Consider the following 57,671-nt stretch of genomic DNA (forward strand, 5'->3'; position numbering starts at 1 on the left):
GACCCGATTAATGTCTGCCCCTTCAATGTTCGGTAAAATATCCATTAACGCTGTTACATCTGCCACGTCTGCGCCACCAAATTGATCTAGGGTGTCGTTGCGTGAGAAGGTGCCTCTATACTGGCTGCCAATAATGATGAACCCTTCTTTGGCAAGCGGAAAAACATTCCTCATTAAATGCCCGAACACCACCGCACCATAATTGCCATTACCGCCTCTGTTGTAAATAATGACTGGCATTTTCTTCTTATTATTAATAGGCTTCACAACAAAGCCTCTGACGTCTTGCCCCTTCACTTGATAAATAAAGGTTTCGCATGTCAAATGCGCTTTGAAATCATTAAATGCTTGTTCACTAAACATAGATTGGAAATGAGATATTCTCTTTTGTAGCGCTTGCTCGTTTAACCCCTTTTTTGCAAACTTCTTCTCCATAAAATCAATCCAATGACTGTATTGTGAAAAAGGTCCCTTATAGCAGCTTTGCACAGACTTCAAGTCGGTACTGGTTGCCTGAGAATTAAAAGAAAACAACAAAAATATAAACAATATCAAAACATGCATTACGACTTTTCCTTGCACTTTAAAACACTTCAAAATAAGCACAATATGATTGCATTCGTTACATTAATACTTATTGAACAATCAGACACTTATTCAATAAAAAAGTGAGTAAAGTGGTGTGAAGCTTGCTATCAACTACATTAAAGAAGAAAAACCTACCAAAGTGCGTCCAACTGCTCCAATACCGCTTTAACAACAGGGTTACTAAGCGCTGATTGCTTCGCTACTAAACTTAACGGTATCTCAAAATCCAACAAAGTGAGTCGCTGTGCTTGCTTGGCTGTAACCATGGCTTGTGCCACTTCCAGTTCGATAAAACTGGCGCCAACGCCCTGTTCAACTAAGCTCGCACGAGAGGCGTTATCGGCACTTTGTACCTGTGATTTAATGGACTGAGTAACCCGCTTTTTCAGTGCCGTATCAAATGGGCAATGCTCACCAACGCTAATCCAAGGTAGCTCAGCAAGCTCATAAACACTCTGAATCACCGTAGAATCAAATGAGGTTGGCACTATCGTGGTAATCGGCTGCAAAGCTAATTCGGTATGAAATAAATCAGGCGAAGTATCACCATAAACAAATCCGCCATCCAATTCTCCACTACTCACCTTTTCAAGGACTTGCCCTGTGTTCAGCGCATGCAATTCAAGCTCAATACCCGGGCAGCGATGAACGAGCGCTTTGACCAACTCTGCAATACGCAATGTACTTGCGTCTCGGTTTAAACCCAGTCTAAAGGTGCCTATGACTTGATCTGCATTTTCTACCGCCAGATTCACCATGTCTGTGGCGCTGTCTAAGGTTTTTTGCGCTTGTAAGCGCAGCTGCTCGCCTTTTGGGGTCAAATGCATGCCTTTGCTGGTGCGCTCAAATAATGTGGTTTTCAGCTCATCTTCTAATGCGCGAATATGAGCACTGACTGCAGGCGGTGTAGTAAACAACTGTTTTGCCGCCTTGGTTAAATTGCCCGTTTCAGCAACCACCACAAATGACCTTAAATGGTAAAATTCCATGCGCTCACCCACCTGATTTGAATCTGGACCACAAATATACAACAGGCTGTCACCAAGACCTATTCACAATGTGTGAACATCGCGTTCAGAAATGATGAATTTACCCAGTACAACGCCCTTTGTAAGCTGTTACAACACCAACCAAACAGGACAAATACTGATGGCAAATATTCAAATAAATAATACCGCAGAACCAAACGCTGCACAGGCACACTTTAGTGCAAAGTTAGACTGTGAAACGGATTGCAGCGATGTATATGCCGATATCAAGCAAGGAAAACAGCACTTTGTGCTCGTAGATACTCGCTCTGCACACGCTTTTGCCAAGAGCCATGCGATCACCGCTATAAACATACCCAATAATGAAATCACCGCCGCACGTATGGCAGACTTTGCACCCGACACCTTGTTTGTTGTGTACTGCTGGGGCCCCGGCTGCAATGGCGCGTCCAAGGCTGGATATAAACTGGCTCAGCTAGGTTTCAAAGTCAAAGAAATGATAGGTGGGATCCACTACTGGGAAGACTTTGAGCGCTACCCAGTTAATAGGCACTTAAGCGACCCACAACAATAACTGCACAGGGCTTGTGATGACCACAAGCCTCATCAATAGGAAGAAAAATGCCCATCACTATCATGCGAGCGACAAAAAGACATTACCCACAGCTGATCAGCATGTTTGTTGAACATGCAAAATATGAACAACATACACTTCATATTGATGACCAACTGCAAACTATGGCAACGTTAGATACGCTCCCAGTGGAGCTATTTATAGTTCAACTTAAACATACCGTCATCGGTTATTTCAGTGTCATACCTCAATTTTCAACATGGGATATGAAAACATACCTTTATCTAGATTGTTTATTTATTCAAGACGCCTATCGCGGTAAAGGAGTTGGGAAATATGTAATGTACCATATTTTCGATTTAGCAAAAAAACAAGGGTATCAACAAGTGCAATGGCAAACGCCTAATACTAACCAAAGTGCGATACAGTTTTATTTAGCACAAGGCGCTAAACCCAAAGCTAAACAGCGCTTTTTTTACACCATTGTTGAGTAGTTCAACCCGCAGATGCGCCACTCATTAACTTTTTCATAAATTACTAACTTAACCCAAATATACAACCTACTCCCGATATTGTATGAAAAGATAAGCTTGTATCCTCAGATTTAAAGTAACAACAAATCAATACCCTACAATCTCAAAGGAACACTCATGACCGTAAAACCACTTGCAGCAGCACTGGCCTGTACTTTTATCTCAATGGGTAGTGTTGCAGCGACTAATATCGCTCAGTTTATTGACAGTCAAGGCAATGCCAATATCAATACCCCGGCCCCTACACCTTATGTATTCAATCAAGTTGATATTGACTCGGTAAAAATCACTCAGCAAGGGAGTAAATTTTTTGTCGAAGATGTGGGTATTTATCGAGTCAACTATTCGCTAAGCTGGCGAACATCGGGCGTTGGAGCATCAGCAAGACGCCAAATCAAAACTTATATTTTAACCAATGGAACTGATATCTCTGCAACCTCCTACGAGTATGCACGCATTGAGAACTACGCTGAGAATGCCACTAACCAAGGTAACTTTTTACTGGAGTTGAATGCTGGTGACTACATTGAGCTTATTCATACAGCTTCTTCAGAAAATCTCAATGAAGCACTATCTAACCCGGGTGAAAGCTGGATCGCGCTAGAGTTTGTAAGCACCCGCGAAGAAAACGGTAAATATCCAAAATCTTGTTTAGAGATAAAGCAAAATTCGCCTGCAAGCAAAAGCGGTACGTACACTATAGATCCTGATGGTACAAACGGTGAAGCGCACTTTGATGTGTACTGTGATATGGCCACAGAGGGGGGCGGCTGGACCATGATCTCCAAGTATTCAGGTATTGGCGGTCAGTGTAGCTACCCAGACTTTAACGCCTGCAACTTAGAAGGCATGTCGCATGCAGGGTTAAGTCAAAGCGCCAAGTTAAATCACAATGCCATCATCGCACTTGTTGATGGGCGCAGTGACGCGCTTTTCAGAGCAAAAAGCACCTTTGATGATACAGTGATCAAGAGAGTAGATGGTGGGGACCCATTTTCCACAGTGGCGGTTGGTGACAAATTTGCTTGCCGAGACATTGCTAAATCCAACTGGCACAACTACTCAATTGATGGCCTAGTTCATTATCCAACACGTTTAACCACTTGGACGACAAATCTAACTTATGTTGGTAAAAGTGACCAAATTATCCAATGTGGTAACGGGATCACCTTTGAAAGTGAGCGTTTCCCAGCACTACACGCTATTGATGCAGGTTCTACAAGTGCACCTACAGTGCAAGGTGCGTTTTATATCAAATAAGTATAAATAAGGTCAGGCTAGCACCTGACCTACTCTGGACTCAAAACACGCATTCAGATGACAACAATGCCAGCCACGCATAGAAGGAATCATCAGCAATATTGTCCTTCCTATATTTTTATATGCTCAGTTAAGTTTAATTTTGGCCTATTAAATTAAAATCGCCTGCCCGAGCATCAGAATAAAAACACGTCAACATGTGCAAATCACGAGCAAATTAGCACTCAACCGGCTCAATTTTGCTGTGTTTTTGAGCCCTATTATCACTAAGCAACCTAAATCCGCACTTAAAAATTGAGTTTAAATAGACAAATATCAGACTGACCACAATACTCAAATTGTCATCAAAGTTATATAAGCGACTATGAAACAAGCTAGGTCATTCTTCTGTTTACTCGTTGGCATCCTCAGCCACACCTTGTATGCCAACACCGTGGAGCACAAGCTGATTGTGTCAATGCATCCACTTGAGCCTTTTGTCTATATTGAAAATGGCAAAGTCACCTCTGGTTTTGTCGCAGACATCTACAACCAAATGGCTAGTCGCCTGTCTCATTACCAACCTGTGCAAGTCAGCTCCTTTGCCCGAGGTTTAAACATATTAAAGCTACCTCCAAAAAGAGTTATGTCACCTTCTGGTAAAGTCACCTTGTACCATAGAGCGCATCTTATCGTCGCAAAGACGACTGAACGGCTCCCCGCCTTTAAATGGGTGGGGCCTTTTTTATATGACGGCTCTGTTTTATACAAACGCTCAAGCGATAAAAGAGAGTTTAAGCAGTTGGGAGACATTCGCCGTCATCAAGCAACCTGTGTCTCACAACGTAAAGTCGCGGACACAGAGATATACAAAAAATATCAGATACCATACCATGAAACGGACAGCCAACTTGAAGCTATTCAATTACTTCTTCAGCCCAGAAGCCGCTTTGATTGTACAATTATTTCACTGATGAATACCCGAGAGATACTTGCTTCTTCTGGCTACTCACTCGATGCCTTAACCCCCATGTCTATTCAGCTATCCCCGCATGGCGTGTATATGGCTTTTTCTGCGCAAACGCCAGATACAATTGTCAACAAATGGCAATCTGCACTCGGTGAATTGGACTCACAAGGCCTCAGACTCACCTATATTCAAAAGTACGTGCCTTTTTATACACAAGAACTCGAACTCATGTTACGAGGTGCATTGGATAGTCAAAATCAGTAAAACCCATGACTCAGCACTTCGATTGCATCAAAATGGTCCCAAATTAATTACAACTAAAACTATTTAGCTTTCTAAATATATAAAAGTCATTACTATCTCAATACATACCTTACCAAGCTAAGAAAAAATATTTACCAAACAGCTCAAAAAAAGCTGCCTGTTTGCTTGATTCCTTAGCAATTTATAACGCTGCTTTAATTATCCCCCCCAAAAAGTTACAATACAAAATATTAGAACTCTAACTAAATAGATTCCTGTATATAAAACAGGCATAGAGGGTTATATGCAAACTTATGAGGCAACACCATTATTGCCGAATGACAAGCAACATAAATTGCTTGCAATGGAAATCCAGACTCAACACCTTTGTGATAACACACTCCATCATATAGAGAATACTGCAAATCAAAACCACAACACCAAAGTGCTGCTACAAGTGAAAGAATCAAACTCACTTGCCTTAATGTCGAATGGGTATCAAATTGAGGCAACCATCCCCAAATTATATAGTAATGAGGATGCAATTTTTGCTGCTAAGTATTTAGATAATAAACGAAAAGTAGAGAAAAACAGCGATTTATACGATGAAATCCTTGAGCACGTGATTAGTAACACCGATAACTTTGAAACCACAAAGCACAATACCTCAATGGCACGGCTAGCAAATCGTTCTGATGCTAGAGGCATTGCCAAGCTCTTCGCAAACGATGATACGCTTTATTCGCACTGGCAAGAAGATGAACCGAAAATTAAAGCGAGTATGCAAGGCGAACATGAATACGTTGTCATTGACTACTTGGATAACATAGTTGCCGCAGTCAACATCAAGCATGACGCCAATACAAAAAGCTGCTTTTTGCAAGATCTTTCTGTTGCCTCTTTTGTTCAAAATCAAGGGATGGCGACCACTTTAATCGACTTTGTACTTCATCGTCTTCTTCGTACCGAAGTAGAGACAATACACTGCCAATGCATCGCAGATGATTATGCAATGAATAAAGTGTTAGCGCGCCATGAATTTAATTTTGGTGGACGCCTTACTAACCAAGTTATTGTTCAAGACCAGCTACACTCAGTAAACATGTGGTCTAAGAAGTTATCAAAGGATCGTTGATTCGGCTATCTCAATGACAGATAATTTATTTCCAAACTTAGCCAAGCAAAATAATTTGTAGTCTAATCAATAGAGTCTCACTATGAAAAAAGACAACACCTCTCTAAATCTCCCCGTTTTTTACAGCGCATCAGCGATTGTATTGGCGTTGGTGATTTTTGCCGTGATCAGCCCTACAACAGCCTCATCACTCTTCTCTGTTACTCAATCAGCCATCACCCAAAATGGCAGTTGGTTTTATGTCTTAACCGTCGCCATCATATTAGGCTTAGTCGTGTATTTAAGCATGTCACGTTTTGGTGAAATTAAATTAGGACCCGATCACTCAGATCCCGATTATAGTTTTTCGACTTGGCTTGCTATGTTATTTGCCGCTGGTATGGGCATAGGTTTGATGTTTTTTGGTGTCGCGGAGCCCGTGATGCATTTTGTCTCGCCGCCGTCTGCAGACACAGGCTCAGTTGAAGCCATCAAAGAAGCCATGCGGATCACCTTTTTCCACTGGGGTTTCCACGCATGGGCCATCTACGCCATTGTGGCGATGATTTTGGCTTATTTTAGTTATCGACATAAATTACCACTGACATTGCGCTCAGCGCTTTACCCGATTATTGGTGACAAGATTCATGGTTGGATAGGCCATACAGTGGATGTTTTTGCCGTTGTCGGTACTGTATTTGGTGTCGCAACCTCTTTAGGTTTGGGCGCTGCACAGGTCAACTCTGGGCTAGCTTACTTGTTCTCTTTTGATGTCTCGGTACAAAACCAAGTCATTATTATGATCACCATTACTGCGCTGGCCTCTATCTCCGTGGCGACGGGGTTAGACAAAGGCATTAAAATTTTATCGCAGACCAATATGATACTCGCTGTAGTACTGTTAGCCCTGATCTTCTTTATTGGCCCAAGTGTGTTTTTACTGCAAGCATATGTACAAAATGTCGGTGATTATTTATCGGATATTGTATCTACCACCTTCAACTTATTCGCGTATGAGAAAAAAGATTGGATTGGCGGCTGGACTATTTTTTATTGGGGTTGGTGGCTTGCTTGGGCACCTTTTGTAGGCCTCTTTATTGCCCGTATATCAAAGGGCCGTACTATTCGAGAGTTTGTCATTGGCGTCACCTGTATTCCGACCGCATTCACCTTATTGTGGATGACCATTTTTGGTAACTCGGCACTGGCAATGATTTTTGAGCAAGGCATGACAGGGATCTCAGACATGGTCAGCAGCAACTCTGCCGTTGCCCTGTTTGTATTTTTAGAAAATTTCCCTCTGTCTGAGTTTTTAATCGGCCTATCTATCATCATGATTGTGGTATTTTTTGTCACCTCTTGTGATTCAGGTGCCATGGTTATCGACATGCTGTGCTCAAACGGCAGCAATAACACCCCGCTTTGGCAACGATTATTTTGGTCGATTGGGGTCGGGGTTGTCGCAGCTGCGCTGAGCTTAGCTGGTGGACTTGATGCACTGCAAACACTGACCATCGTCAGTGCTCTGCCATTCTCAGTGGTGTTGCTCGTCGCCTGTTATGGTCTCATTCGCGCACTGCGTATTGACGATGCCAAACGCAGTACACACACCATGCCGATGACGTTTGACAACCAAGTTAATGATGAGCAAACGTGGCAAGAGAGCCTTGCGCTGCTTATCGCGACGCCTGCTAAAGGTAAAGTTGATAAATTTATCTTAAAAGAGGTGAAGCCTGCGCTGAAAAAAATCAGGGCTGAATTTGAAAGCAACCAAGTCGAGGCTGAAGTCAAAGTAAATAACGCTGCGGTTATTCTTACGGTTCATCACGGTGACGAGCACGACTTCATTTATGGTGTGTATAAAAGTGAAGCACTGCAACCAGATTTTACGCAAAGTGATGTCACAGACAGTGACTCGTATTATCGCGCCGAAGTGTACCTCAGTGAAGGCGGTCAAAACTATGACATCATGGGGTGGTCTGAAAGCGCCATCATCAGCGATGTCTTAGCGCAATATCAAAAGCACCTTCACTTCTTAAATGTGCTGCGCGAGTAGCGCGGTTACTTTCCGGATTCGGTTTGGTTCATCGGTGCTATCTCAAGCACCGGTGCCGCATCAAGTTCATTTGCATCCATCATGGTGGCGATCCGCTGCATAGACGAGAGCAGCAAGGATTGCTCCCACTCTTCTAATTCACAAAATTTTTGTATAAAGTGTTCTTGTAATGGCTGCGGTGCATCAATTAATAAATTCTTCCCTTGTGGAGACAAAAACAAACTCACACGACGTTTATCTTGTGCGCTGCGTACTCGCTCGACCAAACCTCGGCTCTCCAAACGATCAAGTATGTTGGTCACCGTCGCGGCACTTAAATTGACATGCTTCGCAATTTGGCTAGCCGTTACGCCTTTTACACGCGCAATCTCTTGCATAATTAACAGTTGTGGGCCAGTCAGCCCCGATGACTTATTAAGTTGCTTTGAATGCAAGTCAATGGCGCGGATCACCTTTCTAATTGAGACTAATAGTTCTTCGTACTTTTCCATTTATTAACGCTACCGAACAATACCAATTTGGCCAGTATAATCGCTTCAGTGGCGCTGAACCACAATAAATCACAATAAGTATCAACAGCCCAACGACAACAAACGCGCGACAATACTCAAGCCAAGTTAATATAAAATATCTGCATTTAAAGATAACGGCTAATGGCTAAGTTAATAACCCGCCGTAAAAACTTTCCCCACATACGTCGCCGACTCTGCCTCATTAATTAGCGCAATTGCAAAGTCTTGCCATGAAATATGCGACTTGCCCGTCTCATCAACCAATAACTCGCCCTCACTGACTCTAAACTGTTCGGTACGAGCGCCTTCACCTATCAATGCCGAAGGGCTCGCATAACTCCAATTCTGATTCTCATGTGTTTCACAATGTTGATATTGCTCAAAACAGGCTTGAGCGATGTCTTTCCATGCGGGAGGTACCAGCGAAATATCGTTTAAAACCAGACCACCGTTCGAGTTGGGAACCGTCAAACAAGCCGCACCACCAACGAGTAATAAACGTGTGCGTGTCTCACGTAAGCCTGTCAGTAAAGACTCAGCAATATCGACCAGTTGCTTTTCCTGCCCCGCCGTTGGCCTGGTTGCACTAATCACCAAATCTTGCTCTTTACTCAAGCGGATCACATCTTGTACGTCATTTACATCACCCACTTGCGCATAGGCTTCAGCAGGTAGCTTTGACACTTTACGTATGTCTCGCGTTACTGCCGTCACTTGATGTCCACGTGCAATTGCTTCATTGACGACCGCCTGACCTATATTACCTGTGGCTCCAAATACTGTGATACGCATGTACTTCTCCTTTCAATTTGTATGCTTAAGAAACACCTCCACTTTAAAAGTATTTTCAATCGCAGGAATTAACCTAGGTTTATTTCTGTAAAAAATAAAAATTTTAAATGAATAAACCTAGGTTCATTACAACCTACCTGCTCACGATTAAGCTAGGCACTCAATGAAAACAAGGAGTAAACACCATGACTGACATGCAAATCGTAGACAACTACTTAGCTGATTTAGCACTTACTGAGCATCCACTTGACGCGGATTTTTTAGCGCAGCTACAAAGCCGCCATGTGGCCAAACATACATTCAACAGTGTATCAGCAGTGTTAAAACACCCCTTGCCTTTGGAGGTCGACCATCTATTCACTAAAATCATCCAAAAGCAATTTGGTGGATATTGTTTCGAGCATAACAAGCTGGTTTTTCATGTCCTGAAAAATTTAGGTTTTGAGGTAAAACTGCTGCTCGCCAAGGTGGTATACAACCGAGATGTAGAAGTGCCAAGAACTCACAGAGCAACGCTCGTTACATATCAAGGTACACAGTATTTACTCGATGTTGGCTTTGGACCGCAAGGAGCAATATTCCCGCTTAAGCTGATGTTAGATGTGCCACAGCTACAAGGGCACATGACCTATCGCATAAGTCAAAATAAAGCCCAAGAGTACTGCTTTGATGTATTAAAAAATGGGGAATATTTCACACTCTACACTTTTGATCTCAACCACTATAGCGAAGCAGACTGTGAACTCAGTCACTTTTACTCTCACAAGCATCCCAATGCTGCTTTTGTAAACAACTTGGTAGTCAGTAAAAAAACGCTTGATGAAACACATTCGCTGAGAAATGGTGAATATCACCATATTACAGCCAGCCACACAGACATCACTGAAATTGATAGTACCGAGCAGCTCCACCAGCTACTTACTGGTGTGTTTTCGCTCAATATTGATGACGCAATCTCCGCCTATTTGTTTAGCAAGTTTGCAAAACCTTCACACCTAAGCTGATCCCTTTACTGAGGTGGAAATTATGAATCACACACTCGCCCAGCCCATACTCCTGCTTGTGTGGGTCGGCTTACTTTCCTCGTCATTTGTGGTGTCTGGCAAAGTGCTGCCTTACGCCAGTCCAATTGCAGCGACTTGCCTGCGCTTTATCCTGACAAGTCTTTGCCTCGTGCCGCTTATTTGGCGCTCTAGCAACGTCAAACTTACCGCAAAGCAAATCGGACAGTATGTTTTGATCAGTGGTTTCTTGGTGCTGTTTTTTATCGGCTTGTTTGAATCTTTAAAAACCATAACCGCAGAAAAAACGGCGGTCATCTATACCTTACTGCCACTCATTAGTGTGTTTTTGAGTTTTATGTTTATGGGCATTAAAACCCGTATTAGCCAATTACTCGGTTTTTTGATTGGCACCGCCAGCGCTATCTGGATGCTCATCAATGGACAGAATAACCTGCAGGATCTAAGCAATTGGCAATATGGTGACTCTATATTTTTAGCTGCCTGTTTTTGTCTCGCAATACACGTACTTTTGATAAAGAAGTGGGCAACCAAACAGTCAGCCCTGACCAGCACATTTTATATTGCACTCCTTGGTAGCCTGCTACTTTTACCCATAATGCTGTTTTATGGTGACCTTGCACATTTAGTTTGGCAGAGCCACACATTTTGGACATGGCTCATCTACTTAACTTTGTTTACGACACTGGGCACTTTCTTTTTACAACAGCACTTATTAAAAAGGGTGAGCCCAAATGCTTTTTTAGCCATGACCTATTTGGTGCCCGCATTTGTGCTCTTTTTTCAAGGCGGATTGTCCCTGTTTATACTTAGCATACCCGCTATATTAGTTGCATTTTTTGCACTTTACTTGATTACGCGTGCCCCCTAACATGTCCCTATAAAGTCGTCTCATCAAGGAATGTCGTTTGAACATACAACACAAGCTCGCAGATTTCGTCTCTTTTTTCAGTACCGACGCAAAGCCACTTTGCGCCGAGGATTTTCAAAAGTACGGCTTACAAAGCAAGCTCAAACACTATCCTAAACATGCTTTACTGATGAGCCAAGGCAGCCCCGCCCCCAACTTATTTTTTATCACGCAAGGAGACGTACGCTATTTTAACGTCTCTGCCGAGGGGAAAGAGTTTACGCAAGCCTTTGCCAGCGCGCCTTGTATCGCTGGTTCTACTCGCGCTATGACACAAAATACGCCCGCATTATTTAGTATTGAAGCTTTAGATGATGTGATCTGTCTTGAATTTGAATGGCATACTTTCTTCCATACCATGAAAGCACACCCAGGGTTTTTAGAGGCTTATACTCAACTACTGGAAAACCTCTTTATTAAAAAAGAAGAGCGAGAGTATGCCTTTGTTCATCATAGTGCAGAGCAAAGGTATTTAAACTTTATTGACCGAAACCCTGAGCTCAGTGAACGCGTACCACTAAAAATGGTCGCTTCACATATTGGCATTACCCCCATAGCGCTCAGCCGTATTCGCAGGAAGTTAGCATTGTAAACGTTGAAATTAGAGAAAACTAAAACTCATGTAACTATTTTGGGTGTGAAATTTACTCATCATTGAATAAATAATTCATCTAGCACAATACAATTCCTTTGCATTGAGGTAACCTGATAAACCATCATACAAATGGAATGAGGACCATGAGTTTTATATTAACAACACAATGTAGTGACGATATCGGGCTAATCGCTAAAATAACCAGCCTATGTCACGAGCATCATTTAAATATTGTTCGTAACAACGAGTTTGTAGACAGAGAAGGTAAACGCTTTTTTATGCGAACCGAATTAACCGGTACGCCGACCGAGCAGTTTATTTCGCAGCTCCAAGCTAATTTGCCTGACGATGCGCTAGTAAAATTACATAGCCCGACAAAAGTAAAAGTGGTGTTACTCGCCACAAAAGAAGCACATTGCTTGGGTGGTGTGTTACTCAAGCAATTTGAAAATGCGCTCAATATTGAAGTACAAGCCGTTATTGCTAATTACCCGACTTTAGAACCTCTAGCAAACGCGTTTGATATCCCTTTTCACTGCTTGTCTCATGAAGATTTAAGCCGCTCAGAGCATGATAAAAAGGTGGGCGACTTAATTGAAAGCTACAATCCAGATTTAGTTGGCCTAGCGAAATATATGCGTATTTTAAGCCCTGAATTTGTTGCTCGATTTGAAGACAAGATCATCAATATTCACCATTCATTTTTACCCGCATTCATCGGTGCTAAGCCTTATCATCAAGCATTTGAACGGGGCGTGAAAATCATTGGGGCAACAGCCCATTTCGTCAATAATGAATTAGATGAAGGGCCCATCATTGTGCAGGATGTCACGCAAGTGACGCATGCTGATACTGCGGATGCGATGGCCAAAATAGGCAGAGATATTGAAAAAACCGTTTTTTGTAAAGCGCTGCAATTGGCTTCAGAGCACAAGCTATTCATCAATGGCAACAAAACCGTTGTTTTTAAATAATAGCCTCAGTAAAGAAGGTGCAAAAGTAGCTTAATGCTACTTTGCCGTCTCGATTGGTTCTAATTGTAATTTGGAAGCGATCAATACTGCTTGGGTGCGATTATACACACCAAGTTTACGGAATATAGCGGTAATATGCGCTTTCACCGTGGCTTCTGAAATATTCAGCTCGTACGCAATTTGCTTGTTGAGTAACCCTTCATGCAAGTACTGTAAAACTTTATATTGCTGTGGCGTGAGCGAAGCAATTTGCTGTGCCAACTCTCTATCTTCCCCATTAAGGTCTTGGATTTGCTCCTTGATATCAGCGGGAAGCCAACTCTCTCCCTCTAAGACTTGCTGTAAAGCACTGACAATATCCTGTGAAGAAGATGCCTTAGGTATGAAGCCCATTGCGCCGTAGCCCATAACTTTAGAAATGACATTCAAATCTTCACTGCCTGAAACCACAACAATTGGCAGGGCTGGGTGGTCTTCTCTTATTCTAATAAGACCATATAAATCACCATTACCTGGCATATGTAAATCAAGCAATAGTAAATCTAAGTCATCATACTGAGACAACCGCTGTAATGTTTGCTCAAAGTTTTCTGATTCGATAACTTCAAGGCCTTCAAACTGATTTTGCAAAGCCCCCTTTAACGCTTCTCTAAACAGGGGGTGATCATCCGCAATTAAAAACTGATTCATGCATAGCTCCTAAAAAATCGGCTGTCTTTAGTATAAAGACAGCCGATATAGTACGTTTAGAATTCGCTAAATTTCAAGTTTTTAACGCTCAATTAACGGTTTAAACGATTTTCAATTAATTCATCAACTACAGTTGGGTCTGCAAGTGTCGACGTATCGCCGAGCTGTTGATACTCATTTGCCGCAATTTTACGTAAAATACGACGCATAATTTTACCTGAACGCGTTTTTGGTAAGCCAGGTGACCATTGGATCATATCTGGTGATGCAATTGGGCTTAACTCTTTACGTACCCAGCTTCTCACTTCTTTTGTTAGGTCATCAGTGACAACCACGCCTTCATTTGGTGTGACATAAACATAAATGCCCTGACCTTTAATATCATGCGGATAACCCACTACTGCTGCCTCAGCAACGGCTTCGTGCGCAACTAACGCGCTTTCAATTTCAGCTGTACCCAGTCTATGTCCTGATACATTCAATACGTCATCAACTCGGCCTGTGATCCAGTAATAACCATCTTCATCACGACGACAGCCGTCTCCTGTGAAGTAAACACCAGGGTAAGCTGAGAAGTAAGTTTGCTCAAAACGCTCATGGTCACCATACACAGTGCGAGCTTGAGATGGCCAGCTATCTAATATAACTAAATTGCCTTCTGTTGCCCCTTCAAGTGTATTGCCTTCAGCATCAAATAATGCCGGTGCAATACCGAAAAATGGACGTGTCGCAGAGCCAGGCTTCATATCTGTTGCACCAGGCAATGGGGTGATCATGATGCCACCGGTTTCAGTTTGCCACCAAGTATCTACAATCGGGCACGCACTTTTACCAATTTGCTCGTAATACCAAGCCCATGCTTCTGGGTTGATTGGCTCACCCACAGATCCCAAAATTCTTAGGCTTGTACGTTCAGAGCTAGCTGTAGGCTCATCACCTTTGGCCATCAGTGCACGAATGGCAGTTGGTGCGGTATAAAGAATTGTGACTTGGTGTTTATCAACCACTTCACCAATACGGCCAGAAGTTGGATAAGTAGGTACACCTTCAAAAATAACTTGTGTGCATCCATTAACCAAAGGACCATACGCCATGTAACTGTGACCTGTGATCCAACCTACATCAGCAGTACACCAAAAAACGTCATCCTCTTGCAGGTCAAATACATACTCATGTGTCATGGATGCGTAGACGAGGTAGCCGCCTGTCGTATGTACAACACCTTTTGGCTGACCTGTGGAACCTGATGTATATAAAATGAAAAGCGGATCTTCTGCACTCATCGGCTCAGGCGTACACTCAGCCGGCACGTCAGCAACAAGCTCATGCCACCAAACGTCATGTGCGTTCCACTCAACCTCTCCGCCCGTTAGCTGATGCACAATAACATGCTCAATAGTCGTGACCGACTCTTGTGATACGGCTTCATCCACATTGGCTTTCAATGGTACAGCATTGCCACCACGACGACCTTCATCTGACGTGATCACAACTTTTGCACCTGAGTCTTTAATACGATCTGCAATTGCAGATGGAGAGAAACCACCAAATACCACAGAGTGAATTGCCCCAATGCGCGCGCATGCTTGCATGGCATAAATAGCCTGTGGCGTCATTGGCATATAAATAGCAACTCGATCGCCCTTTTGAACACCTAGCTTTTTAAGGCCATTTGCTAATTTAGCCACTTCATCATGTAACGTTTGAAACGTAATATTTTCGCTGTGCTCAGGGTTATCACCTTCCCAGATCATTGCGACTTTGTTGGCATTCTTTTCTAAGTGGCGGTCGATACAGTTATACGAGGCATTCAACACACCATCTTCAAACCACTTAATGCTGATATGGCCTTTGTCAAAAGACGTGTTTTTAACTTTATTATAAGGTGTGAACCAGTCTAGGCGTTTACCATGTTCAGCCCAAAACCCCTCAGGGTTGTCAATAGACTGCTGATACAGTGCTTGATATTGTTCATTATCTACAAGTGCAGCCTGTTTGATCGCTTCAGGTACCGGATAAATGCTCTGTGACATACTCATCTCCATATTAATTACTTGCCTATAGCGGCTTCTCTCAAGGATCACTTACAAGCAAACGATTAAGTATTAGACCTTAGTTGTAATTGTTGCTTTAAGTTTATCCAAACTGGGAATATTTAACTATAAATTAACGAGCACCAGCATACTGTCTCTCACTTAGTAAGACCAGAGGGCCAGTTATGACAAGATAAAAAGAAGTGTAATCAATTATTGCCACACGTATTTTTTGAAAAGATGTGAGCTATTCAACCTTAGTCTCATAGACCAATAGGTAATTGAGTAAATAACAGCCATCAGAAAAAGTGGATGAGAAATAATTCTCTGCATTGCAACGAACAGGCAGTATTATAGGAACAACCTTATGACAACTAAAATTAATATGAACATGAAACTTGCTGCGGTTGCAGTGTCAAGCCTACTCTGTAGCCAAGCTATGGCTGCAAACCTCGACAATACAGATGTCAGCTATGGTGGTTACATCAAATTGGATGCCATTTGGAGTGACTTTTCAGATGGTACACTCGGCTCTCAGCATATAGGTAGAGACTTTTACGTGCCAGGCACGACACCTGTCACACCTAGCACTGGCGAGGATGCCGTATTTGATATGCACGCACGCCAATCTAGATTTAACTTTGGCACAGCAACAGAGCTAGACGATGGCAGTACTATCAAAACCAAAATTGAATTGGACTTCATCGCATCAGTAGGTGGCAATGAGCGAGTAAGTAACTCATATTCACCGCGCATCAGGCAGGCTTTTGTGACTTATAAGGGCTGGCTATTTGGCCAAGCTTGGTCAAACTTCCAAAACGTAAGTGCATTGCCTGAAACACTAGACTTTGTCGGGCCAGCAGAAGGGACAGTGTTCGTGCGTCAAGCCATGGCAAAATATACTATCGGTAACTGGTCATTCTCAGCAGAAAACCCTGAAAGCACCGTTACCACCACAGGCGGTGTTCGTGAAGTCACTGATGATGCTCAAATGCCAGACTTCACCGCTCGTTACAACTATAAGGCTGACTGGGGGCACTTTACCGTCGCAGCACTCGCAAGACAGCTAAGCTATAAAACAGGTGCAGCCGACGAAACGGAGAGTTCGTTTGGAGTAAGTGCATCGGGTCGAGTAAACTTTGGTAAAAATAACCTAAAGTTCATGTTAACTCACGGCCAAGGCTTAGGTCGATACGTTGGCTTAAATGTGGCACATGGCGCAGTTTATGACGGCACTGATTTACATGCCATAGACTCTACTTCAGGGTTTATTGCGTATCAGCACTACTGGAACTCGCAGTGGCGCTCAACATTTTTATACTCTTACTTCAGTGCCGATAACGATGCAAGTTTGCTAAACGTCACTGGCGACCCAACAGATATGACCACCAGCTACAGTGCCAACATTTTATATTCACCTGTGAAAAAGCTCACTTTTGGCGCGGAATACAAAATGGCCAACAGAGAAGTCCACAGCGGTGCTGAAGGTGATTTGGACAGACTACAATTTTCAGTTAAATACGCCTTTTAAGTCTCCCTGAAAGGCAAAACAAAAAAACCACCAAACGGTGGTTTTTTTATGTCTTATTCTGACTTTTGCTCTCGGCCTAATAGTGCCATGGCAGCTTCTTTTACATCTTTTTGCTCATAGAGCACTTGGTAGATTTGCTCTGTGATCGGCATTTCAATACCACTGCGTTTAGCCAGTAAAAAAACTTCTTTGGTATTGCGATAACCTTCAACGACTTGACCAATGCTGCTCATTGCATCATCAACGCATTTTCCTTGCCCAAGTGCCAAACCAAAGCGCCTATTTCTAGACTGGTTGTCGGTACAAGTAAGGATTAAATCGCCTAGTCCTGCCATACCCATAAAAGTTTCCGTCTTCGCGCCAAGCGCACAGCCTAAACGGCATAACTCAGCCAAGCCTCGCGTGATCAGCATGGTCCGCGTGTTGGCACCAAAGCCAAAGCCATCTGACATGCCAGCGCCTATGGCAATCACATTCTTCACTGCACCACCGAGCTGAATACCGATAAAATCATCGTTACTGTACACTCTGAACGAGCGGCTACAATGTAGTAAGCGCGCAAGCTCAGTGCGAAGCCCTTCGTCTCTTGCTGAAACAGAAATAGCCGTTGGTAAGCCTGCAGCCATCTCTTTTGCAAAAGTAGGCCCTGATAAAACTGCTAAAGGTACTTCTTCACCAAGTACTTCTTTGGCCACTTCCTCTAAAAGCCTGCCCGTATCTGGCTCTAAGCCCTTAGTGGCCCACGCAACCTGAGCTCCACTTTGAAGATAAGGTTGGATTTGCTTAAGAGTTTGGGCAAATGCATGGCTTGGCACCACAACCAAGACAATTTTGCTTGCTTGAACCGCACGCGCCAAGTCAGTCTCTAACGTCAGCGACGCTGGAAACTCAATATCGGGAAGGTAGCGCCTGTTTTGACGCTCAGCAGCCAATTGTTCAATATCAGCTTGTGTGCGTCCCCATAAAGTTACTCGGTGACCGTTTCGAGCAAAACAAATAGCAAGGGCGGTGCCATAAGACCCCGCCCCTAATACGGTCACAGCAGACTGTGATGTATTCATAGATTATGCGTCAGCTGTTTGCTCTTGCGCTGCACGTTGTTGCATGTACTGAGCAAATAGTGCATCGAAGTTAACTGGTGCAAGGTTAAGCTGTGGGAAAGTACCACGGTTAACTAAGCTTGCAACTGCTTCACGAGCGTAAGGGAAAAGGATGTTAGGGCAGAAAGCACCAAGCATATGAGCAAGCTGTAGCTCTTCTAATTCGCCTACAGAGAAAATACCCGCTTGTTGAATTTCACATAGGAATGCTGTTTCTTCGCCAATCGTCGCAGTCACTGTTAATGCAAGAACAACTTCAAATACGCCTTCGTCTAGCTTAGCTGAACGCGTGTCCATATCTAGCTTAACTTCAGGTGTCCACTCTTTTTGGAAAATAGCAGGAGAATTTGGCGTTTCAAAAGATACATCTTTAGTATAGATGCGCTGAATGTTGAATTGTGGGCCTTCTTGTTGTTCTGCTGCCGCGTTTTGATTTTGTTCAGTCATTATTATTCCTATAAATTTTTGTTAAACAGCACTTAATGAATACTTTAAGTGCTGGAAATTTTTTAATTTCGCTCGACTAAGCCAATAGCTGGGTTAGTTTACCTTGAGCTTCAAGTGCCATCATATCATCACAGCCACCAATGTGCTGCTCATTGATAAAAATTTGTGGCACGGTATATCCGCCATTGGCTTTTTCGATCATCTCATCACGAAGTTCAGGCTGTACAGCAATATCATACTCTGTATATGTGACGCCTTTGCTATCTAATAGTGCCTTCGCACGATGACAAAACGGACAATAATCTTTGGTGTAGATAACTACATTGTTACTCATTTGTTCACTCCAATTACTTGCCAGTTGTCGTTGGTAGTCCTGCACTTTGCCATGAGCTCATGCCGCCAGATAGCACATGTAGCTTTTCATAGCCCTGCTGCTTCATTCTCTCAGCAATGTTGTTGGCAGTCATACCTGTATTACACACAAGTATAATGGGCGTTGTTTTGTACTTTTCAAGTCCACCAAAGTCATTTTGTTTTGCTTTGTCGACATTCATCAGCTCGGCACCCGCGATCCTGCCTGCCGTGAACTCTTTCTTGCCACGCATATCAAGCACTTGGGCATCTTCACGATTGATCAACATAGTCAATTGCTGAGGGTTGATCTGACGAATTGATGAAAATAGGCTTTTATACCAGCTGTGTACCAACATGATTGCTAGGACGACCCAGATAATGCTTAATACAGGGTGATTGGTGAAAAAAGTTATATATTGTTCCATGAACCTTGCCACTTAATTAGCAGATAAAACTTACAGTGCAGCGAGTATACGTTTTTACGTCTCTTGGTACAAACCTATTGTCATACACTCTAAGGAAGGTATCTTTAAATTCTATTTTTAAGCCTCTGATAACAAACATCCACAATCGCTCTTCACAGCAGGCTTTATATGAAAGGTGTTACCATAAGATTAATCAATCTTGAACATAAATCACCAGCTTAGGGCTGAATTTTCGAGCTAAACAAGGTATTCTATGCGCCATCTATCGTGCATTTTTCAGGAGCCCAAATGACTACGAAGAAAAAACCACTGGTACTTATCATATTAGATGGCTGGGGATATAGAGAAGAAACACAAAGCAATGCAATCCTCGCGGCTAATACACCTGTTCTTGATTCGCTTTGGCAATCTCAGCCAAAAACGCTAATTTCAGGGTCTGGTCTAGATGTCGGTTTGCCTGACGGCCAAATGGGTAACTCTGAAGTAGGTCATGTCAACCTGGGTGCAGGAAGAATCGTATATCAAGATTTTACTCGTATCACCAAAGCCATTGATGATGGCGAATTTGCCCATAATCCAACCTTAGTAAAAAGCATTGATGATGCAGTTGCGCAGGGTAAAGCGGTGCACTTAATGGGTCTACTGAGTCCAGGTGGTGTTCACAGTCATGAAGACCACATTGTTGCCAGTATTGAGCTTGCCGCACAACGCGGTGCCAAAGACATTTATTTCCACGCGTTTTTAGATGGTCGTGATACACCACCACGCAGCGCAAAAGCATCTATCGAGCGTATTGAAGCGCTTTTTGCTCGCCTTGGTACTGGCCGCTTAGCATCAATTGTCGGTCGCTACTACGCGATGGATCGTGATAATCGCTGGGAACGTGTCGAACAAGCATACAACCTTATGGTGTCTGGTGAGGCGGAATATACGTTTACAGACGGTGTTGAGGCATTAGAAGCTGCATATCAACGCGATGAAAATGATGAGTTTGTCAAAGCAACAAGCATCACGCCAGAAGGCCTGCAAGCAGCTCAGATCCATGACGGTGATGCAATTCTATTTTTAAACTTCAGGGCAGACCGCGCAAGACAAATGACACGTGCATTTGTCGATGCAGATTTTGCTGGCTTTGAGAAGAAAAAAGCCCCAGCACTTAGCAGCTTTGTCATGATGACGGAATACGCAGCTGACATCGACGCCCCTATCGCATTTGCCCCTGAGAAGCTAAACAATGTACTGGGCGAATGGCTTGCAAAACACAACAAAACACAGCTTCGTATTTCAGAAACAGAAAAGTACGCACACGTTACATTCTTCTTCAGTGGCGGCCGTGAAGACTTATTTGAAGGTGAAAAGCGCGAACTCATCCCGTCACCGCAAGTAGCAACATACGACTTACAGCCTGAAATGAACTCAGAAATGCTGACAGATAAACTTATCGAAGCCATTCAAGGCGGTGAGTATGATGCCATTATCTGTAACTATCCAAATGGCGATATGGTCGGTCACTCTGGTGTATTTGACGCCGCAGTTCAAGCATGTGAAGCAGTCGATAACTGTATTGGTCGTGTTGTTGAAGCACTGAAAGAGCATGGTGGCGAAGCACTTATCACAGCTGACCATGGTAATGCTGAGCAAATGCAAGATCCAAACACAGGACAGGCACACACAGCACATACTAGCGAGCCGGTGCCATTTATATATGTTGGTCGTGATGCCGAGCCACAAGTCAATAAGACACTGAGCGATGTAGCACCAACCATGCTGCACCTGATGGGTCTAGAGCAACCAGCAGAGATGACTGGTTCGCCAATTATGCGCTTAAAATAAGTATGGTAAGAGGTAAACTCGCCAGCTTAGTTTTGGTGATTTCATTGTTCTCGGCGCATGCCGAGGCCAATGAATCACAAACCAAAGCAGATTTGGCTGCGGTTCAGGCTGAATTAAAAAAGAGTCAGGCTGCTTACAAAGAACAACAAGCGTCTTTTAGTGCACTCAAACAGCGCTTGCAGTCCTTTGAACTTGAAATTGCTAGAAGTGCAAAAGCGTTGACGCTGACACAACAAGGTATAAGCGAAAACAAACAACAGCAGTATGCTCTCGAGCAAGAAGGCGCGCAGCTGAATCGCCGCAAGCACAAGTTACAAAAGCTGCTTGCTGCGCAACTAAAAAGTGCCTATGTCACTGGCAGCCATGACTATTCAAAAATGCTGCTCAACCAACAAAAAACCGCAGCACTTGAGCGCACAATTAGCTACTACGACTACTTTAACAAAGCACGGATCAATCAGTTAGAAGACCTAAAAATGGTCTTTGTCGAGCTTGAAGAAAACCAGCAAGCGCTAGTCAGATCTCAGCAACAACTCATTGCACTCCTTGAGCAACAGCAGATCAGGCAAAGTGATTTACAACTTGCGCAAAAACAGCGTCAAACACACTTAGGCAAGCTAAATAATAAACTGCTTAAAACACAATCAGCCATTGCTTATTTAGAAGAAAATGAAACCACCTTAAAAACCACCTTAGAAGCCCTCGCGGAAGTACAAGCGCCTTCAGAAGAGGTGTTTATTGCCAAATTAGACGGTCTGCAACGGCTAAAGGGAAAATTGGCATGGCCACTAAAAGGCAAAATCAAAAAGCGGTTTGGCCAACGTAAACACGTCGGTATGAATTGGAAAGGCGTTATGATTGCCGGTAAAACAGGCACTGAAGTCAACAGCGTTGCGCCCGGCCATGTGGTTTATGCGGATTGGCTAAATGGTTTTGGTTGGGTCATTGTCCTTGACCATGGTAAAGGGTTTATGAGCTTATATGGGCACGCACAAACCCTTTTAAAAGATGTTGGCGACCATGTAAACCCGGGGGATGCCATCGCATTAGTGGGACAAAGCGGCGGACAACAAAATCCTGGGCTATACTTCGAAATACGGCATAAAGGAAGCGCTGTGAATCCAGTTAAATGGTGCAGATCAAGTTAAATGAATAACCTATGCTGCCCCGTCACTAGGAGCAGCATATGAAATACATTGTCTCAATTTCCCCGCCCGATAACCTAAAACGCGCGCACATCTACCTATGCGCATTATTTTTTACCTTATTATTTTCCTCCGTGCAGGCAAAGCAAATTAGCCATGCACACATGGAAGAAATTCTTTATCACATCCAAACATATTATGTTGAAGAAGTGCCTACTTCTCATATAAAGCAACATAACTTCAACGAATTATTTGAGCAGTTAGACCCGTACTCCAAGTATCTAAATGAACACGAATTAGAAACTTTGTTCAGTGCCACCAATGGCCGTTATACGGGGATTGGCATTGAAGTCGAAGAAGTGGAAAATCGAATTGTCATTGTCGATACATTACCAGGCTCTCCTGCTGAGCAAGCGGGTATTGAAGGGGGAGATAAGTTGGTTGCCGTCAATACACATGACGTCACAAATAAAAGCATCTCAGAGGTCTCCAAGCTGTTAAGAGAAGCCAAACTGTCTATTATTCACATCACCGTTGAGCGAGAGGAAGCACACGTCACACTGGCACTGAGACGTCAAGAAATCACGCTTGAAAGCGTCACCAGTAAGCTGCTCAAAGGGGATATAGGCTACATTTCTATCTCCTCGTTTAATAACCATAGCTATCATGACGTAGCTAGACACATCAATATGCTGTTTGCACACAGTGGTCTCTCTTTAAAGGGCTTGGTTATCGATCTGAGAGACAACCCAGGAGGAACACTCAATAGTGCTGTTGCGATTTCGGATTTATTTTTACAAAGCGGTGTCATTGTCACCACCAAAGGCCGTTTTTTTGATGCTAATCAGAAGTTTTATGCGGTTCAAGGCGACATTTTAAATGGCGCACCTATCTTGGTTTTGATCAACAAGCAATCGGCCTCAGCTGCTGAGATTTTAGCTGGCGCACTGCAAGATAATAAGCGCGCACTGATCCTCGGACAAGGCTCATTTGGCAAAGGTTCTGTGCAGTCATTGATCCCGATAGGCAACGGTACAAGCGCACTAAAATTAACCACAGCTCGCTATTATACGCCTTCAGGGCAATCTATTGAGGGCACAGGGATAAAGCCGGATGTTGAATATAGTAAAAACGCCCTATCGAGCCTCAATAAAACAGCTATAATGAGCAACGACAAAGCGAATAAAGACTTATTTACTCGCCTTGAAAAACACTGGCATGCTGCACGTCAACTAGTGGTAAAACAGCAACCTACAGTAAATTAAAGATAATAATGACGCTTTTATCAGTATAAAAATCGTGCTAGTTTAGGTGATAAGAGCGTCGTTAAAGAAACGACCAAAATAAAACATAACAAAAACTGTGATTTAACTTGTGCGCTTAAAACAACTTGCTGTTACAGCTTTGTGGCTGTGTGTATTTGCTTGTAATGCTAAGCAAATCGCCATTGTCATTGACGATATTGGAAATCACCAAAGAGACTTGGAGTTACTCAACTTACCAGGTCAAGTGACTTATGCCCTGCTCCCTCACACGCCATTTTCTCAACATTTTGCCTATCAAGCCGCATTAAAAAAGAAAGAGCTTATTCTGCACATCCCAATGCAGTCTTTAGATAATAAAGCCCTGGGCCCTGGCGGTTTAACACTGGATATGCAAAAGTGGCAATTGCAAAAAACGCTGGGTCATGCGCTCTCTAGCCTTCCCCACGTAAAAGGCGTTAACAACCACATGGGATCGGCACTGACTCAACACACAGAAGCCATGAAATGGACTATGGAAGTACTGAAAAAGCGCGATCTGTACTTTTTAGATAGCCGCACGACCCCCTATAGTCAGGCGCAGACTGCAGCTAATCTCTACGGCGTTGATAATGTGGCAAGGCACGTATTTTTAGACAATGAACTTGATCATGCACAATTAAAGATACAACTTAATCAACTTAAGACCATCGCGACAGAACAAGGATATGCAATAGGCATTGCCCACCCTTACCCACAGACACATCAGTTTTTAAATCGCGCACTACAAGATTTGCAAATTCAAGGGTTCGAACTGGTCCCCTTATCAACACTCGTTGAAAATAAATCTATTCGGCTGGCAGCACTGCAAAAATCAAATAACTTAACCCCATAGCTCCATTGATATGATGAGCACTTTCTTGATCTAAACGCAGGAAAACAACGCTATTATCAGTTATACCTAAAAGTAAGCTTTACTGATAGGAAAAAACTATGCTGCACACTGTTGAACAATTAATGACGCCAGATCCATTAGCAGTAAAATCTTCGCACACCCTGCATGACGCACACAATTTAATGCGAGAAAAGAATATTCGACATATTCCGGTCATTGATGACGACGGTCACTTAGTGGGTATGTTGACGCAAAAGATCATGATTGCCAAAGTCATGAACATTTTATCGACCTACGGCAACCTAGCGCTAGAACGAAAAGAAAAGCAAGAAAAGGTCAGTGAAGTAATGGCGAAAGATTTTGTCAGTGTAACCCCCAAACAAAGCCTGCATGAGGTCGTGACCTATTTCGTCGAAAATCGCCATGGCTGTATGCCTGTGGTTGATGAAAACAAAAAGCTACTGGGAATTTTAACCTCTTCTGACTTTGTCCGCCTTGCCGCAGCCCTGCTCTCTTAATCACAAACCAAGTAAAAAAGCCTCTATTTAGAGGCTTTTAACAGAACTTTAAGCTTTTGCAATCAAGGTACGTGCGACAGTTCGCATACCCATAGTCGTTGCGCCAGATGCCCACTGTGCACCGGCATTGTTTTGGAAGCTTGCCGCAAGGTCAATGTGAACCCAACCTTGGCCTTCATTCGGCACAAAACGTGATAAGAAACCAGCAGCATTAGACGCGCCGCCGTAACCACCGCCTTTTTGTGCACGGCTGTTTGCAGTATCAGCATACGCCGAAGGGCAATTATTTTGGTGCCACTTTTCTAACGGCAGTGGCCATGCAGCCTCAAATTCTTCACTAGCAAATTGCTGCACTTCACCAACCAACTCTTTGTCTAGGCCAAACAGCGCATTGTACTCTTGACCAACAGCCATTAGCGCCGCACCGGTGAGTGTTGCCGCATCAATGATCAATGGCGCCCCCGTTTCACCAGCAGCCATTAGGCCATCAGCAAGTACTAAACGACCTTCCGCATCTGTGTTCACAATCTCAACTGTTGTGCCATTTTTATACGTTAAGATGTCACCTAGCTTATATGCATGACCTGAGATCAAGTTTTCAGCGCAGCACAAGAACAACTTAATACGCTTATCGATACCACGCTCGATTGCCAACGCAAGGCCCGCAGTCACTGTCGCTGCGCCACCCATGTCACACTTCATCGTCAACATGCCTTCGCTTGGCTTGATTGAGTAACCGCCTGAATCGAATGTAATACCTTTACCCACAAGCGCCGCGCTCACAGGCGCATCTTCATCACCCGTTGGGTTAAAGTCTAATTCAAGTAGCACTGGTGCGCGCTCGCTACCGCGACCTACTTCATGAATACCAATCCATTGATGCTCTAGTAGTGCATCACCTTTAATGATTTGATAACTGACATGCTCAGGTGCCAAAGATTGAATAAATTCAGCGGCTTTACCTGCAAGGCTCTCAGGATAAATGTCTTCCGCAGTGCCATTGATCATTTGGCGCATCCAAGTCGCCGCTTGCTTAAGTGCTTGTAACTCTTTTAAATCTGACTGTGCATTTTCAGCAAAAGTAACTGGGTCAAGCTGTTTTGGGCTCACAAAGCCCTGATAAAATGCCCACTGAGACTCAGTGCACCATGCCTCACCACTTAACGCTACCGCAGGGATCCCCTGTTGTGCTAGGCTACGAGCCGCTTTTTGAATATGCTTTAGTGTTTCTTGCTCAGCTAAATGAATAATTGCACCCTGCTCGTCAAATGACAGTGATGCATTATTGCCCCAATGTGTTGCAGGCGCTTGTTCACTTAAGCGAACAATAAATTTATCAGACATATAGATTTTCACTCTTACGCTTGTTGTTGCTTGTCAGTGTACACTAGCAGCCCCATAGCCCCAAAACGAATGCGACTAAACAATGAAATTTTCATCTCAACTCCAAAGTGCCACGCTGCTCAAGCGTTATAAACGGTTTTTGGTCGACCTACGTACCAATGACAATGAAGAGTTCACAGTGCACTGTGCAAACACAGGTAAAATGACAGGATGTGCGGATAGTGGCTTCAAAGCCTATTACTCCACTAGCGATAACAAAAAGCGCAAATATGCGCATTCATTGGAATTAACTGAAAATAATCAGGGTCATCTGATCTGCGTCAACACTGGGGTCGCAAACAAGGTAGCTTATGAAGCAATAGAAGAAAATCGTATTGAAGAACTTGCTGGCTATGATGAGATCAAAAGTGAAATAAAGTATGGCCATGAGAATAGTCGCATCGATATTTTGCTCTCAAGCGATGACAAACCAGATTGCTACGTCGAAGTTAAATCTGTGACCTTGTTAGAACAAGGTCAAGGTTACTTCCCTGATGCGCAAACAGTTCGCGGACAAAAGCACCTTAGAGAGTTGATCCATATAAAAAAACAAGGCCAGCGTGCCGTGCTATTATTTATAGTTATGCACGATGGGATCGAATCTGTTCAAGCGGCGGCGCATATAGATAAAAAATATGCCCAATTATTGGCAGAAGCGAGAGGCGAAGGGGTTGAAATATATGCATATAAAGCACAAATCACCCCGACTGAGGTAAAAGTAATTAAGCAAGTATCTGTACTCAATACTTGAAAAAAAAATCTTTACCCACATATATCAGCCGTTAAAAACATCACCCCAAGGGCTTGTTTACGAACAGAGGCTATGCAAAAAGTGTTTGCTAAGGGTTGAAGATTTTGCTATTTATAGCCGCCGGCGTTAGCTGGGGTTGTTTATTAAGGATTTAGGAGAATGCTATGCCAGACCAAAAAAAACTAGGGTTATTGGCTCAGGCCGGTTTAGAACCTTACCAAGAAAAGCCGGGCGAAGAATACATGGGCGAGGCACAGCTAGCTCATTTTAAAAAAATATTAGAAGCATGGCGTAACGACCTTCGTAACGAAGTAGACCGCACCATGACTCACATGCAAGATGAAGCGGCAAATTTCCCTGATCCCGTTGACCGTGCAGCGCAAGAAGAAGAGTTTTCTCTTGAATTGCGTACACGTGACCGTGAGCGTAAGCTGATCAAGAAAATTGAAAAAACGTTACAGCTGATTGAAGAAGATGATTTTGGTTTCTGTAACTCTTGCGGTATTGAGATTGGCATCCGTCGTTTAGAAGCTCGTCCAACTGCAGATCTATGTGTGGATTGTAAAACACTTGCTGAGATAAAAGAAAAACAGCAAGGTCGAGGTTAAGCCGAGTAATTAACCTGTAAGTTAGATAGGTTAAACTCAGCAGTTATGCAGACCCCACAGACAAAAGACCCAGAGCAAAATCACCTTTTCGCTCTGGGTACGTCTTCAGATTATCGAGGACGCTTTGCCCCTTCACCTTCCGGCGCACTTCATTTTGGTTCATTAATCGCTGCCTTAGCCAGTTATATCGATGCCAAAGCGCACCACGGAAAATGGCTAGTCAGAATGGAAGACATTGATACACCTCGCGTTGTTAGAGGTGCAGCGGATGATATTCTTGCCACACTTGAAGCCTATGGATTGTATTGGGATGAAGAAGTCGTTTATCAAAGCCAAAGACATTCGCTTTATCAAGATGTCTTAACGGATTTAATGTCCACTTCCGATGTGTACGCATGTACCTGTACTCGTAAGCAAATTAAACAACGTGGCGGATTTTATGATAACCATTGCCGTGCCTCACAAAATCAAATTGAGAACAATGCACTACGGTTAAAACAAAACTTCCCCACATATCAGTTTGAAGATGCGCTGCAAGGTACAGTTTCTATACCTGAGCTCATCGCTCAAGAAGACTATACCGTGAAACGTCGTGATGGCCTTTATGCCTATCAACTGGTTGTTGTGGTCGATGATATAGAGCAAAAAATTAGCCATGTTGTACGCGGAGTCGACTTACTTGAGCCAACAGCAAGGCAGTTAAGTTTATTCAACCAACTTAACGCAACACCACCTAGCTATTTGCATGTGCCATTGGCGGTTGCAGAGCCCGGTTTTAAACTTTCTAAACAAAACCATGCACCGGCAATCGATAACAAAATGCCACAGCCCGCCCTCAAAGCCGCACTGTCGTTTTTAGGTTACGAACCCAACACACTCAATCAAATCGATGATATTGCAGATATGCTCCAATGGGCAATCTCGACTTATAGGCGTAACATTCTGCCCCCAAACAGAGAAATCCAAGTTCAGCAGCGCTCTCCATTGGAGTATCAATTTAAGCCGTTGTAACATTTTCATAGCGCCGATAGCTATCACCTAACTCAAAGACGTTTTCCATAACTTAGAGTGTGAATCAATCACAATAAATCACGAATGGTTGTTGCTATGAAGAAAATAAACCCTATGAACCTATTTATATTTCGTCTTCGCCGATTTGGTTGAAAATTTAATCGCTAATTCATGTCTGAAACTTCAATTTCAAGGCGTTTGAGTATATGATAGCGAGCCTTATTAAATCGCCTACACTTTAGAAAAAATAAAGCGATGTGCGAGATAAAACTATCAGGTAAATATGATGCTTCGGGTGGGGACTCAAAGTAGTTAGGAGAGTGGTTATTATTTCTAAAATATTCAAATTGTGTAGGCAAATTGTTGGTACTAAGCAAGCTAGCAGGACTGTAGAGGCCAAAGCAACACCTCAGATCATTCCTCGCAGTGAGCACAATATCTCTCGAAAACAATTTAGCCCCAATGCAATCAAAGTGTTATATCGATTAAAAGATGGTGGCTATGACGCATACCTTGTCGGTGGTTGTATTCGGGATATTTTGTTAGGCATCGAGCCAAAAGATTTTGATGTTGTGACAAATGCAACGCCTGAAGAAGTCAAACGCCTGTTTAGAAATTGTCGATTGATTGGTCGACGCTTTAGACTTGCGCACATCGTATTTGGCCGCGAAGTCATTGAAGTAGCCACTATGCGTGGTCATCATCAATCAAGCAGTAGCGACGACCCAACCAGCAAAGCCAGCGAGCAAGGGCAGCTGTTGCGTGATAACGTTTATGGCACCATTGAAGAGGATGCGCAGCGCCGCGACTTCTCTATCAATGCTCTATACTATTCCGTCAATGATTTTGGCGTCCGTGACTTTGCTGGCGGTATTGAAGCAATTAAAGCCAGACGTATCGAATTAATTGGCGACCCAGAAACACGTTACCGTGAAGATCCTGTGCGAATGCTACGTGCAGTGCGCTTTGCTACCAAACTCGATATGGAAATTGCACCGGCAACGCTCAATCCAATCTCAGAGCTATCCCCTTTACTAGGTAATATTCCACCTGCAAGACTATTTGAAGAAACTCTCAAGTTATTTTTAGGTGGCAAAGCCGAAGCGAATTTCCTCATGCTCAGAGAATTGGGCTTATTCAAGCAGCTCTTCCCAACCCTTGAAGAGATCTTAGAGCAGGAAGAGAGTGATTTTGAAAGACGCTTTGTACAGCAAATGTTTGCCAATACCGACGCGCGTATCAACAGCAACAAGAAGGTCACTCCAGCTTTCATCTATGCCGCATTGCTTTGGTTCCCACTACGTAAACGAGCTGCATTGTTAGAGCAACAAGGTGTCACTGAATATGACGCGTTTATGCAAGCGATTAGTCAGGTATTAAGTGAAAATGCACAAAGAGTTGCCGTACCAAAACGCTTCACATTGGGCGCCAGAGATATTTGGCATATTCAGCAGCGTTTAGACAGACGTAGTGGCCAACGCGCGTATAGATTGAGCCTACAACCTAAATTTAAAGCATCATACGATTTCTTATTATTGCGTGTTGAAAGCGGTGAGTCTGACCAGCAACAACTTGCAGATTGGTGGACTGAATATCTCAAACAAGATGTGAGTGGGCAAAAGGACATGGTTAAAAACCTTGGCCAAAAAGATCGTCCAAAGCGTAGATACCGTAATAAACCTCGCAGAAAACCAAAACAAGATTCATGAATATAGTTTATATCGGGCTTGGGGCGAATTTAGTTGATCCCCAAGCACAACTCATTAAGGCAGTAAATGCCTTGAATACACATCCCGCTTTTAACGAGTTGGTTGTGTCTAGCTTTTACGGCTCAAAACCTATGGGCCCGCAAGATCAACCTGATTATGTGAATGCAGTTGCTAGATTTGAAACACTATTAGCACCAGAAGCTGTGCTAGACCAATTGCAAGATATTGAACTACGTCAGGGTAGAGTGCGTAAAGATGAACGATGGGGACCAAGAACTTTAGACTTGGATATTTTATTGTTTAACGATGAAACCATCTCTACCAAGCGCCTAACTGTGCCACATTATGGCCTGTGCGATAGAGAGTTTGTGGTATTCCCACTGTTAGAGTTAACCCCTCAACTGGTACTTCCTAATGGTCAAATACTCAAGCAAATAGCTGAGAATTTACCAAAAAATGGCCTAACCACTCTACCTAAAAAAGAAACAAAGGAGACACTTTAAATGGCTAAAGTTTCGGTTTCAACCTTGGCTAAAAAAAAGCAACAAGGTGAAAAAATCACAGCGTTAACGGCTTACGATGCCAGCTTTGCGAAGCTTTTTTACGATAATGGCGTTGATGTTGTTTTAGTTGGTGACTCACTTGGCATGGTATTACAAGGCGGTGATGACACACTCGCAGTGACAACAGCTGATATCGCCTATCACACGCGCAGTGTCAGAGCAGGCGCCAAAGAATTATTTGTGATTGCTGATATGCCATTTATGAGTTATTCCAACCCAGCACAAACTTGTGAAAATGCAGCGACTTTAATGCGCAGCGGCGCAAATATGGTCAAGCTAGAAGGCGGTACGTGGCTAGTAGAGTCAATTAAACTACTTACTCAACAGGGTATTCCTGTTTGTGGTCACCTAGGCCTCACACCGCAATCTGTACATGTATTTGGTGGCTTTAAAATACAAGGGCGCGAGGAAGAGCAAGCATTACAGATGATTGCAGATGCACAAGCGCTAGAAGCAGCTGGCGCACAAATGCTGGTCATCGAATGTATTCCATCAAGTCTTGCCAAGCGCATTACAGAGGCCGTTAACATTCCCGTTATTGGCATTGGCGCAGGGAAAGAAGTAGATGGTCAAATCTTAGTTATGCACGATTTAGTTGGCATTTCAGCAGGCTATATTCCTAAATTTTCTAAAAACTTCTTAGCCGAAACCGGTAACATGCCAGACGCGGTTAAAAAATTCTGCGACGACGTCAAAACAGGCGCGTTCCCAGGCAAAGATCACGAGTTTAACTAATGCAATCTATTACCGAAATAAAGTCATTACGCAGCCAAATTAAAGCTTGGCGTCAGCAAGGACTAAGCATCGCATTTGTGCCTACAATGGGCAACTTGCATCAAGGACACTTTTCACTCGTTGAAAAAGCAAAAACACTGGCCGACAAAGTCGTTGTCAGCATTTTTGTTAACCCGATGCAATTTGGTAAAAATGAAGACTTAGATAGCTATCCTCGTACTCTGGTTCAAGATAAGCAAGGGCTTGCTGAACTGGGAACTGATATCGTTTTTACCCCCAGTGTAGAAACGATTTACCCTAATGGCCTAGCAACACAAAGCTTTGTAGATGTACCAGGTGTCTCTGAGGGCTATTGTGGTGGTAGTCGCAGTGGTCATTTTCGCGGTGTTGCCACGGTTGTAACTAAGTTATTTAACTTGGTACAGCCTGACTTTGCCTGCTTTGGTGAAAAAGACTACCAGCAACTTCAAGTCATCAAAACCATGGTTCATGACTTATCAATGCCAATTGAAATCATTGGTGTACCGACTCAAAGAGAAGTCTCAGGATTAGCAATGAGCTCTCGGAATGGCTATTTATCAGAGCAAGAAAAAGACGTTGCCAAAGTCCTTTATCAAGTATTGATGCAATCAGCAAAGCAGCTTGAAGCTGGCGAGCGAGATTTCAAAGCCCTTGAGGAACATGCTAAGTCAACGCTTGCGAACGCTGGTCTTAAGCCTGACTATTTCTCCGTTGCACACAGGTACACATTGCAACCTGCAGCAGCAAGTGACCAAGACTTTGTCATCTTAGCAGCCGCGTTTTTAGGGAATGTTAGACTGATAGACAATATCCAAGTCGGTAAGTAGTACGTCTGTTATAAACGCCCTTCATGGGCGTTTATGCTATTTCGACATGTCACACACGCTATTTCACTCCAATGCCTTTATCACGACATAACGCACTGCACTTTCTGAAAATATGCTAAATTTAATGTGTATTCAAAGATTAAAATAACACACCATACTCTCTATCAGTTGAATAATAGGATCTATTATGAGATTTGCGCTGCCCCTTTTACTGCTCGGTTTAGTTGCCTGTAGCAATCAACCAAACTCTCCGGAGCTCAATCAATGTGCTCAACAAAACTTTCAATGTGAACAAAATTGCTCGATGAGCTCGACTGAAAAAACCATGACAAGGCAGATATGTAATGGCGAATGTGTTGAAAAATATAATGCCTGTAAGGCGCAAGCTGAAGAGCTGACAAAAATACGAACGCTACAATATTAACTGTTTGAGTATTGAAGTTAAAGTGACACTTTTCCACAAAAAAAGCCGCTCATTGAGCGGCTTTTTACTTATTTTTGATACTTATAGAAGACCTAACTTCTTAAGTTCACGGTTTGCCATTTTGCTTGTTAGCGGCACATAACCGTCTTTTTCTACAATCTTTTGACCTTCTTTAGATAATACCATCTTCAAGAACTCAGCTTCGATTGGAGAAAGTGGTTTATTTGGGTGCTTGTTCACATAAACATATAGGAAACGTGAAAGTGGGTACTTACCAGTTGCCACGTTCTCTAGTGTTGCATCTACGAAGTTATCGCCTTTCTTCGAAAGTGGAACAGTACGAACACCAGACGTTTTATAACCTATACCTGAATAACCAATTGCATTTACAGATGAAGAAATAGACTGAACAACTGACGCAGAACCAGGCTGCTCGTTTACGTTATTTCTGAAGTCGCCTTTACACAGTGCTTTTTTCTTAAAGTAGCCATATGTACCAGATACTGAGTTACGACCGTATAATTGAATATCTTTTGCAGCCCAAGGACCATTTAGACCTACATCGCTCCAACGATCAACTTGCTTATCACCACCACACTTACGTGTTGAAGAGAAAATTGAATCCACTTGGTCAATACGTAAACCTTTAATTGGGTTATCTTTATGAACAAAAACAGCCAGCGCATCAATTGCTACACGTACTTCTGTCGGCTTGTAACCATAGCGCTTTTCGAAAGCTTCAACTTCTTTTGATTTCATCTTACGGCTCATTGGGCCGAAGTTTGCAGTTGCTTCTGTCAAAGCTGGCGGCGCAGTAGAAGAACCAGCCGCTTGAATTTGAATATTTACGTTAGGGTAAATACGTTTATATTCTTCAGCCCAAAACGTCATCATATTCGCTAGCGTATCTGAACCCACAGATGAAAAGTTACCTGAGATACCGCTGGTCTTGTTGTACTCTTGTAGGTTTTTATCAAGCGCTGATACTTGCGTTGATACCAATGTTGTCACAGCCACACCCATTGCGGCAACTAAGCTTTTAAATTTCATTGGGGTCACTCCGATTGTTCGTCCCATTTGATTACCTGATGCTCATTGTGCGCTCAGTAAATTACAATAAAATTACTCTTAAATGACACTTTTATGACTTTCAGACACTGTCATAAAAATGCGTTTTTCTTTTGGAAAAGAGAATGAAAAACATGAGCCCTCCCCCACGGTACTGATAATATCTAGATGAGAGTCATGACGGCTCAGTACATGCTTTGTGATCGCAAGACCAAGACCTGAGCCCCCAGTTTTCCGGCTTCTCGCTTTATCCACTCGATAAAAGCGCTCCGTTAAACGATTAATATGTTCTGGTGCAATGCCATCCCCATTATCCGTTACAGCAAATGCTGGGCACTCCCCTTCTAAATACCATCTAACGACAATTTTGCCATTCGGTTTCGTATAGTGAATGGCATTGAATACGAGGTTTGAAAAAGCACTGCGCAGCTCATCAACACTCCCTTTGATGTCCAAAGTCTCATCTATATCAAACTCAATGTCATGATGTTTATCTTGATTCAGGGAAAGTGCTTCAGTCAGGATCAACTGCAACATACCAGGTACGTTAACAGCTTTATCATTACCTTGATCTCTATCACCTTCAATGCGGGATAGAGAAAGCAGCTGATTCACTAAGCTGTCCATGCGCTTGCACTGCTCAATCATGGTTAAATGTGCTTTTTGCCACATCGCAGGCGGCGGCATATTGTCACCTTCCATCATTTCTAGATAACCCGTGACCACGGTCAAAGGTGTACGAAGTTCATGCGAAACGTTAGCAACGAAGTCTTTGCGCATTTGCTCAAGTTTTTTAAGTCTCGAAATGTCACGCACAACCATCATCAGCTGCTCAGCATAGGGCATGACCCGAAATTCTAACACTCGTTCATCGTTGTGGCCGCTTTCTAACTCCAACGGATCCGTGAAGTCATGATCTTGCATATACTTTACAAACTTGGGATCACGGATCAGGTTATCCAAACGCTGGCCATGATCAGTTGGCCATTGCAGCCCTAAGATCTTAAGCGCCAACTGATTGCACCAAATAATACTGAGATCCTGCTGCATCACGATCACTGCATCGGGCACCGCCTCAGCACCTTCACGAAAGCGACGGATCAAAGCGGCAAGCTCGTTACGCTTTTTACGATTGCGATGTTGAAGGTGATAGATCCCTTCGAAAATTTGCTCCCACGCACCAGATCCTTCAGGTGGATTAAAGCTGCGTTGATTGATCAACCAATCACTCAACTTATAGAGCTGCTTAAAATGCCAAAACAACAGCACTGTTGCGCCCAGAAATAACATCACAAAAGGCGCACCAAGCAGAATACCTATCAGGGTAAGCGGCAGAAAATACAAAAACAGGCGTTTTAATAACGCCTGTTTATCAATCACTCTATACATATAAAATGATCCTAAAGATTAAGCGCTAGGATAACGCTACCACAGCGCATAAATTAATGCTTTATACTTTACTAGAAAAGCGATAACCCGCACCACGGACAGTCTGAACTAATCTGTCGTGGCCAAGTGGCGCAATTGCTTTTCTTAGGCGACGAATATGTACATCAACCGTACGGTCTTCAACATACACATTAGTGCCCCAAACGTGATCGAGCAACTGTTCACGGCTATAAACACGCTCTGGATGGGTCATAAAGAAGTGTAACAATCTAAACTCAGTTGGCCCCATTTCTAATTCGTTACCAGCAGAGGTAACACGGTGTGAAATTGGATCCAGCCTTAAGCCATGTACCTCTATCGCCTCTTCAAGCGATGTAGGAGATACGCGGCGCATTACCGCCTTAATTCTCGCCATAAGCTCCTTTGGAGAAAAAGGCTTAGTCACGTAGTCATCTGCACCTACTTCTAATCCTTTAACTTTGTCTTCCTCCTCACCACGTGCTGTTAACATGATGATAGGGATCTGACGAGTATACTCACTTTGCTTAAACTTTTTCGCAATTTGGATACCGCTACCGCCAGGTAACATCCAATCTAGGAGCACCATATCTGGGTATGGCTCTACCATGGCTGCAATCGCTGAATCATAGTCTTCCGCTTCAATTGCTTGAAAGCCATTCTGTTCTAACACAAACACCAACATTTCTCTGATTGGTGCTTCGTCATCAACTACTAGTACTCTACGTGACATTCCCATTTATCTCTTACGTTACCGAAGTCGGTTTCATTATTATGACTAAGTATGACAGTTTTATGAAAGTTTACCTGATAATATAACGTTAATGCATTTATCAGGAACATAGTTTCAATAAGTTAGATACAATTTGTTCCTATTTTATCTGCAATTAGCGTGAGTTAGCATCGAATAAAGGTGTTTTTTTTGCAATAAAAATTTAGATTAAAAAATTATTAAGATCGTGTAATTTTACAAGGATCATTATTTTCCTAAGTCCACCAACTTGAGATCACTTTCTTACCTAGCAGATCCTTTTGGGATCAGATCTATACGTACTAGAGAGATAAGTTCAGATATTAGGTAATGCTAAGTTATTGATCTTTGATTCTGTGACAACACAAAGCTTGTTAAAGTACAGACAAAACTTAGATCCGATACAGTCCGAGTTAGTAATAATTCGATCCCAATGTTAGATCGTTAGTAAATTAATGATCTGATCGCTTCAAGGTTAGTAAAATAACGATCCCGCTCACTGATCAAGCAGCTCAAACACAACTGCACACCATAAAACATGTATTCAATGCGAAAAAAAAGCCCCTAATGGGGCTTTTCTTAAGTGTAATTACGAGAATTACTTAACTTGAGGTGCAAGTTCACCTGAAAGGTATTTAACATGCATATCATCTAAAGAAATTGGTTTAATATTAGATGCTTGACCTGCTGTACCAAACGCTTCATAACGTGCAACACAAATCTCAGTCATTGCTTTAGTCGCTTCAGCTAGGTACTTACGAGGATCAAAATTTGCTGGGTTATGTGCAAGGTGACGACGAATTGCACCAGTAGCGGCTAAACGTAAGTCTGTATCAATGTTCACTTTACGTACACCGTGTTTGATCCCTTCAACGATTTGCTCAACTGGCACACCATATGTTTCTGGGATTTCACCACCAAACTCGTTAATAACAGCAAGCCACTCTTGTGGTACTGATGAAGAGCCATGCATAACTAAGTGCGTGTTAGGAATACGCGCATGGATCTCTTTAATGCGGTTAATCGCAAGAATGTCACCTGTAGGTGGACGTGTGAATTTATATGCACCGTGCGATGTACCACATGCAATCGCTAAGGCATCAACACCCGTTTTCTTAACAAAGTCAGCAGCTTCTTCTGGATCAGTCAGTAACTGATCTTGAGTCAGTTTACCAACCGCGCCAATGCCATCTTCTTCACCTGCTTCACCAGTTTCCAAAGAACCTAGTACACCTAGCTCGCCTTCTACTGATACTCCACACGCGTGCGCCATTTCAACTGTGCGACGTGTAACATCTACGTTGTACTCATAAGATGAGGGGGTTTTGCCATCATCAAGCAAAGAGCCATCCATCATGACCGATGAAAAACCTAATTGAATTGAACGCTGACATACCGCAGGAGATGTACCGTGATCTTGGTGCATAACAACTGGGATATGTGGCCATTCTTCAACAGCAGCTAAAATCATATGGCGAATAAAAGGGGCACCGGCATAGCTTCTAGCACCTGCAGAGCCTTGTACGATAACTGGGCTGTTTGTTCTATCAGCCGCTTCCATAATCGCACGCATTTGCTCTTGGTTATTCACGTTAAAGGCAGGAACGCCGTATCCATTCTCAGCCGCATGATCGAGAAGTTGACGCATACTGATTAAAGCCATATTGCTTTTCTCCAATTTTTGATAGCACTTGGCTATCTATTTGAACGGGGTAGATTTAGTTTGGTTGCATCACAACCGCTATTAACCTAAACAAAGAGTGAGAGAGTGTTTAAGTTAATAGTTGGAGGCCAAACAGGCCCCCTTAAATTTTATGCTTTTGCTCTTTGCTCTAGCATATCAACTGCTGGTAACTTTTTACCTTCCAAGAATTCTAGGAAAGCACCACCACCAGTTGAAATATACGATATCTCATCGCCAACGCCATATTTATCAATCGCAGCCAATGTGTCGCCACCACCAGCGATTGAAAACGCTTTAGACTTGGCAATCGCATGTGCAATGGCTTCTGTACCATTACCAAATTGATCGAACTCAAAAACGCCAACTGGGCCGTTCCAAACAACAGTGCCAGCTTGCTCGATGATTTTAGCTAATTCATTTGCCGTATTAGGACCAATATCAAAAATCATGTCATCACTTTCAACTTCAGAAGCATCTTTAATCACTGCAACTGCTGTTTCTGAGAACTCTTTACCAACAACAACATCTGAAGGTACTGGGATTTCACCATTATTTGCTTTCGCTGCAGTACTGAGCTTTTGAGCTTCAGGAATTAACTCTTCTTCATATAAAGACTTACCTACAGGGTTACCAGACGCCGCAATAAATGTATTGGCGATACCACCACCTGTAACTAACTGATCAACAACCGTTGATAGTGAATCCAGAACCGTTAATTTAGTAGACACTTTAGAGCCACCGACAATCGCAACCAATGGACGAGCAGGATTATCTAATGCTTTACCCAAAGCATCTAATTCAGCCGCCAATAAAGGACCTGCACAAGCAACATCTGCAAATTGACCTACGCCATGTGTTGATGCTTGAGCACGGTGTGCAGTACCAAAAGCATCCATTACGTAAATATCACAAAGAGCTGCAAGCTGTTTAGAAAGCGCCTCGTCGTTTTTCTTCTCACCTTTATTAAAGCGTACATTTTCAAAAACAACCACTTCGTTATCAGCAACTTCAACACCATCAAGATAGTCAGTAACGAGTCTTACATTTTGTTCAAGTACTTCATTTAGGTAATCAACAACCGGCTGAAGTGAATACTGAGCATCGTATTCCCCTTCCGTTGGGCGACCTAGGTGTGACATCACCATTACTTTAGCGCCTTTTTCTAGGGCTAATTTAATGGTAGGCAAAGATGCTTTGATGCGCGCGTCAGACGTCACTTTTGCGTCTTTCACTGGCACGTTCAAATCTTCGCGAATAAGCACGCGTTTGCCGTTTAAATCTAAATCCGCCATCTTGATGACTGACATGGACATCTCCTTAAAAGAACGATACTAAAATTAAGAGGCTTTAATCATTGCCATTGCGGTGTCGAGCATACGGTTTGCAAACCCCCACTCGTTATCACACCAAACTAACACCTTCACCAAGCGTTTATGGCTCACTCGGGTTTGGGTGCCATCAATAATACTAGAGTGAGAGTCGTGATTAAAATCCACCGATACTAAGGGTTCTTCGGTGTAATCTAAAATCCCTTGTAGCCTGCCACTGGCAGCCTTCTCCAATACCTGATTTACTTGTTCTAACGTGACATCACTTTGCAAAGATACACTTAAGTCCATTGCGGTCACATTAATTGTAGGAACTCTGACGGCAATTGCTTCAAAGCGCCCATGAAATTTAGGTAATATGCGCTCAATACCACGCGCCAATTTTGTATCAACTGGAATAATCGACTGACTTGCAGCGCGAGTACGCCTTAAGTCTTTATGGTATGCATCAATTACTTGCTGGTCATGCATCGATGCATGAATGGTTGTTATTGCACCAGACTCGATACCAAAAGCATCATCTAATACTTTAATGACAGGAACAATACAGTTTGTTGTACACGACCCATTTGAGACTATGGTATGTGCTGCTTTTAAGTTATCGTCATTGATACCATAGACAATGGTTTCGTCTACATCTGCATCAGCGGGGTGAGAAAACAGCACTTTTTTAGCGCCTGCGGCGATATGCGCTGTCGCATGCTGCCTAGAGTGATAAACACCAGTACATTCTAAAACGACATCGATATCTAAGGCATGCCATGGTAAATGACTTGGGTCTTGCTCATTAAAAATTTGAATTTGTTGCCCAGCAACTTCTAGATAGGGTTTGTTGAGATTGACTGGAAATGCGAAGCGACCATGCGAGGTGTCGTACTTCATTAAATGCGCGATCCCTTCAGGATCTGCCAACTCGTTAATAGCAACTATTTGAAATTCATTGTTGCGCCCAGACTCAAAGAGGGCTCGGACAATATTGCGACCTATGCGACCAAAACCATTGATTGCCAGTTTGATTGTCATTAATTAGAAGACCCATTTTCTACATGCGATAAAGAAGTAACCTAGACTCCTTTGTAAAGATGGCGCTATTGTAATCGACCTTGAACAAATGTGTAAGTGATATGCAAAAATTTTTCTTTATATGAGGTAAATTGCCAAAAAAAGAACGTGAACTACCTTACTTTATACTAAATTTCGCAGCTTGATAGACTTTTGAGTATCTAAATGACCGACTTGAGCCAACAAAAGCTCTGCGGTTGCCAGTGCATCGCTTAACGCATTGTGATTTTGATAAGTAGGCAAGCCATATCGCGCTCGGCACGCGGGCAGAGTTAACTGCTCTTGCCGTACCGCCTCCTGAGCTCGGAGCAGACGTTTTTTTTCCAACTTTAAAGTATCTATGATGCACTTAGGTTGTACAGAGATATCGTATTGAATAAAGTGTTTTTGCAAAAACCCCCAATCAAGAAACGCATTGTGACACACCAATGTTTTAGTATTTAAAGCACTTGCCAAGGCAGTGAGGATTTGCACAAGACACTCGCCTTTTTCTTCAATTTCAGGCTCTGATATGCCGTGATAAATTGGGCTCTGTTCAAGGTCTTTTACACCTTTGTTTAACCGGTATTGTGCACTCTGTAACGCAACCTGACCTCGATTTATTTCCACCCAAGCAACAGAGACAATCTCATGCTGATTAGGGTCTAACCCCGTCAGCTCTAAGTCGACAACAACGAGCTCACTTTCCAACCAAAGCGGTTCACGCTCTTTTCTCATGAAACTTGGCAACAACCATCTCATATATTTACAAACTACCTCGTGCAAATTTAAATACGCATGCTTGCTGCGCTTGCTTGATTAGGTGAAATGCTTCTTTTAACTGATGGCGCTCCAAAGAGCTTAAGTGCTCTGGGTTAATACAATTGGGTGGTAAATCTAAATCCTCAATCTGTATTTTAAAGCGCAATTGAGTCAAAAATCGCCAGCAATCTTGCAAATTATAAATATCTTCTTTGCTTAAAATTGAAAACGCTTTCAATGCCTCTAAACGCGCTTGCGTATTGGCTTTTGCCACACCACACTTAAGCGCATAAATGCGAGCAAGGTCGTTGACAATCGCCACGCCACGCGTTTTTAAATCCAGATAACCATGTTTTCTTTTATCACGCTGTAGCTTAAATTGTTGAAACAACCCCATCGGCACACTATTGGCACTGATGTCGGTCGCCATTGCCGCAAAGAAGATATCTTGCTTTTGCATATTGTTAAGCTGTGCATTTAAAGCTTGATAAAGGAATTGGTCTCCAAAAATAAAACGCCTATCAAAAAAGATTTTACTGTTGAGCATCGCTTGAGGCGTCGGGGTATGGCACCATTGATCAAAACGCATCAGCCACTCATCAACAGTACCTCGACACAGCTCATTACTAGCCATAATACCGCCAGGACATGCTTTTATCCCGCAACTAATGAGATGCCCAGTAACAAATTCCCCCAATTTTGCAAAATAGGCCCTTTGATGCGGCAAAATAGAATTTGAGACAATCAAGCCATTGTCTTGGTCTGAGTGTAACGTTTGCTCTTCTCGTGCTTGAGAGCCAAAACATATCCAACAAAAACGACAAGGCGGCTCACCTTGCTGTTTGATAAATAATTCAGTTAAGCGACTCGTCATTGCATCAGTTAAGCCACTGAGCAGTGTCCCAATAAACGAAATATCTTCAACTGTATTAGAGAATCCTCTCAATAAAGCTGGTATCTCCTTCGCCAAATGAACAACCTCTTGATGACTATTCGCTTTATATATTTGCCCAATTAATTGTACCGGGTCGTGCTTTTGTTGACGCAATAAGTCCGTACTGGTCACCATGCCTAAAGGCATGCGTTCTTCATTGAGCACAGGTAAATGATGGATATTGTGTTTAAGCATTAAGTGTAAAGCAGCAAAAGCACGATTATTTTCAAAAATAAATTTAGGATCGCGGGTCATCACTTTTGTCACGGACACGTGTGGGTCAAGCTCCGCCGCCAAAACACGATTACGTAAATCTCTATCTGTCACTATCCCTGATAGCTGCCCGTTTTCAGTGATGATCACTGAAGACACACCCGCTTTGTGCATAGTTTTAGCCGCTTCTACAACGCTCGCTTTTGGCTCTATAGTCACAGCTGTTCTGCACATTAACGTCGATATCTTTCGCTCTGACCACCCTCTTCCCCGCTCTTTATAGTGACTCGACAATAAGCGCTTTTTATGCGCACGCACAAAGTGCTGCTCAAATGCTGGATACTCTCGTCTTAAAAAATCAAAGTCTTCTTGCGGCAGTAAAAAAATAAGCCCGCCAGTTTGCACTTCTAGGTGGTTTTGAATATCTTCCCCAGTGAGTAATGACGGGTAACCAAAGTAGTCGCCCTCTCCCAATCTCGTGACTACTTCTCCTGAATTATCAACTAAATCAAACACACCTGAGCGCACAAGATATAAATACTTTTGTTCAGAACTCAGTAATTCAGCCTGATTCAACGAGGTGATATACACAACCTTTGCATGATTCACAAAGAAATGTGCACAAGATGCAGGCAGCGTGCTAAACGGCAGTTGCTGCGTCACAAAATCTAGTACATCGGTGACTGCTGAGTGGGTATGTGTCATTTTTAATAGCCTCAAAAAATAATAGCCCAGCAAGAGCTGGGCTATTATTCATCTTCAACGTTTTAGTGCGCGTGTGCTTCACCAGAGCCTTTTGGATTACGGATCCCATCTACCATGCGCTTCACCTCATCTGGCGTTTCAGCGGTCAGTTTCATCACAACCGCGGCAACACCAAAGTTAACCAGCATACCGATAATACCGATACCTTCAGGTGAGATACCAAATAGCCAGTTTGCAGGGGCGTTCAACTCAGGGCTCACAAATTTAAAGTAAATAATGTACGCCGCTGTAAAGCCAATACCCGAGATCATACCGGCGATAGCCCCCTCTTTGTTCATGCGTTTAGAGAAAATCCCCATAATAATGGCTGGGAAGAAACTCGCAGCCGCTAAGCCGAAGGCAAACGCCACTACCGATGCCACAAATCCCGGTGGGTTTATGCCAAAGTAGGCCGAGATCCCGATGGCCACCATCGCCGCGAGCCTTGCAGCCATGAGTTCTTGCTTGTCACTGATGTCAGGTTTGAGCGTGCGCTTGAGTAAATCATGCGACACCGATGTCGAGATAACCAGCAATAACCCTGCGGTTGTCGACAGTGCAGCTGCAATACCACCTGCGGCAACCAGAGCAATGACCCAAGCAGGTAAGTCTGCAATTTCTGGGTTTGCCAATACCATGATATCTCTATCAATTTTAACCTCGTTTGTACTTGCAGGGTCGTCAATTTTGCCTGCAGAGTAGAACATTTTGCCATCACCGTTTTTATCATTAAATGTGATAAGGCCTGTTCTTTCCCAGTTCTTCACCCACTGAGGCGCTTCAGCATATGCTGTGCCACTGCCGTCTTTACCATTAATCGTATCTATCATGTTTACTCGTGCAAACGAAGCAACGGCAGGCGCTGTTGTATAAACAATGGCGATAAATACCAATGTCCACGCCGCAGAGATACGCGTATCTTTTACTTTTGGTACAGTGAAGAAGCGCACGATAACATGGGGTAAACCCGCAGTACCCACCATCAATGCCGCTGTAATTGCAAACACATCAATCATACTCTTAGACCCCTCGGTGTACTGGGCAAATCCCAGCTCGGTACTGAGCCCATCGAGTTTATCGAGTAAATAGGTGTTTGAGCCATCAGCAAGCGTTGCACCAAACCCAGTTTGAGGCAATAAATGGCCTGTCATCATCATAGAAATAAAGATAGCCGGTACTAAGTAAGCAAACACTAATACACAGTACTGTGCCACTTGTGTGTAAGTAATTCCTTTCATACCACCTAACACGGCGTAGAAGAAAACAATAACCATACCGATATAAACACCCGTTTCAATATCAACCTCTAGGAAACGAGAGAAAACGACGCCAACACCACGCATCTGCCCTGCAATGTAGGTGAAGCAAATAAAAATGGCACACAAAATAGCCACAACCCGTGCGACCTGTGAGTAATATCTATCCCCAATGAAATCAGGTACGGTAAATTTACCAAACTTACGTAAATATGGTGCCAGACAAAGTGCTAGCAATACATAACCACCCGTCCACCCCATTAGGTAAACACCGCCATCATATCCCGCAAAAGAGATAATACCCGCCATAGAAATAAACGACGCAGCACTCATCCAATCCGCTGCGGTTGCCATCCCATTTGCCAGCGGTGGTACTCCGCCACCCGCAACATAGAACTCATTAGTTGATCCAGCACGCGCCCAAATGGCGATACCGATATATAACGCAAAGCTCAGCCCTACGATTAAAAATGTAAACGATTGAACATCCATTATGCTGCTCCTTACTCATCTACGCCGTATTTTTTATCGAGCGCATCCATTTTTGATACGTAGACAAAAATCAAAGCAACAAATGTATAAATTGCACCTTGTTGTGAAAACCAAAAGCCCAATTTAAACCCAAAAAAACGTACTTCGTTCAGTACATCGACAAATAAAATGCCACATCCAAATGACACCACAAACCAAATTACTAGTAGCTTAAACATCAAGGCTAGATTTTCTGACCAATATGCTTTTGCTTGTTCTTCACTTTTAAAGGCCATGATTAACTCCCCGTTTAACGCATAGTGTATATATGCGTTGGTATTAATTGACCTTTTGACTGTAGCAACGGCTTGTCTAGATTGAATTGAGACCTTAGTCGTAAACACAAGATGACGTTTACGTAAACTGCAAATTAAAACAACTTGAATATATTTAATAGATATTAAAATCAATATCTTAGAAAATATATGTATGTCATATCATGCAAATTATTAACACGTCATACGGTATAAGACATTAGTCTAATTAGCACAATAAATTACCAATTCTTCATAAGAATCAGCGTATTATATTTATAGACTAACTCACTGGCATATTCTGGGTAAGCCAGATAAGATGAGGGCTCAAACCAATCATCAAATTTAATAATACAATCAATAACATCAATTAGGACCGACGATGACAGCTGCGCTTATTTTGGTTGCCCTGAGTTATATTGGCCTACTTTTTTGGCTGGCCAATTGGGGAGATAAACATACGCCATTGGCACAAAAGATAAGCCATCACCCCTTTGTCTATGCGCTTGCGCTGGGGATTTATTGTACATCATGGACATACTACGGTTCAGTTGGTACCGCCGCTGCCAGTAGCTGGCACTTCTTCCCCATTTTGCTTGGGCCCGCGCTACTGTTTTTATTTGGTCACGGCTTTTTACGTAAACTAATATTGGTCAGTAAAAAGCAAAATATCACCACGATTTCAGACTTTATCAGTGCCCGTTACGGCAAAAGACAAATGACTGCGGTTATGGTCACACTCATCGCCTTGCTTGCGACTATTCCTTACATTGCACTGCAACTCAAAGCGTTGGCCAACAGCTTCGAACTGCTGCGTCAAAATGATGAAGTCTCAGGCGCGATATTGGCATTGATCGGCACCTTAATGATGGCACTGTTTGCTATCTTTTTCGGCGCACGAAAGGTCGATGTTACAGAATACCGCTCAGGGCTCATGTTAGCGGTTGCATTTGAGTCTATCATTAAACTACTTGCCCTTATCGCCGTTGCATATATTTCAATCCAAGCCCTATTTTTGCAAAGCGATACTCATTCAATTTGGGCGCATTGGCGCGACTTTGATTTCGCTAACTTTAACTTTATTGGCCAAACGCTAATGGCAGCAGCTGCCATCATTTGCCTTCCTAGACAGTTTCACGTCACCGTTGTAGATAACCAAAACAGTAACCATTTAAACACCGCAAGGTGGGCGTTTCCGCTATATTTAATGTTGATTGCTTTGATGATCATTCCCATCGCAAGCGCCGCAATACACCCGGGTATTGGTCAAGGGATAGCCGCAGACAGCTTTGTTTTAGGCCTACCGCTCAGCATCGACTATCCTGTGATGTCTACGTTCGTATTTATTGGTGGTCTCTCTGCGGCAACAGCCATGATTGTTGTTGCAACGTTGACGCTAAGTACCATGCTGTCAAATGATATTGTGCTACCTTTACTGCTGAAAAGGCGATTTAAAAAGAGCTTGTTAACCAATAACTACAAGTCACAAATACTGCTTGTTCGACGCTTTATTATTGGTGCTATTTTATTACTTGCTTATTGGTATCAGCAATGGTTTGGGCATGGCGCAGCGCTTGCCAGTATGGGACTAGTTGCCTTTTCTTTAGTCACCCAATTACTACCAGCCATTGTCGGGGGATTGTATTGGCGCAAAGGCCATGCCTATGGCGTATATGCAGGGCTACTCGCGGGACTCATTTGTTGGGCACTGTTTTTATTACTGCCCATTATCTCTTCACCCGAGTTATTGGATTACCAGACTCAGCAAACCATAGTCACACGAGGCACCTTGCTCGCATTGCTTGCCAATATCAGCTGTTACATTAGCTTTTCTTTAGGGGCTCACGAGCGCCTGATCGATAAACTGCAAGCTACCGCATTTGTGAGACCCAAAGAGCAAGCTGCTTTAGCTAAAAAACTAAATAAAGAAGTCAAAGCCACTGTCTATGACTTTAAAGTCCTATTGCAAACTTTTTTAGGTATTCAGCGCAGTCAGCAGTTACTCGGACACTATGCCCTCAACGAAGACATTGATGAAAATAATGCGTCGCCAACCCCTGATTTCATTAACTTTTGTGAGCGTGCATTAACTGGTGTGCTTGGTGCGTCGTCAGCACAAGCCCTGATCCACGCAGTATCCTCAGGCAAGCAAATGGCGTTTGAAGAAGTTGTCACCTTTTTTGATGAAACAACACAAGCGCTACAATTTAACCAGAACCTTTTATTTACCTCACTGGAAAACCTGAGTCATGGTATCTCAGTCGTAGATAAAGACCTAAAGCTTGTTGCTTGGAACAAGCGTTATCATGAAATGTTTGAATACCCTCAAGGTTACCTGCAAGTAGGTCAAGATATTGAAGAGATTATCCGCTACAACGCACAGCGCGGTGAATGTGGGCCCGGCGCATTAGAAAAGCTGGTTGAAAAGCGTGTGCAGCACCTCAAAAATGGCACCCCCCATCACTATATACGGCACAGAGAAAATGGACAGGTTTTTGAAATGACAGGTAACCCGCTGCCTGGCGGTGGCTTTGTTACTAGTTTCTCTGATATCACTATGCACATGGCCACGCAAAATGCACTTGAAGAGATCAACATGGACTTGGAAAATCGCATTGAAGCCAGAACACTTGAAATACGTGCAATAAACCAAGATTTAAAAGCCCAAATCGCAACTCGAGAAAAAATAGAGCAAGATCTTGTCAGTGCAAAAAAAGAAGCCGAACGCGCAAACGACAGTAAAACGCGATTTTTAGCCCTTGCCAGTCACGATATCCTTCAACCGCTGAATGCTGCAAGGTTATACCTTGGCGCCATTGATGAGCAGCAGATCCCTGATACACAAAAGAGTAACCTCAATAAACTGGGTGATAGCTTGGACTCAACCGTCCACCTCATGTCCTCGTTACTCGATATCGCCAAGCTAGAACAAGGTGCCATGCAGCCCACTCCGAAGCACTTTAACCTCAAGGATATTATTAAACCTTTAGTCAATGAATACGCCATTATCTGCCAAGACAAAGGGCTCAAGCTGAGAGTGCGAAACGCTGAGCATATTGTACATAGCGACATTACTTATTTACGCCGTGTAATTCAAAACCTAGTATCAAATGCGGTTAAATATACGGATTCTGGCACCGTGCTTATTGCCTGTCGCAAACGCGCACATAGCTTGCGTATTGAAGTGTGGGATACAGGTCCTGGGATCTCGCAACTTGAACAAGAAAAAATATTTACTGATTTTTATCGCATTGAATCCGGGGATAACCGCGGCGTCGGGCTAGGCCTGGGCGTTGTAAAGCGCCTCTGTGATTTAATGAGCATTCCTCTATCCATGCACTCAAAGCTATCAGCAGGCAGTCGCTTTTGTATTGAAGTGCCATTGGGCGAACAACAACATGTACAAGCAGACAGCAAAGTGAGACCGTCAAAGAATAAAAGGCAGCTCTCTGTTATAGTAATTGATGATGATCCTAACAACTTGGCGGCGATGTCCAGTCTATTGGATAAATGGCAGCTCCAACACTCAGTGTTTGCACAAGTCGATGATATACTCGCCTATGCAAAAAGCCATAAAGCACCCGATGTATTACTGGTTGATTATCAGCTTGGTACTGAATGCGACGGAGTCACGTTAATCGCAACTCTCAGAGAAATTTGGCAACATGACATTCCCGCAGCCCTCATAACCGCAGTGCGCGATCAATCTTTGAAAGCTCAGGTTAAAGCGAAACAAATACATTACCTAACTAAACCATTAAAACCAGCCAAGCTCAAAGCACTACTGAATCACTCCCAGTGATTCAGTTACAACGCGAGTTTTATTTGGTTTCGCCCGGCGGCTTTCGCTTGATAAACAGCTTGATCTGCTGCTTTTAGTGATTGGCTAAAGGGCATATTTAGATTTACGCTGGCGACACCGATACTGACCGTAAAATGAATAATGTCACCTTCATACTGAACCTCTAACGCTGCGGCTTTTTCCTTGAGCCGCTGCGCTACATTCATTGCCAACGCAACTTCTGTCTCAGGTAGCAAAATGATAAATTCTTCACCACCTAACCGGCACACGCAATCTTCCGTGCGCACCAATGAATTACAACACTGAGCAAATTGCTTTAACACTTCATCGCCACCATCATGGCCGTATTTATCATTGATCAACTTAAATCTATCTAGGTCAATCATTAACAAGCTGAGTGGCCTATCCGCGCGTTGATGGCGACTCATTTCACTCTTGGCATAATCCATGACATAGCGGCGGTTATTCAGTCCTGTTAAGACATCCTGAAATGCCATCTCCGTTAAGCGCTGCTGCATTTGCCATAACTCATGTACCAATAGCCTACGGCTGCAACAATCAGCAATAAGCTCCGTCGCAACTACCTCCCATTGCAACCAATTTCTGGGTTCAAAACGCCCTTCACAGCACACCACTCCAATGGCTAAACCATTTTGAAAAATCGCGGCATCCAGTAAAGCGCAGATCTGCTGTGGTACTAAATAACCATCCGTAAATTCACTGGTTCTCGCATCTGTCATCGCATCATTTGCAGAGATTGTCTCGCCATTGATAATAGCGCGAAAGTAATTAGGATAATCTTGCACTGCGAGTTCAGGCAAAGGTCCAGTTATCAACCCATTCCAATCTGTATTAGCGTAATTAATTAATTTACTTGGCTTAGCGGCATCATCGAACAACCACACTGATACGCGGCTAACATTCAATAGCTCTTTCGCTTCAAGCAAAATATCTGACAAAAATTGTTGGTGGCCGACAGATACATCGACCTCTTTTGATAAGACTCTTCTAAGCCTCTGTGTGACATGTGTTAGCTCATTATGTCTATTGTTAGACATATCACCTTCATACTCTTTCACATCTACAGCCAATGTTTTCACCCAAATACATCTAGTTTATGTACTCAGTAACCTTTATTTACGGTCACATGTAATAATGCGTAGCCTGTACTCTTGCAGCTTAAATCGCTGTTTTCAATTCAACAAAATTAAATCAATTGGCGCAATACTATTGGCTACCTCAACTATTAATAATACGCCGATAAGATAAAAAAGCACTTTATTTATCCCATTTAAGGTACTCACATAAAGATAAAATATTTTGAATCAAAAAATGCCTTTTTAAAATTTCATTTAGCCGCTCACCGTCTAACCCAAACTCGTTGTTTTATTTATAAATTACGCAGTATCGGTTATTGCCAAATAAAAAGGAGCCAGCTGGCTCCTTTTTATGTCGTTAAATATTTGCTTAAGTATTTTTTCAAAATAGGATCATGCTGAGCCATTTCCCTTTGCTCTTCTAAAATCTCATTGAGCATTTGATAAGACGTTAATGGGTTTGCTAAGACAACACGAAACACCACAGTAGGTTGATTGCCGTACTGTTCTGGTGTCAGCCTTGTTCTGGATACAAATGATCGGCCAGTTTCACGTTGGCGCTTTTGCATACTTGCAGTAAGACGATTTAACGCAGCGTATATATCCAGCTTTTCCTGTTCATCAACGTTAAGCAATGCTTGTTTAACTTCTTTTGGCACATAACGATATGTCAGTAAGCAAAGTTCAGGTTGAGAAATCAGCTCAAAGTCATCTTGCTCAGCAATTAAGTTAGCAAAGTACTGAGCTTTTTCTATGCTCTGATCAATGAGCATCTCATACCCTTTGCGACCAATCACCTGCAAGCATGCATGAACAAGCATTGCCATACCTGGTCGGCTACCCTCAAGTGTATGGCTTCCTAAATCTTTTGAGCCTTTACGTAAAATATATTCAGCGTGATGCTCAATCACATCTGTTGCTGCTGGGTCTTTGAATAGCACGATGCCGGCACCCATTGGCACATACATTTGCTTATGCGCATCAATGGTGACTGAATCTGCTTTTTCAATGCCCGACAATAAGTGCCTGTAGGTATTGGACAGTAATGTTGCGCCTCCCCATGCAGCATCTACATGGAAGTGACAGTCCAGTTCTTCACATAACGCAGCCATCTCATGTAATGGGTCTATGCTGCCGGTCTCAGTGGTGCCCGCAACGCCAACAATGGCCATCACCTTGATCCCTTGCGCTTCAAGCTCGAGTGCTTTTTCACGCATGGCATTCATATCCACTTTATTATTTTGATTGGTGCGAATAGCAATGAAATTATCACGGCCGATACCAAGTACATCAGCAGCTTTACCAAGAGAGTAATGACCACGCTCAGATACCAGTACCGCAAGGCCTTTATAGCCATAGTGCATCATGGCTGCAAACATGCCTTGCGACGAAATCCCTTTAAATTCACCATCAGGTTTCAACAAGCGGTTTCGCGCAATCCACAATGCGGTAATATTGGCAATCGTTCCGCCAGAGCAAAACGCACCTAACGCATTCTTGGCGCTGTGCATCCACTTTTCATAAAAGGCTTCATCTTGACCATAAGTCAAATGGTGCATCATACCTAACACTTGGCGCTCAAGGGGTGTGAATGCCTTGGACGTCTCAATCTTAACCAAGTTTTGATTCAAACCGACCATTAGCTTTGACAAAGGCAATAAAAAGTGTGGCAATGCCGACGTCATATGACCAATAAAGCTTGGCGACGCGGTATGCACCGAGTGTGCGACCAACTGCTCCATAATATCTTGAGCATAATCAGATACAAAAGTAGGCTCTTCTGGAATTGCCGCTGATTGAAAGTCTTTCTCTATCTCATGCAGGGGCTTTTCAATTGCAGCAATATTCTCGTTCAGAAAACCCGCAAGATTGTGAGAGATCTCTTGTTCTATTTTACTGAGTGTAGAGCCAGGGGCTTCCGGTACGGTAAAGATTCGCATCAAGCTTTCTTCAGAAGCGACTGCACAACGCTTTGGACCCATTGTTATTCCCAATCACAAATAGAGTAGATAAGTGCGCTTGCGCTGATATTACGCCTGACAGGCACATCCACCTTACTAATTTATTACGAAATCACTAACTCTACTTTAAAGTTGCAGGAAAGTCTTTAAATGCAGTGTAAAAAAATAAACTTGCCCGCTATTTTCTGCATAAATAAACAAAATGAAAGTTTTCAGGTACAAAAAATGTGCGCAATCTGCTAAAAACTTTGTAAACTTTAAACCAAAGATATAAAATTTGTAATATTATTTAACGCTACAAGCAACAGGAACTGCAATGACTAAATGGAACTTGGCTCATCGTACCCTTTCTTTAACTTGGGTACTCATTGGCTTTATTATCTTTGTCATCTCTCTTGTCGGATACGTTTACTACACCTATCAAAGTAGTAAAGCGACAATCATGAGTGAAATAGATGAAAAGTTACGCATCGCGGCACATAGCGCAAATTTGTTTGTCGGCTCCAACTACCACGACAACTTGGCAAACTTATCTCTTACTGAATACAAAGCACATAGCGAACAACTGACAAAGCTTGCCCAATCTATTGGCGTAGAGTACGTCTACTCAATGGTTTACGACTCACCCCATGTGCGTTTCACAGCCTCCAGTTATACAGTCGATGATGTAGCCAAAGGTCATATCACCCAATTCAAAGATATCTATGAAGAAGCCACCACAAGTAATAAAGGGGCCTTTTTATCAACCACTGAAGTCTTTGAGATCTCCTCGGATAAATGGGGACATTTTAAAACAATATTCGTGCCTCATATTACTCCCAATGGACAGATTTACCTCACAGGCGCAGACATTACGATTTCACATATAGAAAGTCAGCTGCAAGAAAATGTCACTCAGGCTGCGCTTTCAGCGAGCTTTTTCTTCTGTATTGCTTTGCTTGTGGCTGGCACTTATATACTTGTTTACCGTCGCACTCTAACAACTGATGCCCGTACGGGTTTTGCCAACCGTTTAGCGCTTGAGCAAGACTTAGACAATGCAAAAAGGTCGCACTTGAGCCTCGCGATTATCTCTATTTGTGAGCTTGAAGAAATCATCAGCTTTTATGGCGCAGGCGTCGGTGACAAAGTCATTCAAAATGTAATGCGATACTTTCAAAACCTAACCACCCCCTTTAAAGTGTATCGTTTGGCCACCTCAAAACTGGTGTTACTCTGTGATACGCCAAATGGTGAGCACTATTTAAATAATTTAATTTCTGAGTTTCCATTTTCAAGGCCCATTCTTAATGAGCCCATGCTATACATTCAACTAAAAGCAGGTATAGCACGCGGCAATAAAGGCCTGCTACTCGAGAATGCCTTCATCGCATGCAGACAAGCTCAGCAGCTTCATCAAACTACCTACATATATGGGCAGCAAACACAGAAAACCAAATTACTGCAAGAGTCTAATTTAGCCATTGCAAAAACGGTGCAAAGTGCTTTTGACCAGCATAGGATCATTCCTTATTTCACCCCAAGGGCCAGTATTAATGATCAGCAAATTGTCCAGTACCACTGCGCCCCGAGGGTACTGACAGAGCAAGGCGTTATATTAAAATCTCAAGCCTTTGGGGAAGTAATTAAGCACTCTCGTCTCAACTCGCAATTAACCAAGCAAATGCTTGAGTTGTGTGTCGCACAATTTAGAAAAACCAATGTTGCTTGGAGTTTAGCACTGACTCCACAAGACTTGCGTGACCCGCAAATGATGGAGTGCATTACTCAAGCAATTAACCGCTACCCGCAACCTAATTTAATCACTTTTGAATTGGACGAACAGGCGCTGATCAGTCAATTTAACGATATGACGGCAATCATCAGTATTTTACGTGCTAAGGGCGTAAACATATTAGTGAATTCACGCAATAGTGGCCTGCTCACTATTAGTCGCATACTTAAAATGTCTATCAATGCAGTTAAACTGGACGAAAAGCTAATTGAGCAGCTAGCAGATAACCCTCAAGTTAAAGGGCTAGTGAAGCATATTGGCGAGCAATGTAAAAACAGCCAGATCTCCTTGATTGTTTCTGGGATAAAAAACCAAGCGCAATTAAATCAATTAGCTGGTACACATATTACGCTTTTTGAGGGGGAATTCATTGGTGCAGCGGCACCGCACATTAAAGAAGGAACCGCTCGAGTGCAACTCAATGAGGCCTAGCGATTATGGCCTCACCCATTAAGTTTGGTTTAAATTAACCACTAAGCGAGTACTGGATTGGCCACTGGCCCAGTACTTACGCTCAAATGGCGTGATTGCGTGCTCACTTTCATACGCCTCAGCGTCAACTGTAATGCCCGCAAGCTGCAGTGCTCTTGCGAACTCCTCGACATAAATAGACCAATTACTTCTCACTTCAAGTACACCGCCAAGCTTAACAATAAAAGGAAAAACAGCGGCACCATGCCAACGCCTTTGAATATGCTTGGCTTTTGGCCATGGGTTTGGATACAACAAATAATGGTGACTAGGCTGCCAATTAGCTTCATAAGCCAAGCGCCAAAAATCATTTAAATCGGCTTGCACCAATATATACTGACCGTGCTCATCTTGCTTGTACTCAACATCGTGTTTATCAAGGCGATGCGATGACTTATCAATACCAATCACCAAGGCATCGGAATGACGCTTAGCCAAGTTTGCGGTACTCTCACCAACGCCACAGCATGAATCTAAAATAATAGGACCTGAAAAAGCCTGTACTCTTTCATTAACCTCATTAAACGCGCTTAAGGTGTGCTCAGCAATGGGCTTTTTGAACTCTGCACGTAAGTGCTTTTGAACGATTTCGTCGAGCTTTTCATGTAGTCCAGTCTGATTTGTCGTGATATTTCGAGAGTTTGCGTCAGCCATGTTACTTATCATATTGCATTTGAATGGGGCAATTTTAAAAGCTTATAGAGCAAAGTAAATAGTAAAAGATAAAAAGGCTTAGGAGGTGAACGACCTTGGGTACTGCTTTAAAAGCACGTAGAGTTCCCATAAGAACAAAAAAGCCGACAAGCAGAGCTTATCAGCTCGATAAAACTAGGTGGGGAAGCCATCACAAGACTCGGTAAACCCGATCTGTGCGCGCCAGTCTAGCTATCTATTGATTGCCAATTGGATTCTACTCAATATATGACAATTAGTGTCTACCTGTGTAGGGCGGTAGATCGCCGCAAAGATTAGGACCAGCACTTAGGTTTTGGCAGTGAATGCCGCCAGTATAATCGACGGTACCACCAGCAACATGAGCAGTCTGTTCAAAAGCAATACGCTTAGTATTTGGAGATAAGGACTTCACGTTTTTTTTATTGATTTTAAGTTTCATAACTTTCCTTTTTAAAATTCAGAATGTACCCATAATAGATAAACAGTGAAAATTTCAAAAAAAGACACTTGCCCTAAAAAAACTTAAAAAATCCCTCAACGCCAAACTTGAGCGCTCAAAATACACTCATAAATACTAAATAATATACACTCCAAACTGTGGAGATATAATGTGAGAACCCCATCTAAAATAGCGTTAAATATCATTATTATTCAAATTTTTAAAATTTAATCTGGAGAGTGAACTTCCGAGGTAAGTAGCCGTTTTGCAAGTGACCGTACTATAAAGCGAAAATACTTTAACTGTGTGATAGTTATTATCATACAGTCAAGTATCATGACATAACCTAGCCATAAATACTGTTGTAGAACGCTTATTGGAATAGTAAAACAGAATAAAACTGCATGCTCGCATGGTACGTGGAAGGTGAAAAAGTAGAGCACGGCCCTATTTTGGAACATGCTCTACAGTTAACTTAGTGTCTTAGTCCAACACCACGCTTAATCAGTGTCAGCGCAATCGTAAATAGCACAGAAATAAAACCAATGAGCACGCCAAATGCAACATAGATATTGACGTCAGATACACCTAAGAAGCCATATCTGAACGCGTTAACCATATAAATGATTGGGTTGATTTGCGATATCCCTTGCCAGAACTCAGGGAGCAACTGAATCGAGTAGAATACCCCACCCAGATACGTCAACGGCGTCAGCACAAAGGTCGGAATAATACTGATATCATCAAAGCTGTTTGCATACACGGCGTTGATCAAACCGCCAAGTGCAAACACAGCGGAAGTGAGCACCACAGTGGCCACAATCACTGCGATATTGTGAATTTGAATATCCACGAAGAACAAACTAACCAAGCTGACAATTAAGCCCACCAGCATGCCACGAGCCATACCGCCCCCCATGTAACCGAGTACAATCACATAGTTAGGTACGGGTGCAACCAGTAACTCTTCAATACTCTTTTGAAACTTTGTTGAGTAAAAGCTAGACGCCACATTTGAATAGGAGTTGGTGATCACCGACATCATAATTAGACCCGGCACAATAAACTCCATGTAACCAAAGCCGCCCATTTCACCAATGCGCGATCCAATCAAGCTACCAAAAATGATAAAGTAAAGTGTCATCGTAATGGCTGGCGGTACTAAGGTTTGCACCCAAATGCGCAAAAAGCGTATACACTCTTTAATCCAAATACTTTTCAGTGCAACACGGTATTTTAATATGCTCATTGCTTACGCCCCTGCTCTAATAACCCCACAAATAGCTCCTCTAAGCGATTCGCTTTATTTCGCATACTTAACACTGTATTACCCTGCTCGCTCAATTGCGCAAAGACTCGATTAAGCCCTTGTGACTTCTCCACTTCGACTTCAAGCGTGTGATCATCAATCAAGGTAAACTGGTATCCTGACAGCGATACAGGCTTGATGGGAGCTTGTAAGTCTAAAATAAAGGTTTCTTTGTCTAACTTTGCTAATAAGGCTTTTATTGTGGTGTGCTCGACAATCACCCCTTTATCGATAATGGCGATATTACGACACAATAACTCAGCCTCTTCTAAATAGTGAGTTGTTAAGATAATGGTGACACCTTGGCTGTTAATTTCACGCAAGAAATCCCACATCGAGCGTCTTAGCTCTATATCTACACCAGCCGTAGGCTCATCCAATATCAATAGCTTTGGTTCATGCATCAGTGCACGAGCGATCATTAAGCGGCGTTTCATACCACCAGATAAGGTACGTGCTTGCTTGTCTTTTTTATCAAACAGTCCTAGCTGCTTGAGGTATTTCTCGGCGCGCTGATGTGCAACTTGGCGAGGTACGCCATAGTAGCCCGCTTGATTCACCAAAATTTGATTCAGCGTTTCGAACTGGCTAAAGTTGAATTCCTGAGGGACTAGACCTAGCTCAGATTTCGCCTCTTCTAATGCGGTATCAATTGAGTGGCCAAAAACACTGACCTCACCTTGAGTTTTATTCACCAAAGAGGCAATAACCCCAATTGTTGTCGACTTGCCCGCCCCGTTAGGGCCTAGCAATGCGAAGAAATCCCCTTCTTGCACCTCTAAATCTATCCCTTTAACGGCTTCAACACCGTTTTT

At 42.9% G+C, this 57,671-nt stretch carries 53 protein-coding genes (2 of these 53 running past the window's edge); 26 read left to right on the top strand and 27 right to left on the bottom strand.

Translation table 11 applies throughout. The features are described from left to right. Both N477_RS02280 and N477_RS02285 read right to left on the bottom strand, forming a co-directional pair. Positions 1–435 carry the 5' portion of an alpha/beta hydrolase family protein gene (locus tag N477_RS02280; protein ID WP_231098068.1) on the bottom strand. It extends 429 nt beyond the left edge of the window, so the window shows 435 of its 864 coding nt (coding positions 1–435); the start codon lies at positions 433–435; its stop codon lies off the left edge, out of view. A gap of 284 nt (positions 436–719) precedes the next feature. Further along, positions 720–1,577, bottom strand: a complete 858-nt coding sequence (locus N477_RS02285) for a LysR family transcriptional regulator (RefSeq protein ID WP_063361154.1) — start codon at positions 1,575–1,577, stop codon at positions 720–722. Positions 1,578–1,737: 160 nt separating this feature from the next. On the opposite strand from N477_RS02285, the gene N477_RS02290 reads away from it, so the two are divergent. From N477_RS02290 to N477_RS02315, 6 genes are all read left to right on the top strand, one after another. Then, positions 1,738–2,151 (top strand): rhodanese-like domain-containing protein, encoded by a 414-nt coding sequence (locus tag N477_RS02290; protein WP_063361000.1) that lies wholly within the window; start codon positions 1,738–1,740, stop codon positions 2,149–2,151. 47 nt (positions 2,152–2,198) lie between these two features. After that, positions 2,199–2,645 carry a GNAT family N-acetyltransferase gene (locus N477_RS02295; RefSeq protein WP_063361001.1) on the top strand — a complete coding sequence of 149 codons (447 nt, stop codon included), beginning with the start codon at positions 2,199–2,201 and terminating at the stop codon, positions 2,643–2,645. Positions 2,646–2,801: 156 nt separating this feature from the next. Beyond that, positions 2,802–3,944, top strand: a complete 1,143-nt coding sequence (locus N477_RS02300) for a fibrinogen-like YCDxxxxGGGW domain-containing protein (protein WP_063361002.1) — start codon at positions 2,802–2,804, stop codon at positions 3,942–3,944. Positions 3,945–4,308: 364 nt separating this feature from the next. Beyond that, the gene (locus N477_RS02305; protein WP_063361003.1) at positions 4,309–5,157 is read left to right on the top strand and encodes a substrate-binding periplasmic protein; all 849 of its coding nucleotides are present in this window, start codon (positions 4,309–4,311) and stop codon (positions 5,155–5,157) included. Positions 5,158–5,440: 283 nt separating this feature from the next. Further along, positions 5,441–6,271, top strand: coding sequence for a GNAT family N-acetyltransferase (locus tag N477_RS02310; RefSeq protein ID WP_063361004.1), 831 nt, complete (start codon positions 5,441–5,443; stop codon positions 6,269–6,271). An 82-nt stretch (positions 6,272–6,353) separates the two neighbouring features. Next, a complete protein-coding gene (locus tag N477_RS02315) occupies positions 6,354–8,306 on the top strand; it encodes a BCCT family transporter (RefSeq protein ID WP_063361005.1) in 1,953 nt (650 codons plus the stop codon). 5 nt (positions 8,307–8,311) lie between these two features. On the opposite strand, the gene N477_RS02320 is transcribed toward N477_RS02315, so the two are convergent. Together N477_RS02320 and N477_RS02325 are read right to left on the bottom strand one after the other, a co-directional pair. Further along, positions 8,312–8,797 (bottom strand): MarR family winged helix-turn-helix transcriptional regulator, encoded by a 486-nt coding sequence (locus N477_RS02320; protein ID WP_063361006.1) that lies wholly within the window; start codon positions 8,795–8,797, stop codon positions 8,312–8,314. A gap of 171 nt (positions 8,798–8,968) precedes the next feature. Then, a complete protein-coding gene (locus N477_RS02325) occupies positions 8,969–9,610 on the bottom strand; it encodes an NAD(P)-dependent oxidoreductase (protein ID WP_063361007.1) in 642 nt (213 codons plus the stop codon). A gap of 185 nt (positions 9,611–9,795) precedes the next feature. Here N477_RS02325 and N477_RS02330 point away from each other — a divergent pair, with 185 nt between their 5' ends. The 4 genes from N477_RS02330 (at position 9,796) to purU (ending at position 13,111) form a co-directional block, all read left to right on the top strand. Continuing rightward, a complete protein-coding gene (locus tag N477_RS02330) occupies positions 9,796–10,614 on the top strand; it encodes an arylamine N-acetyltransferase family protein (protein WP_063361008.1) in 819 nt (272 codons plus the stop codon). A gap of 22 nt (positions 10,615–10,636) precedes the next feature. Beyond that, positions 10,637–11,503, top strand: a complete 867-nt coding sequence (locus N477_RS02335) for a DMT family transporter (protein ID WP_063361009.1) — start codon at positions 10,637–10,639, stop codon at positions 11,501–11,503. Between the two features lie 37 nt (positions 11,504–11,540). Then, positions 11,541–12,134, top strand: a complete 594-nt coding sequence (locus tag N477_RS02340) for a Crp/Fnr family transcriptional regulator (RefSeq protein ID WP_231098069.1) — start codon at positions 11,541–11,543, stop codon at positions 12,132–12,134. Between the two features lie 146 nt (positions 12,135–12,280). Next, complete coding sequence (gene purU / locus N477_RS02345) at positions 12,281–13,111, top strand: formyltetrahydrofolate deformylase (protein WP_063361010.1); 831 nt, start codon at positions 12,281–12,283, stop codon at positions 13,109–13,111. 36 nt (positions 13,112–13,147) lie between these two features. Here the strand turns inward: purU and N477_RS02350 are convergent, their stop codons facing one another. After that, positions 13,148–13,801 (bottom strand): response regulator transcription factor, encoded by a 654-nt coding sequence (locus tag N477_RS02350; protein WP_063361011.1) that lies wholly within the window; start codon positions 13,799–13,801, stop codon positions 13,148–13,150. Between the two features lie 92 nt (positions 13,802–13,893). Then, positions 13,894–15,834: an acetate--CoA ligase gene (gene acs / locus N477_RS02355; RefSeq protein WP_063361012.1), complete on the bottom strand. Its 1,941-nt coding sequence runs from the start codon at positions 15,832–15,834 to the stop codon at positions 13,894–13,896. A gap of 367 nt (positions 15,835–16,201) precedes the next feature. Between acs and N477_RS02360 the strand changes: the two genes are divergently transcribed. Next, positions 16,202–17,365, top strand: coding sequence for a DcaP family trimeric outer membrane transporter (locus N477_RS02360; RefSeq protein WP_063361013.1), 1,164 nt, complete (start codon positions 16,202–16,204; stop codon positions 17,363–17,365). A gap of 53 nt (positions 17,366–17,418) precedes the next feature. Here N477_RS02360 and gpsA read toward each other — a convergent pair whose 3' ends face one another. The 4 genes from gpsA to N477_RS02380 form a co-directional block, all read right to left on the bottom strand. After that, on the bottom strand, positions 17,419–18,426 hold the full coding sequence (gene gpsA, locus N477_RS02365) for an NAD(P)H-dependent glycerol-3-phosphate dehydrogenase (RefSeq protein ID WP_063361014.1): 1,008 nt from the start codon (positions 18,424–18,426) through the stop codon (positions 17,419–17,421). Between the two features lie 3 nt (positions 18,427–18,429). Beyond that, on the bottom strand, positions 18,430–18,912 hold the full coding sequence (gene secB / locus N477_RS02370) for a protein-export chaperone SecB (RefSeq protein ID WP_063361015.1): 483 nt from the start codon (positions 18,910–18,912) through the stop codon (positions 18,430–18,432). 76 nt (positions 18,913–18,988) lie between these two features. Then, positions 18,989–19,246, bottom strand: coding sequence for a glutaredoxin 3 (gene grxC / locus N477_RS02375; protein ID WP_063361016.1), 258 nt, complete (start codon positions 19,244–19,246; stop codon positions 18,989–18,991). Positions 19,247–19,259: 13 nt separating this feature from the next. Further along, positions 19,260–19,691, bottom strand: a complete 432-nt coding sequence (locus tag N477_RS02380) for a rhodanese-like domain-containing protein (protein WP_063361017.1) — start codon at positions 19,689–19,691, stop codon at positions 19,260–19,262. Between the two features lie 288 nt (positions 19,692–19,979). On the opposite strand from N477_RS02380, the gene gpmM reads away from it, so the two are divergent. The 5 genes from gpmM to N477_RS02405 all read left to right on the top strand — a co-directional run bounded on the left by gpmM (position 19,980) and on the right by N477_RS02405 (position 25,323). After that, a complete protein-coding gene (gene gpmM / locus N477_RS02385) occupies positions 19,980–21,524 on the top strand; it encodes a 2,3-bisphosphoglycerate-independent phosphoglycerate mutase (RefSeq protein ID WP_063361018.1) in 1,545 nt (514 codons plus the stop codon). 2 nt (positions 21,525–21,526) lie between these two features. Then, entirely contained in the window at positions 21,527–22,672 is a 1,146-nt protein-coding gene (locus tag N477_RS02390; protein ID WP_063361019.1) for a murein hydrolase activator EnvC family protein, read from the top strand. A 38-nt stretch (positions 22,673–22,710) separates the two neighbouring features. Further along, positions 22,711–23,934, top strand: coding sequence for a S41 family peptidase (locus N477_RS02395; protein WP_081216381.1), 1,224 nt, complete (start codon positions 22,711–22,713; stop codon positions 23,932–23,934). Between the two features lie 109 nt (positions 23,935–24,043). Next, entirely contained in the window at positions 24,044–24,805 is a 762-nt protein-coding gene (locus N477_RS02400) for a divergent polysaccharide deacetylase family protein (protein WP_063361020.1), read from the top strand. Positions 24,806–24,903: 98 nt separating this feature from the next. Next, a complete protein-coding gene (locus N477_RS02405) occupies positions 24,904–25,323 on the top strand; it encodes an HPP family protein (protein WP_063361021.1) in 420 nt (139 codons plus the stop codon). A 48-nt stretch (positions 25,324–25,371) separates the two neighbouring features. Here N477_RS02405 and pepB read toward each other — a convergent pair whose 3' ends face one another. After that, positions 25,372–26,667: an aminopeptidase PepB gene (pepB, locus tag N477_RS02410; protein WP_063361022.1), complete on the bottom strand. Its 1,296-nt coding sequence runs from the start codon at positions 26,665–26,667 to the stop codon at positions 25,372–25,374. 82 nt (positions 26,668–26,749) lie between these two features. Here pepB and sfsA point away from each other — a divergent pair, with 82 nt between their 5' ends. The 8 genes from sfsA (at position 26,750) to N477_RS02450 (ending at position 33,355) form a co-directional block, all read left to right on the top strand. Beyond that, positions 26,750–27,457, top strand: a complete 708-nt coding sequence (gene sfsA, locus N477_RS02415) for a DNA/RNA nuclease SfsA (protein WP_063361023.1) — start codon at positions 26,750–26,752, stop codon at positions 27,455–27,457. A gap of 164 nt (positions 27,458–27,621) precedes the next feature. Beyond that, positions 27,622–28,065, top strand: coding sequence for an RNA polymerase-binding protein DksA (gene dksA / locus N477_RS02420; protein WP_039611892.1), 444 nt, complete (start codon positions 27,622–27,624; stop codon positions 28,063–28,065). A 45-nt stretch (positions 28,066–28,110) separates the two neighbouring features. Continuing rightward, a complete protein-coding gene (gene gluQRS / locus N477_RS02425; RefSeq protein ID WP_063361024.1) occupies positions 28,111–29,076 on the top strand; it encodes a tRNA glutamyl-Q(34) synthetase GluQRS in 966 nt (321 codons plus the stop codon). A gap of 359 nt (positions 29,077–29,435) precedes the next feature. Then, complete coding sequence (gene pcnB, locus N477_RS02430) at positions 29,436–30,785, top strand: polynucleotide adenylyltransferase PcnB (RefSeq protein WP_081216393.1); 1,350 nt, start codon at positions 29,436–29,438, stop codon at positions 30,783–30,785. Continuing rightward, the gene (folK, locus tag N477_RS02435; RefSeq protein ID WP_063361025.1) at positions 30,782–31,288 is read left to right on the top strand and encodes a 2-amino-4-hydroxy-6-hydroxymethyldihydropteridine diphosphokinase; all 507 of its coding nucleotides are present in this window, start codon (positions 30,782–30,784) and stop codon (positions 31,286–31,288) included. The genes pcnB and folK overlap by 4 nt, the downstream gene beginning before the upstream one ends. Continuing rightward, positions 31,289–32,083, top strand: coding sequence for a 3-methyl-2-oxobutanoate hydroxymethyltransferase (panB, locus tag N477_RS02440; RefSeq protein ID WP_063361026.1), 795 nt, complete (start codon positions 31,289–31,291; stop codon positions 32,081–32,083). Next, positions 32,083–32,931, top strand: a complete 849-nt coding sequence (gene panC, locus N477_RS02445) for a pantoate--beta-alanine ligase (protein ID WP_063361027.1) — start codon at positions 32,083–32,085, stop codon at positions 32,929–32,931. The genes panB and panC overlap by 1 nt, the downstream gene beginning before the upstream one ends. A gap of 187 nt (positions 32,932–33,118) precedes the next feature. Further along, a complete protein-coding gene (locus tag N477_RS02450) occupies positions 33,119–33,355 on the top strand; it encodes a hypothetical protein (RefSeq protein WP_063361028.1) in 237 nt (78 codons plus the stop codon). Positions 33,356–33,436: 81 nt separating this feature from the next. Here N477_RS02450 and N477_RS02455 read toward each other — a convergent pair whose 3' ends face one another. From N477_RS02455 to N477_RS02500, 10 genes are all read right to left on the bottom strand, one after another. Beyond that, complete coding sequence (locus tag N477_RS02455; RefSeq protein ID WP_063361029.1) at positions 33,437–34,405, bottom strand: PstS family phosphate ABC transporter substrate-binding protein; 969 nt, start codon at positions 34,403–34,405, stop codon at positions 33,437–33,439. 78 nt (positions 34,406–34,483) lie between these two features. Beyond that, positions 34,484–35,812: a phosphate regulon sensor histidine kinase PhoR gene (gene phoR / locus N477_RS02460; protein WP_063361030.1), complete on the bottom strand. Its 1,329-nt coding sequence runs from the start codon at positions 35,810–35,812 to the stop codon at positions 34,484–34,486. 61 nt (positions 35,813–35,873) lie between these two features. Continuing rightward, complete coding sequence (gene phoB, locus N477_RS02465) at positions 35,874–36,563, bottom strand: phosphate regulon transcriptional regulator PhoB (RefSeq protein WP_023399796.1); 690 nt, start codon at positions 36,561–36,563, stop codon at positions 35,874–35,876. A gap of 616 nt (positions 36,564–37,179) precedes the next feature. Next, on the bottom strand, positions 37,180–38,244 hold the full coding sequence (gene fba, locus N477_RS02470; RefSeq protein WP_063361031.1) for a class II fructose-bisphosphate aldolase: 1,065 nt from the start codon (positions 38,242–38,244) through the stop codon (positions 37,180–37,182). Positions 38,245–38,393: 149 nt separating this feature from the next. Beyond that, a complete protein-coding gene (locus N477_RS02475) occupies positions 38,394–39,572 on the bottom strand; it encodes a phosphoglycerate kinase (RefSeq protein ID WP_063361032.1) in 1,179 nt (392 codons plus the stop codon). A 30-nt stretch (positions 39,573–39,602) separates the two neighbouring features. Beyond that, complete coding sequence (gene epd / locus N477_RS02480) at positions 39,603–40,616, bottom strand: erythrose-4-phosphate dehydrogenase (RefSeq protein WP_063361033.1); 1,014 nt, start codon at positions 40,614–40,616, stop codon at positions 39,603–39,605. A gap of 162 nt (positions 40,617–40,778) precedes the next feature. Then, positions 40,779–41,372, bottom strand: coding sequence for a 3'-5' exonuclease (locus tag N477_RS02485; RefSeq protein WP_231098070.1), 594 nt, complete (start codon positions 41,370–41,372; stop codon positions 40,779–40,781). Between the two features lie 28 nt (positions 41,373–41,400). Next, positions 41,401–43,248, bottom strand: coding sequence for a DUF294 nucleotidyltransferase-like domain-containing protein (locus N477_RS02490; protein WP_063361035.1), 1,848 nt, complete (start codon positions 43,246–43,248; stop codon positions 41,401–41,403). Positions 43,249–43,310: 62 nt separating this feature from the next. Next, a complete protein-coding gene (locus N477_RS02495; RefSeq protein WP_063361036.1) occupies positions 43,311–45,035 on the bottom strand; it encodes a sodium:solute symporter family protein in 1,725 nt (574 codons plus the stop codon). Positions 45,036–45,046: 11 nt separating this feature from the next. Continuing rightward, positions 45,047–45,310, bottom strand: coding sequence for a DUF4212 domain-containing protein (locus N477_RS02500; RefSeq protein WP_039611905.1), 264 nt, complete (start codon positions 45,308–45,310; stop codon positions 45,047–45,049). A 400-nt stretch (positions 45,311–45,710) separates the two neighbouring features. On the opposite strand from N477_RS02500, the gene N477_RS02505 reads away from it, so the two are divergent. Next, the gene (locus N477_RS02505; RefSeq protein ID WP_063361037.1) at positions 45,711–49,130 is read left to right on the top strand and encodes a PAS domain-containing hybrid sensor histidine kinase/response regulator; all 3,420 of its coding nucleotides are present in this window, start codon (positions 45,711–45,713) and stop codon (positions 49,128–49,130) included. A 5-nt stretch (positions 49,131–49,135) separates the two neighbouring features. Here N477_RS02505 and N477_RS02510 read toward each other — a convergent pair whose 3' ends face one another. Continuing rightward, positions 49,136–50,230: a sensor domain-containing diguanylate cyclase gene (locus tag N477_RS02510; protein ID WP_231098071.1), complete on the bottom strand. Its 1,095-nt coding sequence runs from the start codon at positions 50,228–50,230 to the stop codon at positions 49,136–49,138. 347 nt (positions 50,231–50,577) lie between these two features. Next, the gene (gene panP / locus N477_RS02515; protein WP_063361038.1) at positions 50,578–52,209 is read right to left on the bottom strand and encodes a pyridoxal-dependent aspartate 1-decarboxylase PanP; all 1,632 of its coding nucleotides are present in this window, start codon (positions 52,207–52,209) and stop codon (positions 50,578–50,580) included. 295 nt (positions 52,210–52,504) lie between these two features. Here panP and N477_RS02520 point away from each other — a divergent pair, with 295 nt between their 5' ends. After that, positions 52,505–54,394, top strand: a complete 1,890-nt coding sequence (locus N477_RS02520) for a GGDEF domain-containing protein (RefSeq protein ID WP_063361039.1) — start codon at positions 52,505–52,507, stop codon at positions 54,392–54,394. Positions 54,395–54,412: 18 nt separating this feature from the next. On the opposite strand, the gene trmB is transcribed toward N477_RS02520, so the two are convergent. The 4 genes from trmB to N477_RS02540 form a co-directional block, all read right to left on the bottom strand. Beyond that, positions 54,413–55,087 carry a tRNA (guanine(46)-N(7))-methyltransferase TrmB gene (gene trmB, locus N477_RS02525; RefSeq protein WP_063361040.1) on the bottom strand — a complete coding sequence of 225 codons (675 nt, stop codon included), beginning with the start codon at positions 55,085–55,087 and terminating at the stop codon, positions 54,413–54,415. Between the two features lie 274 nt (positions 55,088–55,361). After that, positions 55,362–55,547: a hypothetical protein gene (locus tag N477_RS02530; protein WP_063361041.1), complete on the bottom strand. Its 186-nt coding sequence runs from the start codon at positions 55,545–55,547 to the stop codon at positions 55,362–55,364. Positions 55,548–56,022: 475 nt separating this feature from the next. Further along, positions 56,023–56,790 (bottom strand): ABC transporter permease, encoded by a 768-nt coding sequence (locus N477_RS02535; protein WP_063361159.1) that lies wholly within the window; start codon positions 56,788–56,790, stop codon positions 56,023–56,025. 2 nt (positions 56,791–56,792) lie between these two features. Then, positions 56,793–57,671, bottom strand: the 3' portion of a protein-coding gene (locus N477_RS02540; RefSeq protein WP_063361042.1) for an ABC transporter ATP-binding protein. It continues 42 nt past the right edge of the window; 879 of the gene's 921 nt are visible here — the last part of the coding sequence; its start codon lies beyond the right edge, outside the window; its stop codon occupies positions 56,793–56,795.

The organism is Pseudoalteromonas luteoviolacea H33-S, assembly GCF_001625695.1.
Taxonomy (GTDB): Bacteria; Pseudomonadota; Gammaproteobacteria; order Enterobacterales; family Alteromonadaceae; genus Pseudoalteromonas; species Pseudoalteromonas luteoviolacea_B.

What these genes read in the sequence shown, in the direction of transcription:
- N477_RS02395 (WP_081216381.1), top strand. Translation starts at nt 22,711, where the DNA reads ATGAAATACATTGTCTCAATTTCCCCGCCCGATAACCTAAAACGCGCG.
- N477_RS02530 (WP_063361041.1), bottom strand. Translation starts at nt 55,547, where the DNA reads ATGAAACTTAAAATCAATAAAAAAAACGTGAAGTCCTTATCTCCAAAT.
- sfsA (WP_063361023.1), top strand. Translation starts at nt 26,750, where the DNA reads ATGAAATTTTCATCTCAACTCCAAAGTGCCACGCTGCTCAAGCGTTAT.
- panC (WP_063361027.1), top strand. Translation starts at nt 32,083, where the DNA reads ATGCAATCTATTACCGAAATAAAGTCATTACGCAGCCAAATTAAAGCT.
- N477_RS02325 (WP_063361007.1), bottom strand. Translation starts at nt 9,610, where the DNA reads ATGCGTATCACAGTATTTGGAGCCACAGGTAATATAGGTCAGGCGGTC.
- N477_RS02310 (WP_063361004.1), top strand. Translation starts at nt 5,441, where the DNA reads ATGCAAACTTATGAGGCAACACCATTATTGCCGAATGACAAGCAACAT.
- N477_RS02505 (WP_063361037.1), top strand. Translation starts at nt 45,711, where the DNA reads ATGACAGCTGCGCTTATTTTGGTTGCCCTGAGTTATATTGGCCTACTT.
- panB (WP_063361026.1), top strand. Translation starts at nt 31,289, where the DNA reads ATGGCTAAAGTTTCGGTTTCAACCTTGGCTAAAAAAAAGCAACAAGGT.
- N477_RS02290 (WP_063361000.1), top strand. Translation starts at nt 1,738, where the DNA reads ATGGCAAATATTCAAATAAATAATACCGCAGAACCAAACGCTGCACAG.
- N477_RS02335 (WP_063361009.1), top strand. Translation starts at nt 10,637, where the DNA reads ATGAATCACACACTCGCCCAGCCCATACTCCTGCTTGTGTGGGTCGGC.
- N477_RS02330 (WP_063361008.1), top strand. Translation starts at nt 9,796, where the DNA reads ATGACTGACATGCAAATCGTAGACAACTACTTAGCTGATTTAGCACTT.
- N477_RS02380 (WP_063361017.1), bottom strand. Translation starts at nt 19,691, where the DNA reads ATGGAACAATATATAACTTTTTTCACCAATCACCCTGTATTAAGCATT.
- dksA (WP_039611892.1), top strand. Translation starts at nt 27,622, where the DNA reads ATGCCAGACCAAAAAAAACTAGGGTTATTGGCTCAGGCCGGTTTAGAA.
- N477_RS02295 (WP_063361001.1), top strand. Translation starts at nt 2,199, where the DNA reads ATGCCCATCACTATCATGCGAGCGACAAAAAGACATTACCCACAGCTG.
- N477_RS02475 (WP_063361032.1), bottom strand. Translation starts at nt 39,572, where the DNA reads ATGTCAGTCATCAAGATGGCGGATTTAGATTTAAACGGCAAACGCGTG.
- N477_RS02350 (WP_063361011.1), bottom strand. Translation starts at nt 13,801, where the DNA reads ATGAATCAGTTTTTAATTGCGGATGATCACCCCCTGTTTAGAGAAGCG.
- phoB (WP_023399796.1), bottom strand. Translation starts at nt 36,563, where the DNA reads ATGTCACGTAGAGTACTAGTAGTTGATGACGAAGCACCAATCAGAGAA.
- N477_RS02405 (WP_063361021.1), top strand. Translation starts at nt 24,904, where the DNA reads ATGCTGCACACTGTTGAACAATTAATGACGCCAGATCCATTAGCAGTA.
- gluQRS (WP_063361024.1), top strand. Translation starts at nt 28,111, where the DNA reads ATGCAGACCCCACAGACAAAAGACCCAGAGCAAAATCACCTTTTCGCT.
- N477_RS02490 (WP_063361035.1), bottom strand. Translation starts at nt 43,248, where the DNA reads ATGACACATACCCACTCAGCAGTCACCGATGTACTAGATTTTGTGACG.
- pepB (WP_063361022.1), bottom strand. Translation starts at nt 26,667, where the DNA reads ATGTCTGATAAATTTATTGTTCGCTTAAGTGAACAAGCGCCTGCAACA.
- purU (WP_063361010.1), top strand. Translation starts at nt 12,281, where the DNA reads ATGAGTTTTATATTAACAACACAATGTAGTGACGATATCGGGCTAATC.
- N477_RS02495 (WP_063361036.1), bottom strand. Translation starts at nt 45,035, where the DNA reads ATGGATGTTCAATCGTTTACATTTTTAATCGTAGGGCTGAGCTTTGCG.
- N477_RS02360 (WP_063361013.1), top strand. Translation starts at nt 16,202, where the DNA reads ATGACAACTAAAATTAATATGAACATGAAACTTGCTGCGGTTGCAGTG.
- folK (WP_063361025.1), top strand. Translation starts at nt 30,782, where the DNA reads ATGAATATAGTTTATATCGGGCTTGGGGCGAATTTAGTTGATCCCCAA.
- trmB (WP_063361040.1), bottom strand. Translation starts at nt 55,087, where the DNA reads ATGGCTGACGCAAACTCTCGAAATATCACGACAAATCAGACTGGACTA.
- N477_RS02485 (WP_231098070.1), bottom strand. Translation starts at nt 41,372, where the DNA reads ATGAGAAAAGAGCGTGAACCGCTTTGGTTGGAAAGTGAGCTCGTTGTT.
- gpsA (WP_063361014.1), bottom strand. Translation starts at nt 18,426, where the DNA reads ATGAATACATCACAGTCTGCTGTGACCGTATTAGGGGCGGGGTCTTAT.
- grxC (WP_063361016.1), bottom strand. Translation starts at nt 19,246, where the DNA reads ATGAGTAACAATGTAGTTATCTACACCAAAGATTATTGTCCGTTTTGT.
- N477_RS02320 (WP_063361006.1), bottom strand. Translation starts at nt 8,797, where the DNA reads ATGGAAAAGTACGAAGAACTATTAGTCTCAATTAGAAAGGTGATCCGC.
- N477_RS02390 (WP_063361019.1), top strand. Translation starts at nt 21,527, where the DNA reads ATGGTAAGAGGTAAACTCGCCAGCTTAGTTTTGGTGATTTCATTGTTC.
- secB (WP_063361015.1), bottom strand. Translation starts at nt 18,912, where the DNA reads ATGACTGAACAAAATCAAAACGCGGCAGCAGAACAACAAGAAGGCCCA.
- N477_RS02300 (WP_063361002.1), top strand. Translation starts at nt 2,802, where the DNA reads ATGACCGTAAAACCACTTGCAGCAGCACTGGCCTGTACTTTTATCTCA.
- N477_RS02315 (WP_063361005.1), top strand. Translation starts at nt 6,354, where the DNA reads ATGAAAAAAGACAACACCTCTCTAAATCTCCCCGTTTTTTACAGCGCA.
- phoR (WP_063361030.1), bottom strand. Translation starts at nt 35,812, where the DNA reads ATGTATAGAGTGATTGATAAACAGGCGTTATTAAAACGCCTGTTTTTG.
- N477_RS02305 (WP_063361003.1), top strand. Translation starts at nt 4,309, where the DNA reads ATGAAACAAGCTAGGTCATTCTTCTGTTTACTCGTTGGCATCCTCAGC.
- N477_RS02285 (WP_063361154.1), bottom strand. Translation starts at nt 1,577, where the DNA reads ATGGAATTTTACCATTTAAGGTCATTTGTGGTGGTTGCTGAAACGGGC.
- N477_RS02520 (WP_063361039.1), top strand. Translation starts at nt 52,505, where the DNA reads ATGACTAAATGGAACTTGGCTCATCGTACCCTTTCTTTAACTTGGGTA.
- N477_RS02500 (WP_039611905.1), bottom strand. Translation starts at nt 45,310, where the DNA reads ATGGCCTTTAAAAGTGAAGAACAAGCAAAAGCATATTGGTCAGAAAAT.
- epd (WP_063361033.1), bottom strand. Translation starts at nt 40,616, where the DNA reads ATGACAATCAAACTGGCAATCAATGGTTTTGGTCGCATAGGTCGCAAT.
- acs (WP_063361012.1), bottom strand. Translation starts at nt 15,834, where the DNA reads ATGTCACAGAGCATTTATCCGGTACCTGAAGCGATCAAACAGGCTGCA.
- fba (WP_063361031.1), bottom strand. Translation starts at nt 38,244, where the DNA reads ATGGCTTTAATCAGTATGCGTCAACTTCTCGATCATGCGGCTGAGAAT.
- gpmM (WP_063361018.1), top strand. Translation starts at nt 19,980, where the DNA reads ATGACTACGAAGAAAAAACCACTGGTACTTATCATATTAGATGGCTGG.
- N477_RS02450 (WP_063361028.1), top strand. Translation starts at nt 33,119, where the DNA reads ATGAGATTTGCGCTGCCCCTTTTACTGCTCGGTTTAGTTGCCTGTAGC.
- panP (WP_063361038.1), bottom strand. Translation starts at nt 52,209, where the DNA reads ATGGGTCCAAAGCGTTGTGCAGTCGCTTCTGAAGAAAGCTTGATGCGA.
- N477_RS02455 (WP_063361029.1), bottom strand. Translation starts at nt 34,405, where the DNA reads ATGAAATTTAAAAGCTTAGTTGCCGCAATGGGTGTGGCTGTGACAACA.